This is a genomic window from Stenotrophomonas sp. FW305-C-20-S1 (assembly GCF_058783335.1).
The window spans coordinates 1-43,305 of record NZ_JBYTEK010000039.1; the positions used below are offsets into that span (position 1 = coordinate 1).

At 64.9% G+C, this 43,305-nt stretch carries 59 protein-coding genes and 1 tRNA gene; 49 read left to right on the top strand and 11 right to left on the bottom strand.

Translation table 11 applies throughout. The features are described from left to right. From AC3WTC_RS17085 to AC3WTC_RS17225, 29 genes are all read left to right on the top strand, one after another. The coding region (locus tag AC3WTC_RS17085; RefSeq protein ID WP_152904657.1) for an EF-Tu C-terminal domain-related protein at positions 1-91 on the top strand (91 nt) is incomplete at its 5' end. 333 nt (positions 92-424) lie between these two features. Continuing rightward, the gene (gene rpsJ, locus AC3WTC_RS17090; protein WP_010341589.1) at positions 425-736 is read left to right on the top strand and encodes a 30S ribosomal protein S10; all 312 of its coding nucleotides are present in this window, start codon (positions 425-427) and stop codon (positions 734-736) included. Positions 737-747: 11 nt separating this feature from the next. After that, entirely contained in the window at positions 748-1,398 is a 651-nt protein-coding gene (gene rplC, locus AC3WTC_RS17095; RefSeq protein WP_059066096.1) for a 50S ribosomal protein L3, read from the top strand. A 12-nt stretch (positions 1,399-1,410) separates the two neighbouring features. Continuing rightward, on the top strand, positions 1,411-2,016 hold the full coding sequence (gene rplD / locus AC3WTC_RS17100; protein WP_049470486.1) for a 50S ribosomal protein L4: 606 nt from the start codon (positions 1,411-1,413) through the stop codon (positions 2,014-2,016). Beyond that, the gene (gene rplW, locus AC3WTC_RS17105; protein WP_049470489.1) at positions 2,013-2,312 is read left to right on the top strand and encodes a 50S ribosomal protein L23; all 300 of its coding nucleotides are present in this window, start codon (positions 2,013-2,015) and stop codon (positions 2,310-2,312) included. Before rplD ends, rplW begins: the two co-directional genes overlap by 4 nt. Before the next feature lie 10 nt (positions 2,313-2,322). After that, positions 2,323-3,150 carry a 50S ribosomal protein L2 gene (rplB, locus tag AC3WTC_RS17110; protein WP_049470491.1) on the top strand — a complete coding sequence of 276 codons (828 nt, stop codon included), beginning with the start codon at positions 2,323-2,325 and terminating at the stop codon, positions 3,148-3,150. A gap of 6 nt (positions 3,151-3,156) precedes the next feature. Further along, positions 3,157-3,426, top strand: a complete 270-nt coding sequence (rpsS, locus tag AC3WTC_RS17115) for a 30S ribosomal protein S19 (RefSeq protein ID WP_004145340.1) — start codon at positions 3,157-3,159, stop codon at positions 3,424-3,426. A 12-nt stretch (positions 3,427-3,438) separates the two neighbouring features. Next, complete coding sequence (gene rplV, locus AC3WTC_RS17120; protein ID WP_004145348.1) at positions 3,439-3,774, top strand: 50S ribosomal protein L22; 336 nt, start codon at positions 3,439-3,441, stop codon at positions 3,772-3,774. 18 nt (positions 3,775-3,792) lie between these two features. Next, entirely contained in the window at positions 3,793-4,527 is a 735-nt protein-coding gene (gene rpsC / locus AC3WTC_RS17125) for a 30S ribosomal protein S3 (protein ID WP_004145350.1), read from the top strand. Between the two features lie 5 nt (positions 4,528-4,532). Further along, positions 4,533-4,946: a 50S ribosomal protein L16 gene (rplP, locus tag AC3WTC_RS17130; RefSeq protein ID WP_025879305.1), complete on the top strand. Its 414-nt coding sequence runs from the start codon at positions 4,533-4,535 to the stop codon at positions 4,944-4,946. Then, a complete protein-coding gene (rpmC, locus tag AC3WTC_RS17135; RefSeq protein WP_025879306.1) occupies positions 4,946-5,131 on the top strand; it encodes a 50S ribosomal protein L29 in 186 nt (61 codons plus the stop codon). The genes rplP and rpmC overlap by 1 nt, the downstream gene beginning before the upstream one ends. 11 nt (positions 5,132-5,142) lie before the next feature. Next, complete coding sequence (gene rpsQ, locus AC3WTC_RS17140) at positions 5,143-5,412, top strand: 30S ribosomal protein S17 (RefSeq protein WP_004145355.1); 270 nt, start codon at positions 5,143-5,145, stop codon at positions 5,410-5,412. Between the two features lie 12 nt (positions 5,413-5,424). Beyond that, on the top strand, positions 5,425-5,793 hold the full coding sequence (gene rplN / locus AC3WTC_RS17145) for a 50S ribosomal protein L14 (protein WP_010483978.1): 369 nt from the start codon (positions 5,425-5,427) through the stop codon (positions 5,791-5,793). Between the two features lie 16 nt (positions 5,794-5,809). Further along, positions 5,810-6,127 carry a 50S ribosomal protein L24 gene (gene rplX / locus AC3WTC_RS17150; RefSeq protein ID WP_004145359.1) on the top strand — a complete coding sequence of 106 codons (318 nt, stop codon included), beginning with the start codon at positions 5,810-5,812 and terminating at the stop codon, positions 6,125-6,127. An 11-nt stretch (positions 6,128-6,138) separates the two neighbouring features. Next, complete coding sequence (rplE, locus tag AC3WTC_RS17155) at positions 6,139-6,681, top strand: 50S ribosomal protein L5 (protein WP_049470496.1); 543 nt, start codon at positions 6,139-6,141, stop codon at positions 6,679-6,681. 18 nt (positions 6,682-6,699) lie between these two features. Next, positions 6,700-7,005 carry a 30S ribosomal protein S14 gene (gene rpsN, locus AC3WTC_RS17160; RefSeq protein ID WP_049470498.1) on the top strand — a complete coding sequence of 102 codons (306 nt, stop codon included), beginning with the start codon at positions 6,700-6,702 and terminating at the stop codon, positions 7,003-7,005. Positions 7,006-7,239: 234 nt separating this feature from the next. Beyond that, positions 7,240-7,638: a 30S ribosomal protein S8 gene (gene rpsH / locus AC3WTC_RS17165; RefSeq protein WP_025879311.1), complete on the top strand. Its 399-nt coding sequence runs from the start codon at positions 7,240-7,242 to the stop codon at positions 7,636-7,638. A gap of 17 nt (positions 7,639-7,655) precedes the next feature. Further along, the gene (gene rplF, locus AC3WTC_RS17170) at positions 7,656-8,180 is read left to right on the top strand and encodes a 50S ribosomal protein L6 (protein WP_049470500.1); all 525 of its coding nucleotides are present in this window, start codon (positions 7,656-7,658) and stop codon (positions 8,178-8,180) included. A gap of 32 nt (positions 8,181-8,212) precedes the next feature. Further along, positions 8,213-8,566, top strand: coding sequence for a 50S ribosomal protein L18 (gene rplR / locus AC3WTC_RS17175; protein ID WP_049470503.1), 354 nt, complete (start codon positions 8,213-8,215; stop codon positions 8,564-8,566). Between the two features lie 161 nt (positions 8,567-8,727). After that, positions 8,728-9,270, top strand: coding sequence for a 30S ribosomal protein S5 (gene rpsE, locus AC3WTC_RS17180; RefSeq protein ID WP_049470506.1), 543 nt, complete (start codon positions 8,728-8,730; stop codon positions 9,268-9,270). Next, positions 9,263-9,454 carry a 50S ribosomal protein L30 gene (gene rpmD, locus AC3WTC_RS17185; protein WP_492712058.1) on the top strand — a complete coding sequence of 64 codons (192 nt, stop codon included), beginning with the start codon at positions 9,263-9,265 and terminating at the stop codon, positions 9,452-9,454. Before rpsE ends, rpmD begins: the two co-directional genes overlap by 8 nt. Positions 9,455-9,460: 6 nt before the next feature. After that, a complete protein-coding gene (rplO, locus tag AC3WTC_RS17190; protein ID WP_049470509.1) occupies positions 9,461-9,904 on the top strand; it encodes a 50S ribosomal protein L15 in 444 nt (147 codons plus the stop codon). A gap of 7 nt (positions 9,905-9,911) precedes the next feature. Next, positions 9,912-11,279 carry a preprotein translocase subunit SecY gene (gene secY / locus AC3WTC_RS17195; RefSeq protein WP_025879317.1) on the top strand — a complete coding sequence of 456 codons (1,368 nt, stop codon included), beginning with the start codon at positions 9,912-9,914 and terminating at the stop codon, positions 11,277-11,279. Between the two features lie 346 nt (positions 11,280-11,625). Beyond that, positions 11,626-11,982, top strand: coding sequence for a 30S ribosomal protein S13 (gene rpsM / locus AC3WTC_RS17200; protein ID WP_025879318.1), 357 nt, complete (start codon positions 11,626-11,628; stop codon positions 11,980-11,982). 11 nt (positions 11,983-11,993) lie between these two features. Then, positions 11,994-12,383 (top strand): 30S ribosomal protein S11, encoded by a 390-nt coding sequence (gene rpsK, locus AC3WTC_RS17205; protein WP_004145443.1) that lies wholly within the window; start codon positions 11,994-11,996, stop codon positions 12,381-12,383. A gap of 15 nt (positions 12,384-12,398) precedes the next feature. Then, on the top strand, positions 12,399-13,028 hold the full coding sequence (gene rpsD / locus AC3WTC_RS17210; protein ID WP_025879319.1) for a 30S ribosomal protein S4: 630 nt from the start codon (positions 12,399-12,401) through the stop codon (positions 13,026-13,028). Between the two features lie 55 nt (positions 13,029-13,083). Next, positions 13,084-14,082 carry a DNA-directed RNA polymerase subunit alpha gene (locus tag AC3WTC_RS17215; RefSeq protein WP_025879320.1) on the top strand — a complete coding sequence of 333 codons (999 nt, stop codon included), beginning with the start codon at positions 13,084-13,086 and terminating at the stop codon, positions 14,080-14,082. Positions 14,083-14,279: 197 nt separating this feature from the next. Further along, complete coding sequence (gene rplQ / locus AC3WTC_RS17220) at positions 14,280-14,663, top strand: 50S ribosomal protein L17 (protein ID WP_025879321.1); 384 nt, start codon at positions 14,280-14,282, stop codon at positions 14,661-14,663. A 212-nt stretch (positions 14,664-14,875) separates the two neighbouring features. Then, complete coding sequence (locus AC3WTC_RS17225; RefSeq protein WP_025879322.1) at positions 14,876-15,382, top strand: disulfide bond formation protein B; 507 nt, start codon at positions 14,876-14,878, stop codon at positions 15,380-15,382. A 77-nt stretch (positions 15,383-15,459) separates the two neighbouring features. On the opposite strand, the gene AC3WTC_RS17230 is transcribed toward AC3WTC_RS17225, so the two are convergent. After that, positions 15,460-17,586: a TonB-dependent receptor gene (locus AC3WTC_RS17230; protein WP_080149956.1), complete on the bottom strand. Its 2,127-nt coding sequence runs from the start codon at positions 17,584-17,586 to the stop codon at positions 15,460-15,462. Between the two features lie 223 nt (positions 17,587-17,809). Here AC3WTC_RS17230 and AC3WTC_RS17235 point away from each other — a divergent pair, with 223 nt between their 5' ends. The 11 genes from AC3WTC_RS17235 (at position 17,810) to queC (ending at position 28,273) form a co-directional block, all read left to right on the top strand. Continuing rightward, a complete protein-coding gene (locus AC3WTC_RS17235; protein WP_492712059.1) occupies positions 17,810-19,201 on the top strand; it encodes a class II 3-deoxy-7-phosphoheptulonate synthase in 1,392 nt (463 codons plus the stop codon). Between the two features lie 660 nt (positions 19,202-19,861). Continuing rightward, positions 19,862-20,902 carry a Holliday junction branch migration DNA helicase RuvB gene (gene ruvB, locus AC3WTC_RS17240; protein ID WP_025874674.1) on the top strand — a complete coding sequence of 347 codons (1,041 nt, stop codon included), beginning with the start codon at positions 19,862-19,864 and terminating at the stop codon, positions 20,900-20,902. After that, on the top strand, positions 20,892-21,329 hold the full coding sequence (ybgC, locus tag AC3WTC_RS17245; protein ID WP_492712060.1) for a tol-pal system-associated acyl-CoA thioesterase: 438 nt from the start codon (positions 20,892-20,894) through the stop codon (positions 21,327-21,329). Before ruvB ends, ybgC begins: the two co-directional genes overlap by 11 nt. Before the next feature lie 10 nt (positions 21,330-21,339). Next, positions 21,340-22,119, top strand: a complete 780-nt coding sequence (gene tolQ, locus AC3WTC_RS17250; RefSeq protein WP_025874672.1) for a protein TolQ — start codon at positions 21,340-21,342, stop codon at positions 22,117-22,119. A 24-nt stretch (positions 22,120-22,143) separates the two neighbouring features. Continuing rightward, positions 22,144-22,572 (top strand): protein TolR, encoded by a 429-nt coding sequence (gene tolR / locus AC3WTC_RS17255; RefSeq protein WP_025874671.1) that lies wholly within the window; start codon positions 22,144-22,146, stop codon positions 22,570-22,572. Beyond that, positions 22,562-23,617 (top strand): cell envelope integrity protein TolA, encoded by a 1,056-nt coding sequence (gene tolA / locus AC3WTC_RS17260; protein WP_080150524.1) that lies wholly within the window; start codon positions 22,562-22,564, stop codon positions 23,615-23,617. Before tolR ends, tolA begins: the two co-directional genes overlap by 11 nt. Positions 23,618-23,866: 249 nt before the next feature. Beyond that, entirely contained in the window at positions 23,867-25,186 is a 1,320-nt protein-coding gene (gene tolB / locus AC3WTC_RS17265; RefSeq protein WP_025874669.1) for a Tol-Pal system beta propeller repeat protein TolB, read from the top strand. Between the two features lie 64 nt (positions 25,187-25,250). Continuing rightward, a complete protein-coding gene (gene pal, locus AC3WTC_RS17270) occupies positions 25,251-25,769 on the top strand; it encodes a peptidoglycan-associated lipoprotein Pal (RefSeq protein WP_014038219.1) in 519 nt (172 codons plus the stop codon). Between the two features lie 3 nt (positions 25,770-25,772). Continuing rightward, entirely contained in the window at positions 25,773-26,591 is an 819-nt protein-coding gene (gene ybgF, locus AC3WTC_RS17275) for a tol-pal system protein YbgF (protein WP_025874667.1), read from the top strand. A gap of 237 nt (positions 26,592-26,828) precedes the next feature. Beyond that, positions 26,829-27,530: a 7-carboxy-7-deazaguanine synthase QueE gene (queE, locus tag AC3WTC_RS17280; RefSeq protein ID WP_025874666.1), complete on the top strand. Its 702-nt coding sequence runs from the start codon at positions 26,829-26,831 to the stop codon at positions 27,528-27,530. Between the two features lie 77 nt (positions 27,531-27,607). After that, positions 27,608-28,273, top strand: a complete 666-nt coding sequence (queC, locus tag AC3WTC_RS17285; protein ID WP_025874665.1) for a 7-cyano-7-deazaguanine synthase QueC — start codon at positions 27,608-27,610, stop codon at positions 28,271-28,273. A 192-nt stretch (positions 28,274-28,465) separates the two neighbouring features. Here the strand turns inward: queC and AC3WTC_RS17290 are convergent, their stop codons facing one another. After that, on the bottom strand, positions 28,466-29,308 hold the full coding sequence (locus AC3WTC_RS17290; RefSeq protein WP_492712063.1) for a DUF2268 domain-containing putative Zn-dependent protease: 843 nt from the start codon (positions 29,306-29,308) through the stop codon (positions 28,466-28,468). Between the two features lie 262 nt (positions 29,309-29,570). Between AC3WTC_RS17290 and AC3WTC_RS17295 the strand changes: the two genes are divergently transcribed. Next, a tRNA-Lys gene (locus AC3WTC_RS17295) sits at positions 29,571-29,646 on the top strand. A gap of 216 nt (positions 29,647-29,862) precedes the next feature. Here AC3WTC_RS17295 and AC3WTC_RS17300 read toward each other — a convergent pair. Then, positions 29,863-30,096: a hypothetical protein gene (locus AC3WTC_RS17300; RefSeq protein WP_025874663.1), complete on the bottom strand. Its 234-nt coding sequence runs from the start codon at positions 30,094-30,096 to the stop codon at positions 29,863-29,865. A gap of 88 nt (positions 30,097-30,184) precedes the next feature. Further along, positions 30,185-30,691: a hypothetical protein gene (locus tag AC3WTC_RS17305; RefSeq protein ID WP_032951727.1), complete on the bottom strand. Its 507-nt coding sequence runs from the start codon at positions 30,689-30,691 to the stop codon at positions 30,185-30,187. Positions 30,692-30,775: 84 nt separating this feature from the next. On the opposite strand from AC3WTC_RS17305, the gene AC3WTC_RS17310 reads away from it, so the two are divergent. The 7 genes from AC3WTC_RS17310 (at position 30,776) to AC3WTC_RS17340 (ending at position 34,791) form a co-directional block, all read left to right on the top strand. Further along, on the top strand, positions 30,776-31,036 hold the full coding sequence (locus tag AC3WTC_RS17310) for a helix-turn-helix domain-containing protein (protein WP_025874662.1): 261 nt from the start codon (positions 30,776-30,778) through the stop codon (positions 31,034-31,036). Next, positions 31,026-31,454: a hypothetical protein gene (locus tag AC3WTC_RS17315; RefSeq protein ID WP_100553301.1), complete on the top strand. Its 429-nt coding sequence runs from the start codon at positions 31,026-31,028 to the stop codon at positions 31,452-31,454. Before AC3WTC_RS17310 ends, AC3WTC_RS17315 begins: the two co-directional genes overlap by 11 nt. A 124-nt stretch (positions 31,455-31,578) precedes the next feature. Continuing rightward, entirely contained in the window at positions 31,579-31,776 is a 198-nt protein-coding gene (locus AC3WTC_RS17320) for a hypothetical protein (protein WP_025874660.1), read from the top strand. Continuing rightward, entirely contained in the window at positions 31,773-32,309 is a 537-nt protein-coding gene (locus AC3WTC_RS17325; protein WP_025874659.1) for a glycoside hydrolase family protein, read from the top strand. The genes AC3WTC_RS17320 and AC3WTC_RS17325 overlap by 4 nt, the downstream gene beginning before the upstream one ends. 15 nt (positions 32,310-32,324) lie before the next feature. After that, positions 32,325-32,777, top strand: a complete 453-nt coding sequence (locus AC3WTC_RS17330) for a lysozyme (protein WP_492712065.1) — start codon at positions 32,325-32,327, stop codon at positions 32,775-32,777. 145 nt (positions 32,778-32,922) lie between these two features. Beyond that, positions 32,923-33,768, top strand: coding sequence for an alpha/beta hydrolase (locus tag AC3WTC_RS17335; protein ID WP_492712066.1), 846 nt, complete (start codon positions 32,923-32,925; stop codon positions 33,766-33,768). A gap of 87 nt (positions 33,769-33,855) precedes the next feature. Next, the gene (locus AC3WTC_RS17340) at positions 33,856-34,791 is read left to right on the top strand and encodes an alpha/beta hydrolase (RefSeq protein ID WP_492712067.1); all 936 of its coding nucleotides are present in this window, start codon (positions 33,856-33,858) and stop codon (positions 34,789-34,791) included. A 626-nt stretch (positions 34,792-35,417) separates the two neighbouring features. Here AC3WTC_RS17340 and AC3WTC_RS17345 read toward each other — a convergent pair. After that, the gene (locus tag AC3WTC_RS17345) at positions 35,418-35,843 is read right to left on the bottom strand and encodes a response regulator (protein ID WP_025874652.1); all 426 of its coding nucleotides are present in this window, start codon (positions 35,841-35,843) and stop codon (positions 35,418-35,420) included. 92 nt (positions 35,844-35,935) lie between these two features. Continuing rightward, positions 35,936-36,673, bottom strand: a complete 738-nt coding sequence (locus AC3WTC_RS17350) for a CPBP family glutamic-type intramembrane protease (RefSeq protein WP_492712071.1) — start codon at positions 36,671-36,673, stop codon at positions 35,936-35,938. Between the two features lie 180 nt (positions 36,674-36,853). On the opposite strand from AC3WTC_RS17350, the gene AC3WTC_RS17355 reads away from it, so the two are divergent. After that, on the top strand, positions 36,854-37,177 hold the full coding sequence (locus AC3WTC_RS17355; protein WP_025874650.1) for a TFIIB-type zinc ribbon-containing protein: 324 nt from the start codon (positions 36,854-36,856) through the stop codon (positions 37,175-37,177). Positions 37,178-37,285: 108 nt separating this feature from the next. Here the strand turns inward: AC3WTC_RS17355 and AC3WTC_RS17360 are convergent, their stop codons facing one another. From AC3WTC_RS17360 to recQ, 5 genes are all read right to left on the bottom strand, one after another. Beyond that, positions 37,286-37,798, bottom strand: coding sequence for a GNAT family N-acetyltransferase (locus AC3WTC_RS17360; RefSeq protein ID WP_492712068.1), 513 nt, complete (start codon positions 37,796-37,798; stop codon positions 37,286-37,288). Between the two features lie 81 nt (positions 37,799-37,879). After that, entirely contained in the window at positions 37,880-38,839 is a 960-nt protein-coding gene (locus AC3WTC_RS17365; RefSeq protein WP_218787871.1) for a copper resistance protein B, read from the bottom strand. Further along, complete coding sequence (locus tag AC3WTC_RS17370) at positions 38,836-40,647, bottom strand: copper resistance system multicopper oxidase (protein ID WP_218787870.1); 1,812 nt, start codon at positions 40,645-40,647, stop codon at positions 38,836-38,838. Before AC3WTC_RS17370 ends, AC3WTC_RS17365 begins: the two co-directional genes overlap by 4 nt. Before the next feature lie 75 nt (positions 40,648-40,722). After that, the gene (locus AC3WTC_RS17375; protein WP_140227803.1) at positions 40,723-41,109 is read right to left on the bottom strand and encodes a CopL family metal-binding regulatory protein; all 387 of its coding nucleotides are present in this window, start codon (positions 41,107-41,109) and stop codon (positions 40,723-40,725) included. Positions 41,110-41,283: 174 nt separating this feature from the next. Next, a complete protein-coding gene (gene recQ / locus AC3WTC_RS17380) occupies positions 41,284-43,089 on the bottom strand; it encodes a DNA helicase RecQ (RefSeq protein ID WP_025874645.1) in 1,806 nt (601 codons plus the stop codon). Positions 43,090-43,305 lie beyond the last annotated feature (216 nt).

Here is a 43,305-nt window from a genome sequence, read left to right on the forward strand (position 1 = left end):
CCCGGTCGCCATGGACGCCGGCCTGCGCTTCGCAATCCGCGAAGGTGGCCGTACCGTCGGTGCTGGCGTGGTTGCCACCATCCTCGAGTAATCTGCTAGACTCTGCGCCCCGATGTTGCCTGGGTAGGGCATCGGGGCGTATCAAAACGGGAAAGTAGGCACAGGATGTGCCTTGTGTTCCCCGGACCAGGAAGGGTCAATGCCATTCAGGCGGCGTCAACAGGAGACTGTTGACAGCTGCCTTGCGTGCCATTATGCTTCTCCGTCTGGGCAGGCCGGGTAACGGGTCTGCCTACGTTTTTGGGGTCTACGGATTGACCTTGTCGGCCTGCGGGAATGCAGGCCGTCTGTATTCAGGGATTTCATGGGGCAAAGCAACCCAGAGGCTTTGTCTGTCGCTCTTTTAACGAAGGAACCTACCGCCATGGCGGACCAAAAGATCCGGATCCGGCTGAAAGCGTTCGATCATCGTCTGATCGACCGTTCGGCCAGCGAGATCGTTGAGACGGCCAAGCGGACCGGCGCGCAAGTGCGTGGCCCGATCCCGCTGCCGACCAAGATCGAGCGTTACACCATCCTCGTCTCCCCGCACGTCGACAAGGACGCGCGTGACCAGTACGAGACCCGCACGCACAAGCGCGTGCTCGATATCGTTGACCCGAATGACAAGACCGTGGACGCGCTGATGAAGCTCGAACTGGCTGCCGGCGTCGACGTTCAGATCAAGCTGACCTGAGGACTACGACCATGACGAAGAAGTATTCGTTGGGCTTCGTGGGCCGCAAGGCTGGCATGAGCCGCGTGTTCACCGAAGATGGCCGTTCCATCCCGGTGACCCTGATCGAAGCAACCCCCAACCGTATCGCGCAGATCAAGACCGTCGAAACTGACGGCTACAGCGCCGTGCAGGTGACCGTCGGTGCGCGTCGCGCTGCCCTGGTCAACAAGCCGGAAGCCGGCCACTTCGCCAAGGCGAAGGTGGAAGCGGGTCGTGGCCTGTGGGAATTCCGCGTTGAAGACGCCCAGCTCGGCGATTTCGCCGTCGGTGGCGAAGTCAAGGCGGACATCTTTGAAGTCGGCCAGATCGTCGACGTCCAGGGTGTCACCAAGGGTAAGGGCTTCCAGGGCACCATCAAGCGCTACAACTTCCGTATGGGTGACGCTACCCACGGCAACTCGCTGTCGCATCGCGCGCCGGGTTCGCTGGGTCAGCGCCAGACGCCCGGTCGCGTGTTCCCGGGCAAGAAGATGTCCGGTCACATGGGCTCGGTGCAGCAGAGCACCCAGAACCTGGAAGTTGTCAAGGTCGACGTCGAACGCGGTCTGATCGCGGTTCGCGGCGCCGTTCCGGGCGCGGCGGGTGGCGACGTGATCGTCCGTCCGGCGAGCAAGGCATAAGGAGAGATGACGATGGAACTCGTTATCACGGGTAGCAACAACAAGGTCTCGGTCTCCGACGCCGTGTTCGGTCGCGATTTCAGCGAAGATCTGGTCCACCAGGTCGTCGTTGCTTACCGCAACGCCGGTCGCGCCGGCACCAAGGCGCAGAAGACTCGCTCCGAAGTGGCAGGTACCACCAAGAAGTCGAAGAAGCAGAAGGGCGGCGGCGCGCGTCATGGCGCACTGACGGCTCCGATCTTCGTCGGCGGCGGTGTCACCTTCGCGGCAAAGCCGCGCAGCTTCGAGCAGAAGGTCAATCGTAAGCAGTACCGTGCCGCCATGTGCGCGATCCTGTCCGAGCTGAACCGTCAGGGCCGTCTGACCATCGTGGAGTCCTTCGATGTCGAAGCGACCAACACGAAGGGTCTGATCGCCAAGCTGGCCGGCCTGGAAGTGGGCAAGCGCCCGCTGATCGTCACTGAGGAAGCCTCCGAGCACCTGTACCTGTCCGCTCGCAATCTGCCGTATGTGCAGGTGCGTGACGTGCAGGGTCTGGACCCGGTGTCGCTGGTCGGTGCCGACACGGTCGTCATCACCGCTGACGCGGTCAAGAAGGTCGAGGAGTGGCTGGCATGAACAGCAACGAAAAAATCTTCAGCGTGCTGCGTGCCCCGCGTGTCTCCGAAAAGACCGCGCGCCTGCAGGAACTCTCCAACCAGTACGTCTTCGAAATTTCGAACGAAGCCACCAAAGCCGATGTAAAGGCCGCGGTTGAGCAGCTGTTCGACGTCAAGGTCGAAGCTGTCAACGTGGTCAACGTCAAGGGCAAGAACAAGTCCTTCCGTAACCGTGCTGGCCGCCGCGGCGATTGGCGCAAGGCGTACGTTCGCCTGGCCGACGGCCAGTCGATCGATGTAACGGCCAAGGCCTGAGGTACATCCCATGCCATTGATGAAATTCAAGCCCACCTCCCCCGGCCGCCGTTCGGCCGTGCGCGTGGTCACTCCCGACCTGCACAAGGGTGCTCCGCACGCCGCGCTGGTCGAGTCGCAGAGCCGCTCGGGTGGTCGTAACCACCACGGTCGCATCACCGTGCGTCACGTCGGTGGTGGCGCCAAGCAGCACTACCGCCTGATTGACTTCAAGCGCAACAAGCTGGGCATCCCGGCGCGCGTGGAACGCATCGAATACGATCCGAACCGCACCGCCCACATCGCCCTGCTGTGCTATGTCGACGGCGAGCGTCGCTACATCATCGCCCCGAAGGGTCTGAAGGCTGGTGATCAGGTGATCGCTGGTTCGGACGCCCCGATCAAGGCGGGCAACACCCTGCCGCTGCGCAACATCCCGGTCGGTACCACCATCCACTGCATCGAGCTGAAGCCGGGCAAGGGCGCTCAGATCGCCCGCGCTGCAGGTGCTGCCGTGCAGCTGGTTGCTCGTGAAGGCATCTACGCCACCCTGCGCCTGCGCTCGGGTGAAATGCGCAAGGTTCCGGTCGAGTGCTGCGCGACCATCGGCGAAGTCGGCAACGACGAGCACAGCCTTGAAAAGCTGGGCAAGGCCGGTGCCAAGCGTTGGCGCGGTGTCCGCCCGACCGTTCGTGGTGCTGCCATGAACCCGGTTGACCACCCGCACGGTGGTGGTGAGGCGAAGGCCGGCCAGGGTAATCCGCATCCGGTCACCCCGTGGGGTGTTCCGACCAAGGGTTACAAGACGCGCCATAACAAGCGCACTCAGCAGTTCATCGTCCGCGATCGTAGGGGCTAATCGACCATGGCACGTTCACTCAAGAAGGGCCCGTTTGTCGATCACCACCTGGTTGCTAAGGTGGCTGCCGCTGCGGGTAGCAAGCGTCCGATCAAGACCTGGTCGCGTCGTTCGATGATCCTGCCTGACATGGTAGGCGTCACCATTGCCGTGCATAACGGCAAGAACCACATCCCGGTTCTCGTCAACGAGAACATGGTCGGCCACAAGCTCGGCGAATTTGCCATCACCCGGACCTTCAAGGGTCACGGTGGTGACAAGAAGTCGGGCAAGTAAGGAGAGATGACAATGGAAGCGAAAGCCATCCTGCGCACCGCGCGCATCTCCCCGCAGAAGGCACGTCTGGTCGCTGACCAGGTGCGCGGTCTGCCGGCCGAGCGTGCCGTCAACCTGCTGAAGTTCTCGGACAAGAAGGCTGCCCACCTGATCAAGAAGGTGGTGGAGTCGGCTATTGCAAATGCCGAGAACAACCAGGGCGCCGACGTCGACGAGCTGAAGGTTCAGACCATCATGGTAGATGAAGGTCCGACCCTGAAGCGTTTCATGGCGCGGGCGAAAGGCCGCGGTACCCGCATCCTCAAGCGCACCAGCCACATCACTGTGGTTGTGGGCGCCGCCAAGTAAGCGGATAAGGAAAAGACCATGGGTCATAAAGTTCATCCGATTGGTATCCGCCTCGGCATTTCCAAGGACTGGAACTCCAAGTGGTACGCCAACAAGGCCGAGTTCGCTGGTTACCTGGCAGCCGACCTGAAAGTGCGCGAAATGCTGCGCAAGAAGCTGGCCCAGGCCGGCATCAGCAAGATCCTGATCGAGCGTCCGGCCAAGACCGCTCGCGTGACGATCCACACCGCCCGTCCGGGCGTGGTGATCGGCAAGCGCGGTGAGGACATCGAGAAGCTGCGCAAGGAAGTGAGCGAGATGATGGGCGTCCCGGCGCACATCAACGTCACCGAAGTGCGCAAGCCGGAACTGGACGCGCAGCTCGTTGCCGAGTCGATCGCCCAGCAGCTGGAGCGTCGCATCATGTTCCGCCGTGCAATGAAGCGCTCGGTCGGCAATGCGATGCGCCTGGGTGCCCTGGGCATCAAGGTCAACGTCGGTGGCCGCCTCAACGGTGCAGAAATCGCCCGTTCGGAGTGGTACCGCGAAGGCCGCGTGCCGCTGCACACCCTGCGTGCCGACATCGACTATGGCTTCGCTGAAGCCAAGACGACCTACGGCATCATCGGCATCAAGGTCTGGATCTACAAGGGCGAGGTCTTCGATTTCTCCCAGGTTGGCCAGGAAAAGCAGGACGACACCCCGTCGCGCAACGATCGTCATGATCGCGGCGACCGCGGTGACCGTCAGCGCCCGGCTCGTGAAGCGAGGTAACGACAATGTTGCAACCCAAGCGAACCAAGTACCGCAAGGTGCACAAGGGCCGTAACGAAGGCCTCAGCTGGAGCGCAAACGCTGTCAGCTTTGGCGAGTACGGCCTGAAGGCAACCGCCCACGGTCAGCTGACCGCGCGTCAGATCGAAGCGGCTCGCCGCTCGATCAGCCGCTACGTCAAGCGCGGCGGCAAGATGTGGATCCGAGTGTTCCCCGACAAGCCCATCACCAAGAAGCCCATCGAAGTTCGAATGGGTTCCGGTAAGGGCAACGTGGAATACTGGGTGGCCCAGATCCAGCCCGGCCGCATGATCTATGAAATCGAGGGTGTTACCGAGGAAGTGGCACGCGAGGCGTTCCGCCTGGCCGCGGCCAAGCTCTCGGTCACCACCACTTTCGTGACCCGGACGGTGCGCTGATGGATATCAAAACTCTCCGTGAAAAGTCGGCTGACGACCTCAAGGCCCACCTGATCGACCTGCGTAAGGAACAGTTCTCTGTCCGTATGCAGCAGGTCACCGGCCAGCTGCCGAAGACACACGACATCCGCCGGGTCCGTCGCGAGATTGCTCGCGTCAAGACTCTGCTCGGCAGCACGAAGTAAGGATGGCCGCTATGAGCGACAATACTGAAAACAAGGCGCTGCGCACGGTCGAAGGCCGTGTCGTCAGCAACAAGATGGACAAGACGGTTACCGTCCTGGTTGAGCGTCAGGTCAAGCACGCGCTGTACGGCAAGTACATCAAGCGTTCGACGAAGCTGCACGCCCACGATGCCGACAACGCCTGCAAGGAAGGCGATGTCGTCCGCGTGACCGAGATTGCTCCGATGTCCAAGACCAAGAACTGGCGCGTGGTGGAAGTCATCACGCGTGCGGCTGAATAAGGAGTCTGAATCATGATCCAGATGCAGAGCTACCTTGACGTCGCGGACAACTCTGGTGCCAAGCAGGTGATGTGCTTCAAGGTGCTGGGTGGTTCCAAGCGCCGTTACGCCGGCATCGGCGACATCATCAAGGTCACCGTGAAGGATGCGATCCCGCGCGGCAAGGTCAAGAAGGGCGAAGTGTATGACGCCGTCGTGGTGCGTACCCGCAAGGGTGTGCGTCGCGCCGACGGCTCGCTGATCCGCTTCGACGGCAACGCTGCCGTTCTGCTTAACAACAAGCAGGAGCCGATCGGCACCCGTATCTTCGGGCCGGTGACTCGTGAACTTCGTTCGGAGAAGTTCATGAAGATCGTCTCGCTCGCTCCCGAAGTGCTGTGAGCGACAGGAGATAATCATGGCTAACCGTATCAAGAAGGGCGACCAGGTTGTCGTCAACGCCGGCAAGGACAAGGGTAAGCAGGGCGAAATCGTCCGCGTCGACGGCGACCGTGTGGTCGTCGCCAACGTGAACATCGTCAAGCGCCACACCAAGCCGAACCCGCAGGCAGGTGTTGCCGGCGGCGTGGTCGAGCGTGAAGCGTCGATCCATATCTCCAACGTGAATGTGCTGAACCCGGCTTCGGGCAAGGGCGAACGCGTTGGCTTCAAGGTGCTGGAGGATGGACGCAAACTGCGTGTGTTCCGCTCCAGCGGTGAGGCGCTTGACGCCTGAGGAATGAGAAGATGACTTCCCGTCTCGAAAAGTTTTACAAGGAAGAAGTGGTGCCGGCGCTGATGAAGCAGTTCGGCTACACCAATTCGATGGAAGTGCCGAAGCTCGTCAAGGTCACCCTGAACATGGGTGTCGGCGAAGCGGCCACCAACAAGAAGATCCTGGAAAACGCCGTCGGCGACATGACCAAGATTTCCGGCCAGAAGCCGGTTGTCACCAAGTCGCGTATCTCGGTTGCGTCGTTCAAGATCCGTGATGGTTGGCCGATTGGTTGCAAGACCACGCTGCGTCGCCACAAGATGTACGAGTTCCTGGACCGCCTGATCAACATCTCGCTGCCGCGCGTGCGCGACTTCCGTGGTGTTTCCGGTCGTTCCTTCGACGGTCGCGGCAACTTCAACATGGGTGTGAAGGAACAGATCATCTTCCCGGAAATCGACTTCGACGCTGTCGACGCGATCCGCGGCATGGATATCGCCATCACCACCACTGCGAAGACCGACGCGGAAGCGAAGGCGCTGCTGGCAGCGTTCAAGTTCCCGTTCCGTAACTGATTCGTCGAGGAAACCGAAATGGCAAAGACCTCCATGGTCAACCGCGACATCAAGCGGGAAAAGCTGGCCAAGAAGTACGCTGACAAGCGTGCGGCTCTGAAGAAGATCGTGTCCTCGGTGGACGCGAGCTACGAAGAGAAGATCGACGCCGCAACCAAGCTGGCCAAGCTGCCGCGCGATTCGTCGCCGAGCCGCCAGCGCAACCGTTGCGAACTGTCGGGCCGTCCGCGTGGCGTCTACAGCAAGTTCGGCCTGGGCCGCAACAAGCTGCGTGAAGCCACCATGCGTGGTGACGTTCCGGGCCTGCGCAAGGCCAGCTGGTAATCCCAGCCGGTCCTGCCGGCGAGGGCTCCCCCGGGGGCCTTCGCAGCCGGGGAGGGGGGGCGTTCAGCTTTCCCTCTGCAAAAAACCCGAAGAGCCCGACGCAAGTCGGGCTCTTTTGGCGTATACTCCCGCGTCTTGCCCTGCGCGAAGACGTAAGGGGAGGGGGCCTGGCCCGTTTCCAGGAGACAACAGATTTTCGCGAAAGCGGATATCGGTGCACTCAAAGGTACTCATATGAGCATGACTGATCCCATCGCCGACCTGCTGGTCCGCATCAAGAATGCGGCAGCGGTGGGCAAGCAGACGGTGAAAGCCCCGTCGTCCAAGATCAAGGTAGCGATCGCCCAGGTCCTGAAGGACGAGGGTTACATCGCCGACCTGCGCGTGACCGCGCTCGAGAACAACAAGTCCGAGCTGGAAATCGTGCTGAAGTATTTCGAAGGCAAGCCGGTCATCGCGACCCTGAAGCGCTTCTCGCGTTCGGGCCTGCGCCAGTACCGCGGCAAGAGCGAACTGCCGAAGGTCATGAACGGCCTGGGTATTTCCATCATTTCCACCTCCAAGGGCATCATGACTGATGCGCAGGCGCGCCAGCTGGGCGTCGGCGGCGAAGTCCTGTGCTTCGTGGCCTAAGGCGAAAGGAGTAGACCATGTCCCGCGTAGCCAAGAAGCCGATCGACCTGGGTAAGGTTGAACTGAACGTCCAGAACGACAACGTCACCGCCAAGGGCCCGAAGGGCACCCTGTCGCTGGCCAAGCCGGCTGGTATCAACATCAATGTCGAGAACGGCGTTGCCACCCTGAGCACCGACAACGTGGATCTGATCCCGCTGACCGGTACCGTCCGCGCCATCCTGTCCAACATGGTCAAGGGTGTTTCCGAAGGCTTCGAGCGCAAGCTGGAGCTGGTCGGCGTGGGTTACCGTGCCGCCATGCAGGGCAAGGACCTCAGCCTGTCGCTGGGCTTCTCGCACCCGGTTGTGTTCGTGGCGCCGGAAGGCATCACCATCACCACCCCGACCCAGACCGAAATCCTGGTGCAGGGCGCTGACAAGCAGGCCGTCGGTGAAGCTGCCGCCAAGATCCGTGCGTTCCGCAAGCCGGAACCGTACAAGGGCAAGGGCGTGAAGTACTCCGACGAAGTCATCATTCGCAAGGAAGCCAAGAAGGCCTAATTAGGACCTTCCGCTTTCCAGGGAAAAAGATCATGAACAAGAACATCGCCCGCCTGCGTCGCGCCAAGTCGACCCGTGCCCACATCCGTGAGCTCGGCGTTGCACGCCTGTCGGTGCTGCGCACCGGCCAGCACCTGTACGCGCAGGTCTTCACCGCTGACGGCTCGAAGGTGCTGGCTGCCGCCAACACCACCCAGGCCGACGTCAAGGACGGCCTGAAGAACGGCAAGAACGCTGATGCCGCTGCCAAGGTTGGCCGCATCGTCGCTGAGCGCGCCAAGGCCGCTGGCGTCGAGAAGGTTGCCTTCGATCGTTCGGGTTACCGTTACCACGGCCGCATCAAGGCCCTGGCTGACGCTGCCCGCGAAGCCGGCCTGCAGTTCTAAGGGATAAGGGCAGGGGGCTTGATGCCCCCTGTCCGCCTGCTCGCCAGCCTGAGTGAGGCTGGGCGGCGCCGCTCTTCTGCAGCGGCCCACCGCAACAACGCACCACTCCACAACCATAAGCGGCCTCGAGCCGTACATAACCCAACAACCAAGGAATAAACATGGCAGAAGAACGTCAGCAGCGGGGTCGCGATCGCGACCGTAACCGCGAAGAGAAAGTCGACGACGGCATGATCGAAAAGCTGGTCGCGGTCAACCGCGTCAGCAAGACCGTCAAGGGTGGCCGTCAGTTCACCTTCACCGCCCTGACTGTCGTCGGTGACGGCGAAGGCAAGGTCGGTTTCGGTTATGGCAAGGCCCGCGAAGTGCCGGTCGCCATCCAGAAGTCGATGGAGCAGGCTCGCAAGAACCTGGTCACCGTTGACCTGAACAACGGCACCCTGTGGCACACCATCAAGGATGGTCACGGCGCAGCGCGCGTGTTCATGCAGCCGGCTTCCGAAGGTACCGGCGTCATCGCCGGTGGTGCCATGCGCGCCGTCCTGGAAGCGGTTGGCGTGAAGAACGTGCTGGCCAAGGCCACCGGTTCGCGCAACCCGATCAACCTGGTGCGTGCCACCGTGAAGGGCCTGACTGCAGCGCAGTCGCCGGCTCGCATCGCGGCCAAGCGCGGCAAGAAGGTGGAGGAACTCAACCATGGCTAATGAGTCCAACAAGACTGTGAAGGTGCGCCTGGTGCGTGGCCTGCGTGGTACTCAGTCGCGTCACCGCCTGTCGGTGCGTGCCCTGGGCCTGAACAAGCTCAACGATGTCCGTGAACTGAAGGACAGCCCGCAGGTTCGCGGTCTGATCAACACCGTTCACTACCTCGTCAAGATTGAGGAGTAATCGATCATGACTCTGCGTCTCAATGAACTGAGCCCGGCACCGGGCGCCCGTCAGGAACGTACCCGCGTCGGTCGCGGTATCGGCTCCGGCCTGGGCAAGACCTGTGGCCGCGGCCACAAGGGTTCGTTCGCCCGTAAGGGTGGCGGCAAGATCAAGGCTGGCTTCGAAGGCGGCCAGACCCCCATGCAGCGTCGTCTGCCGAAGATCGGCTTCCGTTCGCCGATCGCCAAGGACACCGCTGAAGTGCTGCTGTACCAGCTGGACAAGCTGCCGGCCGGCGAGATCGACTTCGCTGCCCTGCGTGCGGCCAAGCTGGTCCCGAGCACTGCCAAGAAGGCCAAGGTCGTCGTCAAGGGCGAAGTGACCAAGGCGTTCACCCTGAAGGGTGTTGCTGCCACGGCCGGTGCCAAGGCTGCGATCGAAGCTGCCGGCGGCAGCGTAACGGAGTAAGAGAATCATGGCGCAAGCTGGCATCGGTAACCTCGCGGGCGGAATGGGCAAGTTCACTGAACTTCGCCAACGTTTGCTGTTCGTCGTCGGGGCTTTGATCGTCTATCGCATCGGCTGCTACGTGCCGGTGCCGGGCGTCAATCCCGATGCCATGCTTGCCATGATGCAACAGCAGGGCGGCGGCATCGTGGACATGTTCAACATGTTCTCGGGCGGCGCCCTGCACCGTTTCAGCATTTTCGCGCTGAACGTGATGCCATACATCTCGGCATCGATTGTGATGCAGCTGGCTGTGCACATCTTCCCCGCCTTGAAGGCGATGCAGAAGGAAGGTGAGTCCGGCCGCCGCAAGATCACCCAGTATTCGCGCATCGGCGCTGTGCTGCTCGCAGTGGTGCAGGGCGGTTCGATCGCGCTGGCGCTGCAGGGCCAGGTGTCGCCGACCGGCGCACCGGTCGTGTACATGCCGGGCATGGGCTTCGTGCTCACTGCCGTGGTCGCACTGACCGCCGGCACCATGTTCCTGATGTGGGTTGGTGAGCAGGTGACCGAGCGCGGCATCGGCAACGGCGTCTCGCTGATCATCTTCGCCGGTATCGTGGCGGGCCTGCCGGGTGCGGTCATCCACACCTTCGACGCCTACCGCGACGGCAACATCCAGTTCATCCAGCTGCTGCTGATCGCCATCGTCGTGCTCGCCTTCACCTTCTTCGTGGTGTTCGTCGAACGCGGCCAGCGCCGGATCACGGTGAACTACGCGCGCCGCCAGGGCGGTCGCAACGCGTACATGAACCAGACCTCGTTCCTGCCGCTGAAGCTGAACATGGCCGGCGTCATCCCGGCAATCTTCGCCTCGAGCCTGCTGGCCTTCCCGGCCACCCTGGCCATGTGGTCCGGCCAGGCTGCCAACCAGAGCACCTTTGGCCAGACCCTGCAGAAGGTCGCCAATGCCCTGGGTCCGGGCGAGCCGCTGCACATGATCGTGTTCGCTGCGCTGATCACCGGTTTCGCGTTCTTCTATACCGCGCTGGTGTTCAACTCGCAGGAAACCGCCGACAACCTGAAGAAGTCGGGCGCGCTGATTCCGGGTATCCGTCCGGGCAAGGCCACCGCCGACTACATCGACGGCGTGCTGACCCGACTGACTGCTGCCGGTTCGGCTTACCTGGTGATCGTCTGCCTGCTGCCGGAACTGATGCGCACGCAGCTGAACGCCTCGTTCTATTTCGGCGGTACTTCGCTGTTGATCGTGGTGGTGGTGGTGATGGACTTCATCGCCCAGGTGCAGGCGCACCTCATGTCCCACCAGTACGAGAGCCTGCTGAAGAAGGCCAACCTGAAGGGCGGCAACCGCGGCGGTTTTGCTCGCGGCTGATTAGCCTGTTATACTTTCGTCTTCCTGACGTGATGGTCCTCCGCTTCGCGGACTCTGGCCACACAAACGAAGGGCGGCCCCCGCAGCGGTTCCGGGTGGGGGTGTGATGAGGTGGTCCCGCGCTGGAGTAGCGCGGGCGGCCCGGGAGGCAACTCCAGGTCCAACCCCATCCGGCGCCGGAGCCTGGGCACACTCCCCGGGCCGGGTTCATGAAACCTCTGGTTTCACGGGCTTCCAAGTAAACCGGAACCTTGTTAGTATCACTGGTTCACTTTTTTGATCCATCCTGCCGGATCGGCGTGCCTTGAGCGCGCTGTCGGCCATCACTCAGCTGGAGAACCGCGTCATGGCGCGTATTGCAGGCGTCAACCTGCCAGCCCAGAAGCATGTCTGGGTCGGGTTGCAAAGCATTTACGGCATCGGCCGTACCCGTTCGAAGAAGGTCTGCGAAGTCGCAGGCGTCACTTCGACCACCAAGATCCGCGATCTGTCGGAGCCGGAAATCGAGCGCCTGCGCGCCGAAGTCGGCAAGTACATCGTGGAAGGCGATCTGCGCCGTGAAATCGGTATCGCGATCAAGCGCCTGATGGACCTGGGCTGCTACCGCGGCCTGCGTCACCGTCGCGGTCTGCCGCTGCGTGGCCAGCGCACCCGTACCAACGCCCGCACCCGCAAGGGCCCGCGCAAGGCGATCAGGAAGTAAGGGACATATAAATGGCTAAGCCTGCTGCTAAGACCAAGAAGAAGATCAAGCGCGTCGTCACCGACGGCGTTGCCCACGTCCACGCTTCGTTCAACAACACCATCGTGACCATCACCGACCGTCAGGGCAACGCTCTGTCGTGGGCGACCTCCGGTGGCGCTGGCTTCCGCGGTTCGCGCAAGTCGACCCCGTTCGCAGCCCAGGTGGCTGCCGAAAAGGCCGGTCGTGCTGCGCTGGACTACGGCGTGAAGTCGCTGGAAGTCCGCATCAAGGGTCCGGGTCCGGGCCGTGAGTCGGCCGTGCGTTCGTTGAACAACGTCGGCTACAAGATCACCAACATCATCGACGTGACGCCTATCCCGCACAACGGGTGCCGTCCGCCGAAGAAGCGTCGCGTCTAAAGGGAGCGATAAGAAATGGCTCGTTATATCGGTCCTACCTGTAAGCTCGCCCGTCGCGAAGGCGCCGACCTGTCCCTGAAGAGCCCGGCGCGTGCGCTGGACTCCAAGTGCAAGTTGGAGCAGAAGCCCGGCCAGCATGGCGCCACTGCCCGCAAGGGCAAGCTGTCCGACTACGCTACCCAGCTGCGTGAAAAGCAGAAGGTCAAGCGTATCTACGGTCTGCTGGAGCGTCAGTTCCGCAACTACTACAAGAAGGCCTCGACCAAGAAGGGCAACACCGGCGAGAACCTCCTGCAGCTGCTGGAAACCCGCCTGGACAACGTTGTCTACCGCATGGGCTTCGCCGTGACCCGTCCGGCTGCCCGTCAGCTGGTGTCGCACCGCGGCGTCACCGTGAATGGCAAGTCGGTCAACCTGGCCTCGTACCAGGTCAAGGCTGGCGACGCCATCGCCCTGTCTGAAAAGGCTGCCAAGCAGCTGCGCGTCCAGGAAGCCCTGACCGTCGCCGCCCAGCATGACCTGAGCCCGTCGTGGGTTGAAGTGGATTCCGGCAAGTTCTCCGGCATCTTCAAGGCTGTTCCGGATCGTTCGGATCTGCCTGCGGACATCAACGAAGCGCTGATCGTCGAGCTGTATTCGAAGTAATTCACATTGGAGAGCCCCCGGCGACGGCCGGGGGTTCACTAGGAGAACCCGCAACATGACGGTTACCGCCAACCAGGTTCTGCGTCCTCGCGGTCCGCAGATCGAACGCATTACCGACACCCGTGCAAAGGTCGTTATCGAACCTTTGGAGCGGGGTTACGGGCATACGCTGGGTAATGCCCTGCGTCGCGTGCTGCTGTCGTCCATCCCGGGCTTCGCCATCACGGAAGTCGAAATCGACGGCGTGTTGCATGAGTACACCACGGTCGAAGGTCTGCAGGAGGACGTGCTGGAAGTCCTGCTGAACCTGAAGGACGTGGCCATCCGTATGCACTCCGGCGACAACGCGACTCTGTCCCTGTCCAAGCAGGGTCCGGGCGTTGTCACCGCTGCCGACATCAAGGTCGACCACAATGTGGAGATCCTGAACGGCGACCACGTGATCTGCCACCTGACCAAGGACACGGCAGTGAACATGCGTCTGAAGATCGAGCGTGGTTTCGGCTATCAGCCGGCAGCTGCGCGTCGTCGTCCGGACGAAGAAACCCGTGCCATCGGCCGTCTGGTCCTGGATGCCTCGTTCTCGCCGGTCCGCCGTGTCGCCTATGCCGTGGAAGCGGCTCGTGTCGAACAGCGCACCGACCTGGACAAGCTGGTCATCGATATCGAGACCAACGGCACCATCGACGCCGAAGAAGCAGTGCGTACCGCTGCCGACATCCTCAGCGATCAGCTGTCGGTGTTCGGTGACTTCACCCATCGCGACCGCGGTGCGGCGAAGCCGGCCAACAACGGCGTGGATCCGGTGCTGCTGCGCCCGATCGACGATCTGGAGCTGACCGTGCGTTCGGCCAACTGCCTCAAGGCCGAGAGCATCTACTACATCGGCGATCTGATCCAGAAGACCGAAGTCGAGCTGCTGAAGACCCCGAACCTGGGTAAGAAGTCGCTCACCGAGATCAAGGAAGTGCTGGCCCAGCGTGGCCTGTCGCTCGGCATGAAGCTGGAGAACTGGCCGCCGGCCGGCGTCGCCAGCCACGGCATGCTGGGCTGATACCGCCTTTCTGCAAGACCGCATGGCCCCGTCGGCAACGACGGGGCCATTGCACCAAGGCAATACCGCCACGACGAACGAAGGTTCGCGGGCAGGTCGTCCAGGACGGATGGCCAGGACCAACCGCAGTCCGAGCAGCAGCGCCAGGAAGGCGACAACGATCCGCAAAGCCACATCATTAACCAAGGAATATCACCATGCGTCACCAGAAATCCGGCCGTAAGTTCAGCCGTACCAGCGCCCACCGCGAAGCGATGTTCAAGAACATGGCCGCCTCGCTGTTCAAGCACGAGCTGATCAAGACCACCCTGCCGAAGGCCAAGGAACTGCGCCGCGTCGCCGAGCCGCTGATCACCCTGGCCAAGGTCGACTCCGTCGCCAACCGTCGTCTGGCCTTTGCCCGCCTGCGCGACAACGAAGCCGTCGGCAACCTGTTCACCATCCTGGGCCCGCGCTACGCGAACCGTCCGGGCGGTTACCTGCGCCTGCTGAAGTGCGGCTTCCGCGCCGGCGACAACGCGCCGATGGCCTACGTTGAGCTGGTTGACCGTCCGGTCGTGGCTGAAGCCGTCGAAGAGTAATCGACGCGCGACACCCGTCATTCGGTGAAGAACCCGGCCTCGTGCCGGGTTTTTCCGTTTCTGGGCGACGGATGGAGATCCACGCCGGGCGTGGATGATCCCGCATGTTGCGGCGCGCGCGCCGGCGTGTTCCGACGGGCGCGACGTTGTGGCGGTTCGAACGGCGCGCACTCTCGGTTACGCTTGCGGTCCGTACTACACGAGCGTTGCCGATGAATCCTCTGCGCTGGCCTTTCCGCGCCCAGTTCCTGTTGGGCTTCCTGATCTGCGCGGGCCTGCTGGGCTACGCGATTTTCCTGCAGCTGAAGATGGGGCTGGAACCGTGTCCGCTGTGCATCTTCCAGCGCCTGGCGTTCGCGGCCCTGGGCCTGCTGTTCCTGATCGGCGCCCTGCATGGGCCGTCCAACCGTCCGGGGCGGGCGACCTACGGCATCCTCGCGTTCATCGCTGCCGCCGTGGGCGTGGGCATCGCCGCACGCCATGTCTACGTGCAGATGCTGCCGCCGGAAATGGGGGCGACGTGTGGCCCGCCGCTGGCCTTCCTGCGCGAGACCATGGGGCCGCTGGAAGTGTTCCGCACCGTGCTGACCGGCACCGGCAACTGCGGCAACATCGACTGGACGTTCCTTGGTCTGACCATGCCGATGTGGTCGGGCGTGTGGTTCGTGCTGCTGGCGCTGTGGGCGCTGGTGGTGTCGCTGCGCAAGGTCAAGCACTGAGCCAGTCCGGAGCCACGCATGGCGTGGCTCTACTGTTTTCCGGTAGTGCCGGCCGCTGGCCGGCAGTCGGCGCTACCTCAAAAATCCTGCTGCAGGCTCAGATAGGCGCCGCGACGTGGTCCCCATTGCGGTGCGAACACGCCGATGCCGCCGCCATCGCGCAGCTGGTAGCTGCGATCCAGCGCGTTGATCACCGCCAGTTGCACATGCAGCGGATGACCGCTGTCGGCGTTGAAGTCATGCGCGGCGCTGAGATTGACCTGCAGGTACGACGGTAATTCGCCGCCATTGGGCACGCCCTCGATGTCCGAACGCAGGCCGCTGCCGTACACGTAGTTCGCACCGACCCGATTGTGGCCAGCGAACGCATAGCTGACGCCGCCGGAAGACGTCAGCTTCTGGTCGTGGTCCAGATGGATCCAGTTCTGTTGCACGTAGGCCAGTGCATCCGGATCGAGGTTGTACTGGCTGGTGATGACCTGGGTGCCCATGGCCTTGTTGTAGGCCGCGTTGAAGTACGCGCTGATCGGCCCGTTGCTGTAGTCGGCGCTGAACTCCAGACCGTGGATGTGGCCGCGGCGATAGTTGAAGGTGGAATAGATGTAGGCGGCGCCGAACTGGCCTTCGTCCTGCAGGCGGTGCACGCGTCGGTCGTAGGCATCCAGGCCGAGGGTGAGGTGGTCGCCGACCTGCTGTGACACGCCGATATCGTAGTAGTCACTGCGCTCGGACAACGGCGTGTTGCTGCCATCGGCGGGTTGCTGGTTGCTGGTGCCATCGAACAGGGCAAGATCGCTGCCGGCAACCAGTTCGCTGGCGGGCGGGGTGAAGTAGCGCGAATAGCCGGCGTGCACGGTGGTGCTGTCGCTGGCGTTCCAGACCACGCCCAGGCGTGGGCTGAGCTGGCCCTCGGTGTGACCGAAGGCCTTGAAGCGGTCGCCGCGCAGGCCGTAATTGACGGTCCAGTCATCGCCGATCCGCCACTCGTCCTGCACGTACAAGGCTGCGGTGCTGGCGTGGAAGGCATTGCGGTCCGGGATCAGCTGCGGCGTGGTGCTCGTCTGCCGCCCATCGGCGTCGACCGGGAAGACCCAGCTGCTGTTGTTGGCGGCGGCGTGTTCGTAGTTGCCATACAGGCCATAACGCAGGGTGTGGTTATCGCCCAGGGGGGTGGAGAAATCGGCCTGCAGGGTGTTGGCGCGGTTGCTGCGCCGGACCTGCGAGGCGACGCCGCTGAACACCAGGTCGCCCACGACGTCCGGGTTGAAGGCCACATCACTGTAGCGCTGGCCGGCCGAGAGCTGGTACGCGGTCTGGCCGAGCGTGCCCTGCAGCACCAGCATGCCGAAGCGGGTGGTCTCGTGCTGGGTTTCGTCCAGCTGGCTGGAATCGAAGGTGGTGGTGTCCAGGTAGCCGAACTGCGGGGTCTGCCCCGGGTTGACCGGGATCTGGAAGCGGTTGTTGGCAAAGCCGGCGAACACGCTCAGGCGGGTGCTGTCGTTGACCAGATAGGTCAGGTCGGCAAAGGCCTTCCCCTGGTGGGTGTCGTCATGCAGCGGCCTGCGTGCGCTGGTGGGGTTCTCCAGCCCGACCTCGTTCTGGTCGTAGTTGCCGGTCAGGAACCAGCTCCAGCGGCCCTGGTTGCCCCACCAGGAGGCGTTCGGGTTGACCTTGCCGAACGAACCGGCGGTGATGCCAGCGCTGCCGCCGTTGCCCAGCTCGGCGCCACTGCGGGTGGTGATATCGACCACCGCGGCGGTGCGTTCACCGAACTGCGCCGGCAGGGCGCCGTCCATCAGGCGGATGCTCTTGATGGTGCGGGCATCCAGGGTCTGGCCGAAGCCGGAGATCGATTCGGGCAGCAGTACGCCGTTGATGCGGTACTGCAGGTTGGCGTGGTCGCCGCGCACGTGCACGCCGCCGTAGGAGTCCTGGACCACGCCCGGGGCCTGCAGCAGCACCTGGCTGAGCGGGGCGGAGGCGCCCAGCGGCTGCTTCTGGATGTCCTCGGCGGTGATCTGGTACTGACTGCTGCCGATGTCCGGTGACAGGGCGTTGCGGGCCTGGTCGAGCTGAGCACTGACGGTGACTACGTCGAGGTCCTTGACCGCAGCCGCGCTGGCATCAGTGTCGGCGGCAAGCACGGGTTGGCTGGTGAGGATCAGGGCGAAGGTGATGGCGGTGGTGAGCAGGGAGGGCTTCATGGGAAATGGGCAGGGAAGGGGGAGGGGGCCGGTCCATGAGGGAGTGTTACTCCGTAACAACTGCGAGCCGATCATGCGCCTGTCCGGCGATGCCGACCATGCCGTTTCTGGCCGATCACACGGCCCCTTTCCACACCGTTCAGGCAGTCATGACCGGGCCCGGCCCTTTGCGCCAGCGGCTGGCTCTGCGACCATGACCGCCCCCCACCCCCGGATGTCCGTGATGAGCCTGTCCGCCGTTCCGCCCGCCCCCGATCCTGCCGCCATCGCTGCTGGCGCCGCCTGGTCACCGGAGAGCTGGCGGGGCAAGACCGCGCTGCAGATGCCGACCTATCCCGATCCGGTGGCACTGGATGCCGCGCTGCACGAGCTGAAGCGGCTGCCGCCGCTGGTGACCTCGTGGGAGATCCTGGCGCTGAAGCAGCAGCTGGCCGACGCCCAGGAAGGCAAGCGTTTCCTGTTGCAGGGCGGCGACTGCGCGGAGAATTTCAGCGACTGCGAATCGGGCACGATCTCCAACCGGTTGAAGGTGCTGCTGCAGATGAGCCTGGTGCTGGTGCACGGCCTGCGCCAGCCGGTGATCCGCGTCGGCCGTTTTGCCGGCCAGTACGCCAAGCCGCGCTCGGCCGATACCGAGACCCGCGACGGTGTGACCCTGCCCAGCTACCGCGGCGACGTGATCAATGCGCCGGCCTTCACCGAGGCGGCTCGTCTGCCCGACCCGAAGCGGATGCTGCAGGCCCACGCGCATTCGGCGATGACGATGAACTTCGTGCGGGCGCTGATCGATGGTGGCTTCGCCGATCTGCACCATCCCGAATACTGGAACCTGGAATGGGTGAGCCATTCGCCGTTGGCCGCCGAGTACCAGAAGATGGTGGCCTCGATCGGTGATGCCGTGCACTTCATGGAGACCCTGGCCGGGGCCCGCGTGCACAACCTCAACCGCATCGATTTCTACACCTCGCACGAAGCGCTGCTGCTGCCCTACGAGCAGGCGTTGACCCGGCAGGTGCCGCGCCAGCAGGGCTGGTTGAACCTGAGCACGCACTACCCGTGGATCGGCATGCGTACCGCCGCGCTGGATGGCGCGCACGTGGAGTACCTGCGCGGCGTGCGCAATCCGATCGCGATCAAGGTGGGCCCGTCGGTGACGCCGGACCAGTTGCTGCGCCTGATCGATGTGCTCAACCCGGATGACGAGCCGGGCCGCCTGAGCTTCATTCACCGCATGGGAGCGGCGCAGATCGCGCAGAAGCTGCCGCCGTTGCTGGATGCGGTCAAGCGCGATGGTCGTCGCGTGCTGTGGGTGTGCGATGCGATGCACGGCAATACCGAAAGCACCGCCAACGGCTTCAAGACGCGGCGCTTCGACAACGTGCGCGGCGAGGTCGAGATGTCCTTCGACCTGCATGGGGCCGCAGGCACCCGCCTGGGCGGCGTGCATCTGGAGCTGACCGGTGAGGATGTGACCGAATGCACCGGCGGTGCGCGCGAACTGACCGAACGTGACCTGGAACGCGCCTATCGTTCGACCGTCGACCCGCGTCTGAACTACGAGCAGTCGCTGGAGATCGCGATGGCGATCGTGCGCAAGCAGGAGCAAGTGCGGTAAGTGTGTTTCGGCAGGGCTGCGCCCTGCACCTGCCGGATCAACGTCAACATCAACGTCAAAAGCGGGCTATCCGTGGGTTGGCGGGGCGGTGTCGGAGTGCGGGGACGCCGCAAGTACGTCCCTGTAGGCTCAGCCGCGCCATCCATGGCGCGGATGCCCCGCAATCCGACACCGCCCCGCCTTCGACAGTTGTCCGGTGTCTGATGGATTCACACCATGCGTGGATGAATCTCCATCGGAATCGAATATTTCGAATTGAATTTGAAGAGCATCCACGCATGGCGTGGATCTACGTGTCCACCAAGGTCGACACCCACCAGTAGCGGGGATCGACACCCGCCAACAGCCGCGGGAAATTGTCGGAGGCGGGGAGGGGGCAGATGGCTGGGGCGTGAGCGCCATGGGCCCGAGGCATGCCTCGGGCGGGTTGGGCAGGACGCCCAACCCTGGTCTTGCCGTGTGCGCAGGACAGCGCACACGAGCAAGGCGCGACCGAGCTTACATGGACGTACTTGCAGCGTCCCCCGCAACCGGACCCACCCCGCCATCCCTCAGGAAACCTGCTTCTGCTGTCGCTTCGGCAGTTGAAGTTGCAGTTGCTTCTGCGGGTGCCGGGCGCAGCCCGGCCGAATCTCCCCGCTTTTACCGCATAATCAGCACATGACCGACGACCGCATCATCGCCGCCGGCGCCACCCGCGAGGATGACGCCGCCGACGCCAGCATCCGACCCAAGCGACTTGCCGACTATCTCGGCCAGGTGCCGGTGCGCGAGCAGATGGAGATCTACATCCAGGCCGCCAAGGGTCGTGGCGATGCGTTGGACCATGTCCTGATCTTCGGCCCCCCCGGCCTGGGCAAGACCACCCTCAGCCACGTCATCGCCAACGAACTGGGCGTGGCCCTGCGCGTGACCTCCGGCCCGGTGATCGAGAAGGCCGGCGATCTGGCCGCGCTGCTGACCAACCTGCAGCCGCACGATGTGCTGTTCATCGACGAGATCCATCGCCTGTCGCCGGTGGTGGAAGAAGTGCTGTATCCGGCGATGGAAGATTTCCAGATCGACATCATGATCGGCGAGGGCCCTGCGGCGCGCTCGATCAAGATCGACCTGCCGCCGTTCACCCTGATCGGCGCCACCACCCGCGCCGGCCTGCTGACCGCACCGCTGCGCGACCGCTTCGGCATCGTCCAGCGCCTGGAGTTCTACAGCGTCGAAGAACTGACCCGCATCGTGCGCCGCTCGGCCGCGATCCTGGCCATCGACTGCACCGCCGACGGGGCAGGGGAGATCGCGCGCCGCGCGCGTGGCACCCCGCGTATCGCCAACCGCCTGCTGCGCCGCGTGCGCGATTACGCGCAGGTCAAGGCCGGTGGCCACATCGACCAGACCGTGGCCCAGGCCGCAATGCAGATGCTCAAGGTCGACCCGGAAGGCTTCGACGAGCTTGACCGCCGGCTGCTGAAGACCATGGTCGATTACTTCGACGGTGGCCCGGTGGGCATCGAGTCGCTCGCCGCGGCGCTGTCCGAAGAGCGTGGCACGCTGGAAGACGTGGTCGAGCCGTACCTGATCCAGCAGGGCTTCCTGGTGCGCACCGCGCGTGGCCGCATGGCGACCCACAAGGCCTACCGGCACATGGGCCTGAAGCCGAAGAACCCGCCGCAGGACCTGTTTGCCGAGGTCCCCGATGTCGGTTGAACCGCGATTCAGTTGGCCGACACGCATTTACTGGGAAGATACCGACGCTGGCGGGGTGGTCTACCACGCCCGCTACGTGGCCTTCATGGAACGGGCCCGGACCGAATGGATGCGCGCGCTGGGCTACGGCCAGGAGTGCATGCGGTCCGAGCACGGCATGGTCTTCGCGGTGCGCTCCATGCAGATGGATTTCATCAAGCCGGCACGGCTGGATGACCAGCTGCAGGTAAGCGCCACCCTGGTCCAGCTGAAGAAGGCCAGCATGGTCTTCGACCAGCAGGTCCTGCGCGACGGCCAGCTGCTGCTGTCCGCACAGGTCCGCATCGCCGCACTGGACGCGGCCAGTTTCCGCCCGCGTGGCATGGACGATGCCGTCCTTGCCGCGCTGCAACCCCACCTCCACCCCGAATCCGAACAGAACTCTTGAGGAACAACGGATGATCGCAACGCTCCTGGCCCTGCAGGCCACGGTCACCGAGGCTTTGCCGGCTGACGTCAGCAATGCCGCGACCCAGACCCTTGCCCAGGCCACCACCGGCGGCGGCATCAACTACCTCGAACTGATGGCCAAGGCCAGCTTGCCGGTGAAGATCATCGTGCTGGCGCTGCTGGTCGGCTCGTTCGTCAGCTGGGTGATCATTTTCCGCAAGGCCCGCATCTTCAAGCAGGCCACCCGCGAAGCCGACGAGTTCGAGAACCGCTTCTGGTCCGGTGCCGACCTGGGCAAGCTGTACAGCTCGGCCACCGACCGCAGCCGCAATGTCGGCGGCCTGGAAGCCATCTTCGAAGCCGGTTTCCGCGAGTACACCCGCCTGCGCGACAAGCGCCGGCTGGATGGCCGTGCCCAGCTGGAAGGTGCCCAGCGCGCCATGCGCACGACCTACACCCGCGAAGTCGACCAGCTCGAGCGCAACCTGGAACTGCTGGCCAACATCGGCTCGACCGCCCCGTACGTGGGCCTGGTCGGTACCGTGTTCGGCATCATGGTGACCATGCACGACATGATCAGCAGCGGCGCCCAGGCCGGTATTGCCGCCGTCGCCCCGGGCATCTCCGAAGCCCTGTTCGCCACTGCCATCGGCCTGTTCGTGGCGATCCCGGCGGTATGGGCCTACAACCGCTTCACCACCCGCGTGGAGCGCATGTCGGTGCGTTTCGAGACCTTCGCCGACGAGTTCAGCTCGATCCTGCAGCGCCAGAGCGCTGGCGACGAGTAAGCGCCAGACCCGGGAGTCCAAGCCATGTCCGCTGCCATCGGTCGCCGCAAGCGCCGCAAGCTGAAATCGGAAATCAACGTCGTTCCCTATATCGACGTCATGCTGGTGCTGTTGATCATCTTCATGGTCACCGCGCCACTGCTCACCCTGAGCTTCGATGTCGACCTGCCCAATTCCAACGCCAAGGCGCTGGAAAGCAAGCAGGACCCGGTGATCGTCTCGGTGCGCCAGGACGGCCAGCTCAGCCTGAAGCTGCCCGACGCCAAGGAACCCACGGCCGTCACTGCCGAGGAACTGCAGGGCCACCTGTCCGGCATCGCCGCGCAGGACAAGGGAGTGCGCGTGATCGTCGCCGCCGACCGTGCCGTGGCCTATGAGAAGGTCATCGCGGCGATGGACGTGATCAAGCGCGCCAACGTGGACAAGGTAGGCCTGGCCACCGATGCACGCTGACGCCCTGCCGCCACCGCACAAGCAGGAACCCGGCTGGGGCCAGCCGATGGTGCTGGCCGTGCTGGTGCACCTGCTGGTCGCGTTGATCTTCATCGGCGCCTGGCTGTGGTCACCGCAGCGCAATACCGATGCCGCCGCAGGTGATCCCTCGGTCGAGGCCAGCCTGGCGCTGTCTGCGTCCGAAGCCGCCGCCGCCCGCCAGGCCCTGCGCCAGTCGGAAAAGCTGGAAGACCTGCCGCCGCCGGTGGCCGAACCGATCCCTGTGCCGGAAGACACCATCCCGCCGCCGCAGCCGATTGAAGAGCCGCGCCCGCAGGACGCACCGACGCCGCAGCAGCAACAGGCGCAGGAGCGCGTGGCGCAGCCCGATACCAAGGACCAGGACGCGGTCAGCGCGTTGGCCATCTCGCAGGAAAAGGCCAAGCAGGAGCAGGAAGCCAAGCGCCGCCAGGAGCAGATCGACCTCACCGAGCGCAAGCGCCAGGAAGAGGCCGAGCAGAAGCTGCGCCTGGCCAAGCAGCAGGAAGCGGACGCCAAGAAGAAGCAGGCCGAGCAGGAGCGCCTGGCCGCTGACAAGGCCGAGGCCGAGAAGCAGAAGAAGATCGCCGACATCCGTGCCCGCCGCGAGCAGGCCGAGAAGGAAGCCAAGCTGGCCGAGCGGAAGCTGCGCGAGGTCGCTGCTGCTCGCAATGCCGCAGGCACGGCCGCTGCCGGTGCCAGTGGTGCCGCACAGCCGGCTGCCGGTGGTGGTGGCAGCAGTGATGATCTGTCTGCCAAGTACGCGGCGGCCATCCAGGCCAAGGTGCTGGCGCAGTGGGTGCGTCCGGACAGCGTGCCGCTGGGCCAACGCTGCCAGATCACCATCAACCAGTTGCCGGGCGGTACCGTCCGCAGCGCCACGGTCAGCGCCGGCTGCCCGTTCGATGAAGCCGGCAAGCGCTCGATCGAGGCCGCCGTGCTCAACGCCCAGCCGCTGCCGTACCGCGGTTTCGAGCAGGTATTCGCACGCACGATCAACTTCACGTTCACCGCCCAGGATCGCTGAGGCGCGGGGCAGGGCAGCCCTTTGGGGCTGTCCCGTCATCCAATGACGCTTTTAGCTCTGGATCGTGCGGGCCCGTCCACGCCATGCTTGGGACGCGTCATTCGCACGAAAGGTGGCCGCGACGTTAACGGCATGTGAGAGACCCGGCTGGCACTGACCAGGAATTCACGTACCCTTGGTTCATGATTGCGAAGCGGTTCACTGCCGTTTTGTTATCCCTCGTTCCGGTTCCCCCTATTTGAGCGCTCCATGAAGAAGATGCCTCGCTGGCTTGCCGTGTTTGCGGCCCTGTTGCTGCCCTTTGCTGCCGTCGCGCAGCAGAAGGGGCTGGATATCGACATCATCGGCGGCAATGCCTCCGCCCTCCCGATCACCATCGTGCCGATGCCCTACCAGGGTGCAGCCGGTGCTCCGCAGACCGACGTCGCCGGCGTGGTCCGTGCCGACCTCGAACGTTCGGGCCAGTTCCGCACGCTGCCCGAAGCGCAGATCGTCGAAAAGCCGATCCGTGGCGGTGACATCCAGTTCGCCACCTGGCGCGCGCTGAAGCAGAACTACATCGTCGTCGGCCGGGTCATGGACGCCGGTGCCGGCGCCTACCGCGTCGAGTACGAACTGTTCGACGTGCCCAAGGGCGAGCGCCTGTTGGGCCTGGCGATGACCGCACGTGGCAATGCCATGCGCGACGTTGCCCACCAGATGGCCGACGCCATCTACGAGAAGATCACCGGTGTCCGTGGTGCCTTCTGGACCCGCATCGCCTACGTGACCGCCAGCGGCAAGGGCGACGCCATGCGCTACGCGCTGATGGTGGCCGATTCGGACGGCTTCAACCCGCAGACCATCGTGCGTTCGGCCGAGCCGCTGCTGTCGCCGTCGTGGAGCCCGGATGGCAACAAGCTGGCCTACGTCAGCTTCGAGCGTGGCAATTCGGCCATCTACATCCAGAACATCTCCACCGGCGCCCGTGAGCTGGTCACCAGCTTCCGCGGCATCAACAGCGCCCCGGCCTTCTCGCCGGACGGCCGCAAGCTGGCCCTGACCCTGTCGCGTTCGGGCAACCCGGAAATCTACGTGATGGATCTGGGCAGCAAGCAGCTGACCCAGCTGACCAACCACTTCGCCATCGATACCGAGCCGACCTGGGCGCCGGACGGCAGCGCGGTGTACTTCACCTCCGACCGCGGCGGCCGTCCGCAGGTCTACAAGGTCGGTGCCGGTGGTGGCAGCGCCGAGCGCGTGACCTTCCAGGGCAACTACAACGCCAAGCCCTCGGTGTCCTACGACGGCAAGAAGATCGCCGTCGCCCAGGGTTCGGGCAACAGCTACAAGATCGCCCTGATGGACAGCTCGCTGGGTTCGCCCCGCTGGAGCACGCTGTCGCCGGGTTCGCTGGACGAATCGCCGAGCTTCGCGCCCAACGCGAGCATGGTGCTGTATGCCGCCCGTGAGGGTGGTCGTGGTGTGCTGTACGCCGTCTCGGCCGATGCGCGCGTGCGCCAGCGCCTGGTTCTGGCAGACGGTGATGTGCGCGAGCCGGCATGGTCCCCATACCGTACCCAGCGCTAAAAGAGTGTTAATATTTTCTCTGTATTGAACCCCTCATCGGCTTAGGAGCCACAAAGGTATCGCCATGAACAAGTCCACCCGCGTTCTGCTTGTTTCCCTGCTGTCTGTGGCCGTCCTGGCCGGTTGCTCGAAGAAGGTCAAGGAAGAAGTCCCGGCTCCGGTCGATACCGGCACCTCGACCACCACCCCGACCGGTCCGTCCACCTCCGGCCTGTACGGCCCGGGCGACCTGGACACCGATGCCTGCCTGCGCCAGCGCGTTGTCTACTTCGACCTGGACAAGGAAGACGTGAAGCCGGAATTCCAGGCCATCATGGCTTGCCACGCCAAGTACCTGCGTGACCGTCCGTCCTCGCGCATCACCCTGCAGGGCCACACCGACGAGCGCGGTTCGCGCGCGTACAACCAGGCCCTGGGCGAGCGTCGTGGCAACGGCGTCAACTCGGCACTGCAGGCCAACGGTGGCTCGGCTTCGCAGCTGACCGTCGTTTCCTACGGTGAAGAGCGTCCGGTCTGCACCGAGTCGAACGAGTCCTGCTGGTCGCAGAACCGTCGCGTCGAAATCGTCTACACCGCGCAGTAATCCATGCGCCTTGGCATCAAACTGATGCTGGTCGTTGCGGCAGCCCTCGTGGCTGCCGCACCGGCGCATGCACAACGTCAGAGCCTGGCCGACCGCGTCGGTTCGCTCGAGCAGCAGATGTACAACAACAGTGCCAACCAGGACCTGTTGAACCAGATCAATCAGCTGCGGCAGCAGGTCACCAGCCTGCAGGCCTCGATCGAGCAACTCCAGCACGACAACGCCCAGCTCAAGCAGACCGCCCAGGACCAGTACCTGGATCTGGACAGCCGCCTGAACCGGTTGGAAGGGGGCTCTGCCGCCCCGGCCCTGCCTGCGGTTCCGGCGAGCGCACCGAAGGCTCCTGCAGCCCCGGCAAAACCCGCAGCGGCGGCCACTTCCGAGCGGCCGCCTTCCGTCCATGGTGACCCGGGCAGCCTGGCCGTCACCGGTGACGAGCGTACGTCCTACAACGTGGCCTTCGACGCATTGAAGGCGGGCAAGTACGATGATTCGGCGCAGCTGTTCCTGAGCTTCCTGGAGCTGTACCCGAACGGCGTCTACGCCCCCAATGCCTTGTACTGGCTGGGCGAAAGCTATTACGCCACCCGCAATTTCCCGATGGCCGAGTCCCAGTTCCGCGAACTGCTCTCGCGCTATCCCACCCACGACAAGGCCGCTGGCGGCCTGCTCAAGGTCGGCCTCTCGCAGTACGGCGAGGGCAAGGTCGACCAGGCCCAGCAGACGCTGGAGACCGTCGTGGCGCAATACCCGGGCTCGGATGCCGCGCGTACCGCGCAGGACCGCCTGCAGTCGATCCGCCTCGGCAATCAGATCCGCTGATCCGCTGAGCGGGCGTACAATGTGTTCCCCGTAGCGCCGAGCCCTTGCTCGGCTGCTTTCGTTTCCGGGTCGGCAAACCCGTCCGGATCCGGTAGCGCCGGGCCATGCCCGGCGGCTTGCATTACCCGCCGGGCCATACCCGACCGGCTGCTGTTGTAGAGCCGAGCCATGCTCGGCTGCGTTCGTTACCGGCCACGGTAGCCCACCCGCCACGTGTCCCATCAAGAAGTCCCTGCCATGACCGCCGTTCCCCCGTCCGCCGCCGTCGCCACGCCCAGCGAAATCGTGCAGTCGCCCCTGCCGCGCCTGAAGATCACCGAGATCTTCACCTCCCTGCAGGGCGAAGCCGATACCGCCGGTTGGCCGACCGTGTTCGTGCGCCTGACCGGCTGCCCGCTGCGTTGCCAGTACTGCGACACCGCCTACGCCTTCCACGGCGGCACCTGGTGGGACATCGACGATATCGTGGCCCACGTGCAGGCGCAGGGCGTGCGCCACGTCTGCGTGACCGGCGGCGAGCCGCTGGCGCAGAAGCGCTGCCTGGTGCTGCTGCAGAAGCTGTGTGACGCCGGCCTGGATGTGTCGCTGGAAACCTCCGGTGCGCTGGACGTCAGCGCCGTCGATCCGCGCGTGTCGCGCGTGGTCGACATCAAGACCCCGGGCTCGGCCGAGGTCGCGCGCAACCGCTGGGAAAACCTGCCGCTGCTGACCACGCGTGACCAGATCAAGTTCGTGATCTGCAACCGCGAAGACTACGACTGGGCCAAGGCCATGGTCGCCGAACACCAGCTGGTGCAGCGCACGATGGTGTTCTTCTCACCCAGCAAGGGCGAAATCACTGCCCGCCAGCTGGCCGACTGGATCGTGGAAGACCGGCTGCCGGTGCGCTTCCAGATGCAGTTGCATAAAATCCTGTGGAACGACGAGCCGGGCCGATGAGCCGGCGCAGCGTTTCCTGATGTAGCTCCGGCGCGGGACAGCGTGCTGGCTTTCTCCCCCAACCGGATGATTTACCCATGAAGAAGGCAGTCGTGCTTCTCTCCGGCGGCATGGATTCAGCCGCCGTCATCGCCATGGCCCAGGAACAGGGCTTCGCCGTGCATGCCCTCAGCGTGCGTTACGGCCAGCGCCACACCTCCGAGCTGGATGCTGCCGCGCGCGTGGCCAAGGCCCAGGGCGTGATCGTGCACAAGACCGTGGACGTGGACCTGCGCAGTATCGGCGGCTCGGCGCTGACCGACGACATCGACGTGCCCGAGGCGGGCGGCGAGGGCATCCCGGTCACCTACGTGCCGGCGCGCAACACCATCATGCTGTCGCTGGCGCTGGGCTGGGCCGAAGTGCTTGGTGCCAACGACATCTTCTGCGGCGTCAACGCCGTGGACTACTCCGGCTACCCGGATTGCCGCCCCGAGTTCATCGCCGCCTTCCAGGCGCTGGCCAACCTGGCGACCAAGTCGGGCGTGGAAGGCGCGGGCATCACCGTGCATGCGCCGCTGCAGTTCCTCAGCAAGGGCCAGATCGTCAGCGAAGGCGTGCGACTGGGCGTGGACTTCGGCCTGACCGTGTCCTGCTACAACGCCGATGCCAGCGGCGCGGCCTGCGGGCATTGCGATGCCTGCCGCCTGCGCGCGCAGGGCTTCGCCGATGCCGGCGTGCCCGACCCGACGCTGTACGCCTGACCGACTCTGGTAGGGCCGGCCGCTGGCCGGTGGGTGCGAACCGTTGGTTCGCACTGCCTGCCCGCCGGGCGCGGCCCGGCGCTACCAATGTTGGGATTCCGGTAGTGCCGGCCGCTGGCCGGCCTCCCCGGCAGGTCTGATTCTGGTAGGTGCCAACCTTGGTTGGCGCTGTCCGCCGGGCGCGGCCCGGCGCTACCGCTGCCGCAGCCACCCCGATGCTTCAATGAAACCGCGCACCGCAACCGGATCGCTGTAATCCAGCTCGATCATCCGTGCGATCGCCGCCTGCTCATCCGGCTGCTGCCGCATGTACTCCTGCGCGATGCGGTAACCAGCGTAGTACCCCACGTCACTCACCCCGAACGCATTGCGGGCGCTGTTGTACAGCCAGTTGTCCAGCGCATCGCCATCCATCTCCGCGCTGAAGCGAGCGTGGATCTCCGATTCGTGCAACGGGCCATAGGTGTACAGCGGCAGTGCCGGGCGGCGACCGCTGATCCGCTCGGCGATGTACTCGGCCACGCCTTCGCGCACCGCGTACTGTGCGAGCGATCCCGTAGTCTCGCGCTGTTGGGTGTGCACGTACTCATGCAGGTAGTTCTGCGCGTTGTTCGCGCCGGGCGCGCTGTCGTAGAAGACCCGCAGGCGACTGCGCAACGGCTTCGGCAGTTCGCTGACATCCACGCTTGCATCGCCGAGTGCCATTTCCGCGCCGATCAGCACCTGGTCCCCCAGCGTGGTGCCGCCTGTGCGCAGCACGCCCACCGCATAGGTGATGCTGGCCGGGCGCAGGGCGGGGTAAAGCCTGCGGAACGCAGCCAGATCCCGCTCCAGCGTAGCGCTGGCCTGCCGGGCGTTGGCGGTCAGCGGCCGCACCGAGGCCCAGAAGTGCGGCCAGGCGAGCATTGCTTGTGCGTATTCGGCGGCGGTGTAGTTGCGCGCCTTCATCAGCGCGTGCAGACCGGCACTGCCCGGCTCGACGTAGTGCTGCCGGACCAGGGCCACCCTCTGCGCGGCATCGGGCTCGGCAAGCACGGCATCGTAGGTACTCCAGAATCGGGCGATGTCATCTATCTGTACCGATGGGGCCGCAGCGGGGTGACGGTGCAGGGCAGCAGCAGGCAGGCGAACAGAAAGAAGGGCAGGCGCATCCGTGGCTCCGAAGGACGAAGGATTCTGCATGAGATGCGTCCGCGGCATGGAACGGTTTAACTGCAGGCCGATACTGCGACGATTTCTCTCTACCGCACAAAGTAGGGTAGAATGCCCACCCCGCCGACAGGCAGGGATGTTGCATGGGCCGTTAGCTCAGTCGGTAGAGCAGAAGACTTTTAATCTTTTGGTCGATGGTTCGAATCCATCACGGCCCACCATCGCAGACAGCGCCGGCATCACCTGCCGGGCAACCCAGAAAGCGCCGAGAGGCGCTTTTTTGTTGCCCGCGTGCAGCCACGGTCGGCATGCCGCGACGCCGGCGCAGGAAATCTTCCAGCAACGCCAATTAATTACCTTTAAGGTAATTAATTCGGGAATAAAAAGTAATGGATCGTGCGGTTTTGGCCGGTCAGAATCAACCGGCCAGGTCTCTTTCAACCGTAGTGCGCGCGTAGAAGCCCCGCATCGTGGAAGGAAATCCCCTCGCGGATGCACTCCTCGGCGCGTTCCATATCCTTGTGCAGCTGGATCAGCGCATCGTCGGCGAGCTGGTCGATGTCCACCACCCCGCAACAGGCCTGGTCGATCACATGCTGCATCGGCTCCCCCCAGCGCCGGCGTACGTTGCGGATCATGCGGCAATGCCACTCGCGCATGATGGCGTCCATCCGCCGTTCTCCCGGGGCTGCATGTGCCTCACCGGCCACCACCCGCAAGGCAGGTGTCGGGTTGCGACCGCCGCGCAGTTCCTGCGTCCTAGCGGCCAACCGCTGTGCGAGCTCCTCGAGTCGCGTGTGAGTCATCCTTCGCCTCCCTGATCCGTTTTGCCAGAAGCTTCGTCAGGTCGAGCACATTGTCCGGGGCCGAAGGCTGACCGAACTCGTCCACGACCATGAATGCGGTCTCCAGCAGCACAGGATCGTAGATCCATTCCGGTGGATCGCCGACCAGCTCCAGGTAGTGCGAAAGCACCTTGACCGCAGCGCTCATCTTCTCGAAATCCAGTCCCGTAGATTGAGACTGAAGCGACATCTCAACGTCCTGATCGGCACGATCAAGCGTGCCGTGCGGGAGTTGCATTGCCGACTCGAGATCGCGTGCCAGACGATGGCCGATGCTCTTCGGGTTGCTCTCCGAAATCCACTGGCTGACCTGGGGCTGCGCCCAGCGGGTGCCGCCGAACAGGCGGGCCCATTCGGCCGGGCCGCCGGCAGCGGCAACGCGGAGGCGCATGTTGAGGGTGCGGGCGGTACTGGCGTCCATCTGCAAATGGTGCTCTGCATTACCAATCCAGCAAATGACCAAAACGGTATTGACTTTTCATTACCGCAACGGTAATGTGGGGCCATGAACCTCATCGACTACGCCATCTCCCAAGGGGGCTACGGCACCCCCAGTTGCCCCGTGATGCGCCGTCTGGCCCACCAGACCGGCTGTGCGCTGCGGACCCTCTACATGATCGCCCGCGGCCACAAGTTGCCTGGCGCCCGTCTGTGCCGACGCATCGAGCTGGCCACGGCCGGTGCGGTCCGTCGCGAATTCCTGCGCCCGGATGTGTTCGCGCCGGGTCCGTCGTCCATCCAGGGAGAAGCCCATCATGCAGCTTGATACGTTCGGCGAATACGTCCGCAGCCGTCTGGAGCACTGGGGCGGGGAATACGCCCTGCATCGCGACTGCGAATACCTGGGCTTCCAATCACGCAACCTGCTGGCTGTCTTGATCGAGCATCGCGGCGACATGCCCGGCCGTGCGCAAGGGTACAAGCCACTGGAGACGGACCTGCTGGCGCAGCAGATCGAAGACATCATCACCGCAGTTGCCCGTGACAACGTGGCGATGGCCTGCGCACTGCGTGGCTACTACTGCGGTCGCGGCCGTCGCAAGGTCGAGCGCTTCGAGACCGCCAATCTGCTGCTCGCCAACTGCGGGCAGCGACCGGTCTCCAACCGGCATTACCTGAACCTGGTCGAGCTGGGCTTCCAGCGCGTGCGCGGCTGGATGGAAGGCATCGCCCAGGCCGCATGAGCGGTGGGCTCAACTTTCGCCCGTCTCCCGACCGGATGAACCCTCGCGCCCAGCCGGCAGCGAGGCGGGCACCTCTCCCGGCCACCTCGGTATGTCGTGGCCAGCATCAAATCCTGGACTTTCCATGAAAGAAGAAATCTTCAGCGCAGTGGGCGCAGCCGCGGCCAAATCGGCTCCGCCGGTAACCGTTGCCGGTGCACTTGCCGCCGGCATCACCCTGGACCGCCTGGTGGTGGTCCTGACCATCATCTATCTCGCCGCACAGATCGCTTACCTGTGCTGGCGCTGGCTGCGCGAGTGGCGGCGGAAGGGACGCGAATGAGTACGCCGCCCACAGCGTTGCCGCTGCGCCGCCTGGTTGCCGCGCTGGTCCTCAGTGCCGCAGGCCTGATCGCCATTGTCGAGCATGAGGGCTATACCGACGCGGCGGTGGTGCCGACCCGCAATGATCGGCCTACCTATGGTTTTGGCTCGACCCGGCGCGAGGACGGCACGCCGGTCCGGCTCGGAGACCGGACTACGCCCGTCCGTGCGCTGCGCACCGTGGAAGCGCACCTAGCGCGCGAGGAATCGCAGTTCCGCGCGTCGTTGCCGGGCGTCGCGCTGACACAGGGTGAGTACGACACCTATGTCGACTTCCTTTACCAGTATGGGATCGGCAACTGGAATGGATCATCCACGCGCCGGCATCTCCTGCGAGGTGAGTACCGCCAAGCGTGCGATGCGCTGCTGCTGTGGAAGCGGGCAGGGGGCTACGACTGCTCGACCCGGGTCAACGGACAGCCCAACAAGGTGTGTTGGGGCGTATGGCAACGGCAGCAACAGCGTCATGCCCGCTGCCTGGCGGAGCAGTGAGGGATGCCACGCACATTGATCGCGATTGCGCTGCTGGTGCTGTGGTCGTCGGTGATGTTCGCGGCAGGCTGGGGCTGGCGTGGCGATCGCAGCGATGCCGCAAAGGTAGAGGTTGCGTCGCTGCAGCATGCCGAGGCAATGCAGGCCGAGCGCGCAGCGCGCGAACGGCAGGCGGTACAGACCGGGGCGATGGCCTCGCTGGGAGAACAGCATGAACAAGATCGAGAGCGTGCGGCCGAAGTGGAAACAGAGGTGGTTGCTGGCCTGCGTGCTGGCAGTCTCCGGTTGCGCAACGACCTCGCCGCCTGTCATACCGGTCGCTTGTCCGACGCCACCGCCAGCGCCCGCGAACGTGATGCGGGCGCCCAACTACGAGCAGAGGTTGCGGCAGCGCTTGTTCGAATCGGACGCGACGCCGACGACCAGCTCAGGAGCTGCCAGGCGGTGATCGCGTTGGACCGGCGTTGAAGGCGTGCGGGTCGCGGTGCGGTCAGACCTTCGGTAACCCATGACGAGCGTTCACCAGCAGATCTTCGCAATAGCGGGCGATATGAAGTCTGCCGTGCGATCAGTGTGGCGTTATGCTCAGCGTCTTTCCCGGGATGGCCGCCCCATGCGTTTGATCGTGCTGTCGCTGTTGTTGTCCGCTGTCTCCGCCGCGCCGCTGATGGCCGCCGAACCGACGGCGCAGACGGCGGCCGCTTCGCCGTTGGTCATCGGCGAGACCTTCACCCTCCAGTCCAAGGCGCTGGGCGAAACCCGCCGCATCAACGTTTACCGCCCGCAGCCGTGGGGTCTGGACCCGAAGACGCCACTGCCGGTGCTGTACATGCCCGACGGCGGCATCGGCGAGGACTTCCTGCACGTGGCCGGGTTGGTGCAGGTGCTGACCGGCAACGGCAGCATGCGCCCGTTCCTGCTGGTTGGAATCGAGAACACCGAGCGCCGCCGCGACATGACCGGCCCGAGCCGTGATCCTGAGGATCAGAAGATCGCGCCGCGCATCGGTGGCTCGGCGGCGTACCGTGATTTCCTGCGCGATGAACTGATGCCGCAGGTGCGCCAGCGCTATGCGACCACCGACGAGCGGGCACTGATCGGGGAATCGCTGGCCGGGTTGTTCGTGATCGAGACGCTGCTGCAGGAACCCACCCTGTTCAACAGCTACATCGCGCTGGACCCCAGCCTGTGGTGGAACCGCGGCGCTTTGCTGTCTGGCGCAGGCGAGCAGTTGCCGTCAGTTGCCCGCAGCGGTGCGCGGCTGTTCCTGGCCAGCAGTGGCCAGCCGGAACTGGCCGCGTCGAGCGCACGCTTGGCGGCGGTGTTGCAGCAGGCATCACCGGCAACGCTGGTGAAGTACCAGCCGCTGCCGGAAGAGAGCCACGCAACGATCTACCACCCAGCGGCGCTGCAGGCGCTACGCACGCTGTTCCCGGCGCCGCCGCCGGCTTCGCCTTGAGAGTGGCTTGGCGTGCAGCAACGCGGCGTGTGAGGATGCGGTAGCGGCGCCATCTGCGCGCGCCGCCCGCAACGGGAGAGCGAACGGATGCAGCGTGTGCGTGGATGGAGTGTGCTGGCCTGCCTGGCCTTGGCAGGGTGCGCGATGTCGGTGGCGCCGCCGGCAACGCAGAAGGAAGCCAGGGAAAGCGCGACGGCCGTGCCAGGCGTTGTGCTGCCCGATACCGAGTCACTGCGCGTGCATGACCCGATCGGGCGCGACTATGCCCTGTGGGTGGCGTTGCCTGCCGGCTACGCGGCGCATCCGCAGAAGCGTTATCCGGTGGTGTACGTGACCGATGCGCTGTACAGCTTTCCGCTGGTGCGCAGCATACGCAACCTGGTGGGGCAGCAGGGCGTCAACATCGAGGATTTCATCCTGGTCGGTTTGCCGCCGCAGGAAGGCCTGACCTCCAAACAGAGCCGCTCGCGCGACTACACCCCCAGTGATCCTGTGCGCACCCCTGCCGGCTACTACAGCGATGACGTGACCTATGGCGGCGCGGCCCATTACCGCGACTTCCTGGCTGACCACGCGCTGCCGATGATCGATGCGCGCTACCGTACCGATCCGGCCCGGCGCGTGTTTGCGGGTCATTCCTATGGCGCGCTGTTGGGTGCTTACGTGCTGACGACCCAGCCCGACATGTTCGGCACCTACATCCTGTCCAGTCCGTCGCTGTGGTTCGACCAGGGCCTGCTGCCGCGCATGCAGGATGCCGCCGTGATGCCGTCACAGCCCATCCGCGTGCTGCTGTCGGTGGGCGGCTACGAGACGGTCAAGCCGGGCCCGCGCTATTCAACGGGCAACGACATGCTGCGGCAGGCGGCCGACTTCGCCGGCCAGCTGCAGCGCAGTGGTCGCAAGCTGCAGGTGGAGAACATCGTGATTGATGGCGAAGACCATCTCACCGTATATCCGCGCGTGATCACCCGCGCGCTGCTTGAGGTACTTCCGGGCGAAGGACCGTATACCGGCGGCTGACGGCCGGCTCCATCCACGCATGGCGTGGATCTACTGGCAGCATTTTCCGTTCACGCAACGGTGCGCATCGCCGTAGATCCACGCCATGCGTGGATGCACCAGTAGAGCCACGCCAATGCGTGGCTGCACCAGTAGAGCCACGCCAATGCGTGGCTGCACCAGTAGAGCCACGCCATGCGTGGATGCACCAGTAGATCCACGCCATCCGTGGATGCACCCGTAGATCCACGCCATGCGTGGATGGAGCAGTAGATCCACACCATGCGTGGATGGAGCAGTAGATCCACACCATGCGTGGATGGACCCGTAGATCCACGCCTTGCGTGGATGCACCCGTAGAGCCACGCCATGCGTGGATGCACCCGTAGAGCCACGCCATGCGTGGATGGACCAGTAGATCCACGCCATGCGTGGATGCACCCGTAGATCCATGCCATGCGTGGATGCACCAGTAGAGCCACGCCATGTGTGGATGCACCAGTAGACCCACGCAACGCGTGGATGGAGCAGTAGATCCACGCCATGCGTGGATGCACCCGTAGATCCACGCCATGCGTGGATGCACCAGTAGACCCACGCAACGCGTGGATGGAGCAGTAGATCCACGCAACGCGTGGATGCCAGCCTCAGGCCGCGCTTGCCTGCGGCGCCGGCATCAGCGCGGCATCGGCGGCATGGCGGAAGCACAGCCGGATCGCATCCAGCAGCTCGCTCATGTTGTAGGGCTTGGGCAGGAAATGAATGCCGTCGTGCAGTTGCGGCAGCACGGCATGCTGGTCCATGCCAGAGGTCACCAGGATCGGCAGCTGCGGATACAGGCTGCGCACGCGGTTGGCGGCCTCGATGCCGCTGACCAGGCCGAGATTGACGTCGGTGAACATCAGGTCGAAGCGCTCTCCGGCGGCCAGCAGGCCCAGCGCGGCTTCGGCGCTGCTGACGCCTGCGACGTGGCAGGCCTGGCTCTCCAGCGCCATCCGGCTCAGTTCACGGGTTTCCTCGGCGTCTTCGATCAGCAGGACGCGTGGTTCAACGTGGCGCTTGGACAGCAGCATGACGCAACAACTCCGGACGGCAGGGCATGAAAGGCGCGCAAGTATGCGCAAGCCCCCAGTGAGCCCCGCGTGCAGGATCGGCTAAGCCGGCGTTACAGCGCGCGGTTGCGCTGGGTCCACACATGCCAGGCCAGCGCTGCCACTGCCAGCAGCGTAGTGCCGATGCGCAGGCTGGTGGCCTGCCAGCCCAGCGCAACGGCGTCGTCGAGGCTGAACACATTCCAGGCCAGGTTCATCGACACGTGCAGGGCCAGACCGCACCACAGGGTGTTGCCGTCGAGGTGGTCGAGCCAGGCGAAGATGAAACCGCCGAAGGCGATCACTACGCCGACGAACAGGGCCATGCCGCCGCCGTCGAAGCCGCCGAAGCCCAGCCAGTGCACCACGCCGAACAGCAGGGCCTGGGGCAGTGCGAGCAACGGCCAGGGGCCGCGCACGATCTTCGCCAGCAGCACGAAGCCGAGGCCGCGGAACAGCACTTCTTCGGCCAGCGGGAACAGCACGGCCAGCATCGTGGCGTCCAGCGTCGTCAGCGCCGTGTTGGGCGTCCCCAGCAGGGCCAGCCCCAGCCAGCACGGCAGGCTGGCCAGCAGCACCCACAACGGGCCACGCATGCCGTTTCCGCGCAGGCCGAGGCTGGCCAGCAGGCCTACTCCGCGGGGGCGCAGCAGCGTGGCCAGCAGCAGTGCGACCAGCACCGCCAGCGCGTTGTCCAGCAGGCTGCCACCGTAGGGCATGGGCAGGGCGGGAATCGGCGCGCCCAGCGTGGCACTGATGTCGCGCACGTTCAGGCCGAGGCCAACGCCAAGCAGCACCAGCAACAGGCGCATGCCGGAGGGAGTCGAGTCACGGGCAGTCACATGCATTCCTTGCAGCGAGGTCGCGAGGCAGTCTGCAGGGCGGCGGACGTGGCGGCACGCGCCGGAAGTCCCTGTGCCATCGGTCATGCGTTGCCGCACAGTCATCCGCACACAGGTACAGTCGAGGCCAGACCGACAGGAGCAATGCGAATGCTGTGCCCCGTGTGCAAGACCCAGACCCTGCAGATGGCCGAGCGCCATGGCATCGAGATCGACTACTGCCCGAGCTGCCGTGGCGTATGGCTGGATCGTGGCGAACTCGACAAGATCATCGAGCGCGCCACTGACGGTGCAGGTGCCGCCATGCCGCCGCCAGGGCCCGCGCCGGTGCAACCGCAGGCCGCTCCGCCGCCGGTGATGCATCGCGATACTCGTCATCTCGGCCAGCGCCATGATGACAACCGTGGCCAGTACAGCCAGGGCTACAAGAAAAAGAAGAAGGAAAGCTTCCTTTCGGAGTTGTTCGACTTCTAAGTAGCAGCGTCGAGCCTTGCTCGGCTTTGCTCTTTGGGGCCGCGCCGACCAAGGTCGGCATCTACCAGAACAGGCGTCGAGCCTGGCTCGACGCTACAGGGACGCGGCTCAGGGCCGGCGCAGGATGAACTCGCGGTCGCGGCTGTCGCCGACGATGAAGTCATACTCGCCGGCCTTGCTGCAGCCGTAGCGCGCGTAAAAGCGCTGCGCGCCGAAGTTCTCTTCCCACACGCCCACCCACAGGGTGCGGCGCTGTGGTTGGTCCAGCCAGGCCATGAAGGCATCCATCAGGCGCGCGCCGTGGCCGCCGTTCTGGTGGCTGGCCAGTATGTACAGCCGTTTCAGTTCGATGTCGCCTTCGCGTGCTTCGGCATGCGGCAGGGTGTTGGCACCGGCGGCCAGATAGCCCACCACCGTCTCACCCTCCAGCAGCAGCCACACCGCGCTGCGCGGGTCGGACAGTTCCGTTCGCTGCGGCTCGGTGCCGTAGTGATCCTGCAGGAAGGTGTGCAGGTCCTGCGGCGGATAGGACTCGCCCCAGGTTTCGGTATAGGTCTCGATGGCGATCGCCGACAACGCGTCGACGTCGGCCAGGGTGGCGCGGCGGATAGACAACGACATGGTGCAGCCTGCAATGGAACGTGCGGCAGTGTAGCCGGCCCCGGCGGTTGCCGGGGCTGGCTGCTGCTCATGATCCGCTGCTCAGAACCACATGCGGATGCCGGCGACCCAGCGTGTGTCGCGTGCATGGTCGCCCGCATAGTCGGCGGTATCGCCGAAAGCCCGTTCGTGGCTGATGCCGATGTACGGCGCGAAGCGGCGATTGAACTCGTAGCGCAGGCGCAGGCCGGCTTCGACCTTGTTGAGGCCGCGGCCGATGCCGTGCTCCGGTTCGTCCTTGCTGGCCACGGTAGCTTCCAGCAGGGGCTGCAGGATCAACCGGTTGGTCAACAGCACGTCGTATTCGATCTCGGCCTTGGCCATCAGCTGACCACCGGAACCGGCATACAGCGTGGCCGAGCTTTCGAACTTGTACGGCGCCAAGCCCTGGATGCCGATCGCCGCCCAGGTGCGTGAATCGGCGGGGCGGAAGTCCTGGCGTACACCGACCAGCACGTCCCACCACGGCGAAATTGCACGCCCGTACAGCGCTTCCACGCCTGATGATTCCGTGCGGCCTTCGCTGCGTTCGCCATCGGTGCGCAGCCACAGGCGGTTGATGTTGCCGCCGATCCAGCCACTGGCCTCCCAGGCCTGGCCGTTGCCGTTCTTTCCATCCCAGTGTTCCAGGCGATCGATCAGCAGCAGGCTGTGGATTTCCGGTGGGTGCTCCATCGCACCATGCGCGATGGGTGGAAACGCGGCCGCACGATCGGCATCGGTGGGGACAGGTATCGGTTCGCGCGGCTGCGTCGGCGCGGGCGTGCCGTGGCCCATTGTCGCGTGATCCATCGCGCCATGGTCCATCGTTGAATGGTCCATCGCACCGTGATCCATCTTCGAATGGTCCATCTTCGAATGATCCACGTCGGCCGCTGGCGTGGCATCGGCAGGAGGCGCGTGTGCTGTCATGTCATGGCCGGCATGGGACTGCGCGAAGGTGGGCAGCGCGGCCAACAGGCCGAGGGTCAACAGGCTTGGGGCAAGCAGGGAACGGCTCATTCTTCGATCCTCACTTCGCGCATCATGCCTGCTTCCATGTGGTACAGCAGGTGGCAGTGGTAGGCCCAGCGGCCGAGGGCATCGGCACGTACGCGATAGGTGCGGCGTGTACCGGGCGGCATGTCGATGGTGTGCTTGCGCACCTGGAATTCACCCTGCGCGTTTTCCAGGTCGCTCCACACGCCATGCAGGTGGATCGGGTGCTGCATCATGGTGTCGTTGACCAGCACGATGCGCATGCGCTCGCCGTAGTTCAGGCGCAGCGGTTCGGCACCGGCGAAGGGAATGCCGTCGAACGACCAGGAGAACTTTTCCATGTGGCCGGTCAGGTGCAGCTCGATCTCGCGGCCGGGCTCGCGGCCATCGGGGTCTTCGAACAGGCTGCGCATCGCACCATAGGTCAGCACCTGGCGGCCGTTGTCGCGCAGGCCGATGCCGGGGTCGTCCAGCTTGGGCTCGGTGGCCGAACTCTGCATGTCCACCAGCGGATTGTTGCGCTCGCTGGCCGGATGCTTTGGCGCTTTGCTGGCGGTCTCGCCGCCGCCATGTGCGCCGTGGCCCATGCTGGCACCGCAGCCGCCTTCCATGCCCTTCATTGCTGCCATGTCGTGGCCGCCGTGGCCACCGCCGCCCATGTCGTGACCCATGTCGCCCATCGTCAGCAACGGGCGCGGATCGCGCGCGGGAATCGGTGCCTGCAGTCCATGGCGCACGGCGAGGGTGCCCGCGGCATAGCCGGTGCGGCCCATGTCCTGGCAGAAGATGGTGAAGGCATCCTGGCCGCTGGGCTCCACCAGTACGTCATAGGTTTCGGCAGGGGCGATGCGGAACTCGTCGATGCTGACCGGATGGATGTACTGGCCGTCGGCGGCGACCACGGTCATCTTCAGGCCGGGAATGCGCACGTCGAAGTAGGTCATCGACGCACCGTTGATGAAACGCAGCAGCACCTTTTCGCCACTGCGGAACAGCCCGGTCCAGTTGCCGGCCGGCGCGGTCCCGTTCATCAGGTAGGTATAGGTGTGCGCGTTGATGTCGGAGATGTCGCTGGGCGTCATCCGCATCCGGCCCCACATGCCGCGGTCGGACAGCGCGGCCGACCAGCCATCGCGACGGGCGTCGCGCAGGAAGTCGGGCAGGGTGCGCTTGTAGTAGTTGTCGTGCTCGGCGAGCTTCTTCATGCGCCGGAACAACGCGCCGGGATCCATGTCGGTCCAGTCGGACAGCATGATCACGTGCTCGCGGTCATGCCGGTACGGCGCCGGTTCGGCCGGGTCGATGATCAGCGCGCCGTACAGCCCCGCCTGTTCCTGGAACAGCGAATGGCTGTGATACCAGTAGGTGCCGGACTGCTTGAGGTCGAAGTGGTAGTGGTAGGTCTCGCCAGGGCCGATGCCGTTGAAGCTCAGGCCCGGCACGCCATCCATGTTGGCCGGCAGCAGGATGCCGTGCCAGTGGATCGAAGTAGGGTGCTGGCCGAGCGTGTTGCGCACGAACAGGTCCACGGTCTGGCCTTCGCGCCAGCGCAGGATCGGTGCCGGCAGCGATCCGTTGACGGTGATCGCCGGGCGGGTGCGGCCGGTGAAGTTGGCCAGCGACTCGCCGATCGCCAGTTCGACGCGGGTATCGCTGATGACCGAAGGTGCACCGGCCAGGCGTGGCGCGGCAGAAGCGGCGGCGAGCGCGCGCTGCGGGATGCCGGCCGCGGCGATGCCGGCAACCACGCCGCCAGCAGCGATGCCCTGCACGAACAGACGGCGCGACGGCATGGGCACAGCGCCCGGGCCGGGAGGAATACGGGTACTCATGGTGGTGACTCCAAACACGGAAAGACGCCAGCGCAGGGCCGGCTTCAGTGCGCAGCGCGCACGAGGCGTGTTGGATCAGCCGATGGGAGGGCGTGAGATCGGCGGCAGCGGCGGTGCCGGGCGGCCATTGGCAGGCATCGGCTGCGGGGCCAGGGAAAGACCGGGACCCGCCAGGAAAGGCAGTGCCTGCACCGCCAGCAGCGGGTGCTGGGCGCAGCTGCGCACGCAGTCCTTGATCTGGCAGTGTGCGTCGTGGGCGGGGGCCTTGGCCTGCGGCGCCTCGTCGGCCGTCATGCCGGCGTGGTGGTGGCAGTCAGCGTCGCCTTCATCGGTCATCGCCGAGGCCATCGCATGGGCCATGCGGCCCATGTCCTCGTGCCCGCTGGCCATGGCCGCGTTCAGCCCATTGAGCAACAGGCTGAGCATGAGCACGACACGGAGCAGGGTCGAGGCGAGGGACATGGCGCTAATCTAGCGGCAAGTGGGCGGACATGCACATCCGGCTGAACGGGTGGTTCAAGGTTTGAGCCGGGCGAGGGTGCGCAATCGCGCAGCCCGGGAGCGCCGGGCCATGCCCGGCGAGCGTGAAGCGCGGTCGATATGCGGGCCGCCGGGCACGGCCCGGCGCTACCGGGGTCATCCCTCTTCGCGCACGATCTCGACCAACCTCGGGCCATAGCGGCTGAGTTTGGTGCCGCCGATGCCACCGACCCGGGCCAGCTCGTCCAGCGAGGTCGGGCGCTGTTCGGCGATGTTGCGCAGGGTGCTGTCGTGGAAGATCACGAAGGCCGGCACGTTCTGCTCGCGCGCCAGCTCGGCGCGCAGGCCGCGCAGCGCATTGAACAGGGCCAGGTCCTGCGGCAGCACCGACAGGCCGGTGCGTTGCGCGCTGCGTTCGCGCCCGGCGCTGGCACTGACTGCATCGCGGCGCATGCTGATCTGGCGGCGACCGGTCAGCACATCGCGGCTGGCATCGGTCAGGCGCAGGCCACCGTGGCCCTCGCTGTCCACTTCCAGCAGGCTGGCGGCCACCAGCTGGCGGAACACGCTGCGCCAGGTGCGCGCGTCCAGGTCGCGGCCGATGGCGTAGGTGCTCAGCTTGTCGTGGCCCTGCTGCTTGACCTTCTCGTTCTCGCTGCCGCGCAGGACGTCGATCAGGTGGCCGACGCCGAAGCGCTGGCCACTGCGGTATACACAGCTCAACGCCTTCTGCGCGGGGATGGTGGCGTCCCAGGCCGCCGGCGGAGTCAGGCAGTTGTCGCAGTTGCCGCAGGGCTTGGGATAGGTCTCGCCGAAACCGGCCAGCAGCACCTGGCGGCGGCACTGCATCGATTCGCAGTAGCCCAGCAGGTGGTCGAGCTTGGACCGCTCCAGCTGCTTGCGCTCCTCGCTGGCCTCGGACTGCTCGATCATCTGCTTGAGCAGCACCACATCGCCCAGACCGTAGCAGAGCCAGGCCTCGGCGGCTTCGCCATCGCGCCCGGCGCGGCCGGTTTCCTGGTAGTAGCCTTCCATCGACTTGGGCAGGTCGGTATGGGCGACAAAGCGTACGTCCGGCTTGTCGATGCCCATGCCGAAGGCGATGGTCGCGCACATGACGATGCCGTCTTCGCGCAGGAAACGGCGCTGGTTGTTGGCGCGCACTTCCGCGGGCAGGCCGGCGTGGTAGGGCAGGGCGTTGAACCCCTGCGTGCACAGGAACTCGGCGGTTTCCTCCACCTTGCGCCGTGACATGCAGTAGACGATGCCGGCCTCGCTGCGATGGCTGCGCAGGAAATCGCTCAGCTGCTTGCGGGCGTTGTCCTTCTGCACGACGGTGTAGCGGATGTTGGGGCGATCGAAGGAGCTGACGAAGTGACGTGCTTCGGCCAGGTCCAGGCGCTCGGCGATCTCGCGCTGGGTTGGCGGGTCGGCGGTGGCGGTCAGGGCGATCCGCGGAATCTCCGGCCAGCGCTCGTGCAGGACGGTCAGCTGCCGGTATTCGGGGCGGAAGTCGTGGCCCCATTGCGACACGCAATGGGCTTCGTCGATGGCGAACAGGGCGATCCGGCTGCGCGACAGCAGCGACAGGAAGCGGCCGGTCAGCAGGCGTTCGGGAGCGACATAGAGCATGTCGAGTTCACCGGCGAGCAGTTCGCGTTCGACCCGGCCGGCCGTTTCGGCGTCCAGGGTCGAGTTCAGGAATTCGGCGCGCACGCCGAGCTGGCGCAGGGCTTCGACCTGGTCCTGCATCAGCGCGATCAGCGGCGAGATGACGATGCCACAGCCGTCACGCAGCAGGGCGGGCACCTGGTAGCACAGTGATTTGCCGCCGCCGGTGGGCATCAGCACCAGGGCATCGTGACCGGCAGCCACATGCTCCACGATGTCCTGCTGCGGACCACGGAAATCGTCGTAACCAAAGACGCGGCGGAGCAGGTCGTGCGCGGGACGGGAAGCCATCCAGCTAGTTTACCCCGGCGGGGGTTCGGCCGGGTTGCACCCGGCACCTGCTGCGGTGCCGGCCGCTGGCCGGCAACCCTGGCAACAGCAACAGCAACAGCAACAGCCGGCTCTGGGGTGATCCGTGGTTTGGCGGGGTGGTGTGGGCTTGCAGGACACGCCGTAAACCCGTCCATGGGGGCTCGATGGCGCCATCCATGGCGCCAACGGTCCTGC

Coding starts and splice junctions, on each gene's coding strand:
- rpsJ (WP_010341589.1), top strand. CDS start 425: ATGGCGGACCAAAAGATCCGGATCCGGCTGAAAGCGTTCGATCATCGT.
- rplC (WP_059066096.1), top strand. CDS start 748: ATGACGAAGAAGTATTCGTTGGGCTTCGTGGGCCGCAAGGCTGGCATG.
- rplD (WP_049470486.1), top strand. CDS start 1,411: ATGGAACTCGTTATCACGGGTAGCAACAACAAGGTCTCGGTCTCCGAC.
- rplW (WP_049470489.1), top strand. CDS start 2,013: ATGAACAGCAACGAAAAAATCTTCAGCGTGCTGCGTGCCCCGCGTGTC.
- rplB (WP_049470491.1), top strand. CDS start 2,323: ATGCCATTGATGAAATTCAAGCCCACCTCCCCCGGCCGCCGTTCGGCC.
- rpsS (WP_004145340.1), top strand. CDS start 3,157: ATGGCACGTTCACTCAAGAAGGGCCCGTTTGTCGATCACCACCTGGTT.
- rplV (WP_004145348.1), top strand. CDS start 3,439: ATGGAAGCGAAAGCCATCCTGCGCACCGCGCGCATCTCCCCGCAGAAG.
- rpsC (WP_004145350.1), top strand. CDS start 3,793: ATGGGTCATAAAGTTCATCCGATTGGTATCCGCCTCGGCATTTCCAAG.
- rplP (WP_025879305.1), top strand. CDS start 4,533: ATGTTGCAACCCAAGCGAACCAAGTACCGCAAGGTGCACAAGGGCCGT.
- rpmC (WP_025879306.1), top strand. CDS start 4,946: ATGGATATCAAAACTCTCCGTGAAAAGTCGGCTGACGACCTCAAGGCC.
- rpsQ (WP_004145355.1), top strand. CDS start 5,143: ATGAGCGACAATACTGAAAACAAGGCGCTGCGCACGGTCGAAGGCCGT.
- rplN (WP_010483978.1), top strand. CDS start 5,425: ATGATCCAGATGCAGAGCTACCTTGACGTCGCGGACAACTCTGGTGCC.
- rplX (WP_004145359.1), top strand. CDS start 5,810: ATGGCTAACCGTATCAAGAAGGGCGACCAGGTTGTCGTCAACGCCGGC.
- rplE (WP_049470496.1), top strand. CDS start 6,139: ATGACTTCCCGTCTCGAAAAGTTTTACAAGGAAGAAGTGGTGCCGGCG.
- rpsN (WP_049470498.1), top strand. CDS start 6,700: ATGGCAAAGACCTCCATGGTCAACCGCGACATCAAGCGGGAAAAGCTG.
- rpsH (WP_025879311.1), top strand. CDS start 7,240: ATGAGCATGACTGATCCCATCGCCGACCTGCTGGTCCGCATCAAGAAT.
- rplF (WP_049470500.1), top strand. CDS start 7,656: ATGTCCCGCGTAGCCAAGAAGCCGATCGACCTGGGTAAGGTTGAACTG.
- rplR (WP_049470503.1), top strand. CDS start 8,213: ATGAACAAGAACATCGCCCGCCTGCGTCGCGCCAAGTCGACCCGTGCC.
- rpsE (WP_049470506.1), top strand. CDS start 8,728: ATGGCAGAAGAACGTCAGCAGCGGGGTCGCGATCGCGACCGTAACCGC.
- rpmD (WP_492712058.1), top strand. CDS start 9,263: ATGGCTAATGAGTCCAACAAGACTGTGAAGGTGCGCCTGGTGCGTGGC.
- rplO (WP_049470509.1), top strand. CDS start 9,461: ATGACTCTGCGTCTCAATGAACTGAGCCCGGCACCGGGCGCCCGTCAG.
- secY (WP_025879317.1), top strand. CDS start 9,912: ATGGCGCAAGCTGGCATCGGTAACCTCGCGGGCGGAATGGGCAAGTTC.
- rpsM (WP_025879318.1), top strand. CDS start 11,626: ATGGCGCGTATTGCAGGCGTCAACCTGCCAGCCCAGAAGCATGTCTGG.
- rpsK (WP_004145443.1), top strand. CDS start 11,994: ATGGCTAAGCCTGCTGCTAAGACCAAGAAGAAGATCAAGCGCGTCGTC.
- rpsD (WP_025879319.1), top strand. CDS start 12,399: ATGGCTCGTTATATCGGTCCTACCTGTAAGCTCGCCCGTCGCGAAGGC.
- AC3WTC_RS17215 (WP_025879320.1), top strand. CDS start 13,084: ATGACGGTTACCGCCAACCAGGTTCTGCGTCCTCGCGGTCCGCAGATC.
- rplQ (WP_025879321.1), top strand. CDS start 14,280: ATGCGTCACCAGAAATCCGGCCGTAAGTTCAGCCGTACCAGCGCCCAC.
- AC3WTC_RS17225 (WP_025879322.1), top strand. CDS start 14,876: ATGAATCCTCTGCGCTGGCCTTTCCGCGCCCAGTTCCTGTTGGGCTTC.
- AC3WTC_RS17230 (WP_080149956.1), bottom strand. CDS start 17,586: ATGAAGCCCTCCCTGCTCACCACCGCCATCACCTTCGCCCTGATCCTC.
- AC3WTC_RS17235 (WP_492712059.1), top strand. CDS start 17,810: ATGAGCCTGTCCGCCGTTCCGCCCGCCCCCGATCCTGCCGCCATCGCT.
- ruvB (WP_025874674.1), top strand. CDS start 19,862: ATGACCGACGACCGCATCATCGCCGCCGGCGCCACCCGCGAGGATGAC.
- ybgC (WP_492712060.1), top strand. CDS start 20,892: ATGTCGGTTGAACCGCGATTCAGTTGGCCGACACGCATTTACTGGGAA.
- tolQ (WP_025874672.1), top strand. CDS start 21,340: ATGATCGCAACGCTCCTGGCCCTGCAGGCCACGGTCACCGAGGCTTTG.
- tolR (WP_025874671.1), top strand. CDS start 22,144: ATGTCCGCTGCCATCGGTCGCCGCAAGCGCCGCAAGCTGAAATCGGAA.
- tolA (WP_080150524.1), top strand. CDS start 22,562: ATGCACGCTGACGCCCTGCCGCCACCGCACAAGCAGGAACCCGGCTGG.
- tolB (WP_025874669.1), top strand. CDS start 23,867: ATGAAGAAGATGCCTCGCTGGCTTGCCGTGTTTGCGGCCCTGTTGCTG.
- pal (WP_014038219.1), top strand. CDS start 25,251: ATGAACAAGTCCACCCGCGTTCTGCTTGTTTCCCTGCTGTCTGTGGCC.
- ybgF (WP_025874667.1), top strand. CDS start 25,773: ATGCGCCTTGGCATCAAACTGATGCTGGTCGTTGCGGCAGCCCTCGTG.
- queE (WP_025874666.1), top strand. CDS start 26,829: ATGACCGCCGTTCCCCCGTCCGCCGCCGTCGCCACGCCCAGCGAAATC.
- queC (WP_025874665.1), top strand. CDS start 27,608: ATGAAGAAGGCAGTCGTGCTTCTCTCCGGCGGCATGGATTCAGCCGCC.
- AC3WTC_RS17300 (WP_025874663.1), bottom strand. CDS start 30,096: ATGGACGCCATCATGCGCGAGTGGCATTGCCGCATGATCCGCAACGTA.
- AC3WTC_RS17305 (WP_032951727.1), bottom strand. CDS start 30,691: ATGGACGCCAGTACCGCCCGCACCCTCAACATGCGCCTCCGCGTTGCC.
- AC3WTC_RS17310 (WP_025874662.1), top strand. CDS start 30,776: ATGAACCTCATCGACTACGCCATCTCCCAAGGGGGCTACGGCACCCCC.
- AC3WTC_RS17315 (WP_100553301.1), top strand. CDS start 31,026: ATGCAGCTTGATACGTTCGGCGAATACGTCCGCAGCCGTCTGGAGCAC.
- AC3WTC_RS17320 (WP_025874660.1), top strand. CDS start 31,579: ATGAAAGAAGAAATCTTCAGCGCAGTGGGCGCAGCCGCGGCCAAATCG.
- AC3WTC_RS17325 (WP_025874659.1), top strand. CDS start 31,773: ATGAGTACGCCGCCCACAGCGTTGCCGCTGCGCCGCCTGGTTGCCGCG.
- AC3WTC_RS17335 (WP_492712066.1), top strand. CDS start 32,923: ATGCGTTTGATCGTGCTGTCGCTGTTGTTGTCCGCTGTCTCCGCCGCG.
- AC3WTC_RS17340 (WP_492712067.1), top strand. CDS start 33,856: ATGCAGCGTGTGCGTGGATGGAGTGTGCTGGCCTGCCTGGCCTTGGCA.
- AC3WTC_RS17345 (WP_025874652.1), bottom strand. CDS start 35,843: ATGCTGCTGTCCAAGCGCCACGTTGAACCACGCGTCCTGCTGATCGAA.
- AC3WTC_RS17350 (WP_492712071.1), bottom strand. CDS start 36,673: ATGCGCCTGTTGCTGGTGCTGCTTGGCGTTGGCCTCGGCCTGAACGTG.
- AC3WTC_RS17355 (WP_025874650.1), top strand. CDS start 36,854: ATGCTGTGCCCCGTGTGCAAGACCCAGACCCTGCAGATGGCCGAGCGC.
- AC3WTC_RS17360 (WP_492712068.1), bottom strand. CDS start 37,798: ATGTCGTTGTCTATCCGCCGCGCCACCCTGGCCGACGTCGACGCGTTG.
- AC3WTC_RS17365 (WP_218787871.1), bottom strand. CDS start 38,839: ATGAGCCGTTCCCTGCTTGCCCCAAGCCTGTTGACCCTCGGCCTGTTG.
- AC3WTC_RS17370 (WP_218787870.1), bottom strand. CDS start 40,647: ATGAGTACCCGTATTCCTCCCGGCCCGGGCGCTGTGCCCATGCCGTCG.
- AC3WTC_RS17375 (WP_140227803.1), bottom strand. CDS start 41,109: ATGTCCCTCGCCTCGACCCTGCTCCGTGTCGTGCTCATGCTCAGCCTG.
- recQ (WP_025874645.1), bottom strand. CDS start 43,089: ATGGCTTCCCGTCCCGCGCACGACCTGCTCCGCCGCGTCTTTGGTTAC.